Source organism: Acinetobacter sp. AL9 (assembly GCF_041464035.1).
GTDB lineage: Bacteria > Pseudomonadota > Gammaproteobacteria > Pseudomonadales > Moraxellaceae > Acinetobacter > Acinetobacter towneri.
In genome coordinates this window covers 1-57671 of the sequence record NZ_JAYFSK010000009.1, presented here as the reverse complement: position 1 = coordinate 57671, position 57671 = coordinate 1, and the positions used below count along the sequence as shown (strand labels likewise).

Below are 57671 nucleotides of genomic sequence, written 5' to 3'. Positions count from 1 at the left end.
CGTAGACAGACGTACATCAACTCCTGCCAATAACTGCTGTTGCAGTAAAAACTCACTCAAGATGAGTGGTGATGAACGTCCCATCACCATTGGTCCCATTTCAATGACAGTTACCTGACAGTCTTTAAAGCGTGCTGAAGATGCCAACTCTAAACCAATCACACCACCACCAATTAAGATGATGCGACGACCCGCTTGTAATACAGGGACTAAGGCTTGCGAGTCTTCAAGATTACGCAACGTGTAAACGTGTTTACCTAAGGCATCAAAATTTGGCAAGCGACGTGCAGCACCGCCTGTGGCAAGTAACAACTTGTCGTAGGCAATAACCTCACCATTTTGCAATTCAACCGTATGTGCTTCGGCATTGATTTTGCTCACGCCATTGCCACGAATAGTGGTCACACCTAGTTCTGCCAATTTTTCTTCCGACAGAATCTCGATTTTGGTTTCTTCAGGACGCAAAATCACATCTTTAGACAGCGGTGGACGCTCATAAGGCAAATGTATTTCATCGCCAATTAAGATGATGTTGCCTGCATATTGATTGCCGCGCAGCTCAAGAATGGCACTTGCCCCTGCCTGACCTGCCCCCACAATCACAATTGTTTCTACACTCATGGGCTTAACCTTTTAACTCGGCAGATACGATGCCAAAGCCCGCAATCCACTCACTAATATCTTCATAGCAATGCGTGGTCATTTCATACGCACCCAGTTCATCTAACGCAGCAAAAGCAGCCATCCACGAACGGACTTCCTGACCACCACGACCACCATCTCGACGAATTTCAGCTTCGGTCATGGCTTCCATAGCTGCAAAGTCTGCCTGTTTGAATTTTTCAAGCAAGGCAATATCCCACTCAGGGCTTAACGGTACAGCCACAGAAGTATCGCCTGCAGCAAGTTTCTGACCGACTGCAATCACTTTGGCCTGACGTGCATGACGTGCTTCAGGGCTTGGATTACGACCTGCAATTAAAAATTCTTCAACTTCAGGCGGTACTGAACCCATTTGTGGCGTTGGTGGATCGTGTGAAAGACCACCTGTACCCAAGACCAAAACGCGCTCATTTTCAAGATTCAACGACTTGATGAATTGACCCACAGCACGACCCAAAGCAATGGTACGCTTGGTGGTTGGCATCGGTGCTGCAGCGCCATTAATAAATACGGGAATGGTTGGATAACGATCTAGCTGCCCCTCACACAAAAAGTGTAATGGCTGAGTCACCCCATGGTCGGCCTGCATACGATACGAATATGCAACATCTACACCTTCATCCAACACACGGCGCACCATCGCCAAGGCTTTGTCTTCAGGCACATCAATACGGTTGTTGTCTTTGCCGTAGTCCCAGTCACCCGCAGCCGTAGCACGAATACCGACACAGAAACTTGGCATCAAATCGTAAAAGAAACCGTTGAAATGGTCTGGACCAAAGGTAATGATCAGGGTTGGATCGTATGCTTTGACTTCGGCAGAAAGTTGCTCAAAGGCAGCACGAACTTTTTGTTCTTTAGATTGATCTTGCGGTGTTGCAAATTCCATTAAAGGACTGTGCGATGCACAAATGAGTTTAACGGCCATGAAAGACTCCTAAATAAGGAAGGCAGCCCAGAGAAAGGCTGCCGATTCGTCTATTGAATTTAGACTCAATTTTATTCGTCAAAAAAACCTGCACGTGGTTGACGCAAACCACGAATACCCAAACCACATTCTGCATTGATCAGAACGCCAGTCAGCGCACGGTTATTTTGACGCGATGCCAAGAGCACATACGAACCAGTCATGTCTTCTGGCTCAGGCAAGAAATTCAGCGGCATACCGCGTGCAATTTTTTCAGGATCACGTGCATCGAGTAAGCCTAGGTTTTCCTGACCTAAAGATGCTGCGCCCTTAATATTGACATTCATCGCTGAAGGCGCAACAGCATTGACACGTACTTTAGGTGCCAATTCATAAGCCAACTCTTTCATGATGCCAACACCTGCATGTTTAGATGCAGTGTAAACAGGACCACCGCCTGAAGAATACAGCGCAGAATTGGATAAGGTTAAGATGATAGAACCTTCAGATTTCACCAACTCATCCAGTGCTGCTTTTGCCCCCAAGATTAACGCCTTGGTATTGATGCCCATGATTTCATCAAAGGCTTTTTCAAGCTGCTCACCAGACGTATTGACGATATCTGCGTAGTGATCCCAAATCCCTGCATTGCCAATAAAGCAATCCAGCTTTCCAAAACGCTCCACAGTGGCCTGCACAGCACGGACATTGTCTGCATAGTTGGCAACATCACCAGCGACTGCCACGATTTGATCACCAAAACGTTCTTTTAAAGCATCGACTTTAGATTGTGAGCGCTGTAACACGCCCACATGCGCACCTTCTTCAAGAAAGCGCTCGACCAAAGCCCAACCTAAACCAGAACCGCCACCTGTAATCAGTGCCACTTCGCCTTTTAGCCAACCCATGCTTACTCTCCTGCCATTTCTACATATAACGCGCCGTCTTCAACCACCACAGGGAAAGTTTGAATCGGGTCGGTGGCTGGCAAGCATAATGCTTGACCAGTCTTTAAACAGAAACGTGCAGAATGCAGTGGGCATTCAACTGTGCCATCATCTTCAAGATAACCTTCAGACATTGAGGCATTGCCGTGTGAACAACGGTCATTCATGGCAAAGAACTCACCACCGTTGTTGAATACTGCCAGTGCTTCAATACCGTTCACACCGCAATCCACTTTTAACGCTTCGCCTTCGTCTAATTCGTCAACTTGGCAAACAAAGATTTTATTCATTAGAAGAATACACTCAGGTTGTGTGAGTTATAGGTTACTTGGTCAAGTACAATCTTACGGTTGAAGATCTGGAAGCCTAAGCCACCTTCAACACGACGGATTTTGTCATGGCGCTTACCACAGTAAATAGTCACGTCTTTCTCTTTTTGAGTACGGTACAACAAGTAAGTTACGTGTACGTCGTATTCACCTTCGACCTCTGTCGCTTCAACAATCACGTTGCTGACCATATGCGTGGTACGTGACGGAGGTTCTTCAGCCCATGCCATACCTGTTTCCAGACGTGCAACACGGCGCTCAAGCAAGTGTTTGTTGTCGTTGAACACCCAAGTTGTAGGTGGTTCAACTGAACGACGACGGTCACGGGTTTGCGCATTTGGTGTAGTACGCAAGGTATAAGAAATGTCTTCTGCCATGAGGTCTAACCACTCACGGAATTTCCAGTCGTCTAGCAATTTTGCTTCGCGATACAAGAATTGGCTCACTTCATGTTGAAGTTCTAAACTGATTTGACTCATTTCATTAGCTCCTTCTCGTATTCGTCAGCTGCTTTTTCAACGTCTTCCCATTTTTCATGGATCAGCAAGTCTGCCCAACGGCGGTACATACCACGTGCTGCAGTTTCAGAGAAAATGTAGTTGGTGATTCCTGGAATACCATCTTCACGTACTTTTTCGTTGCCTTTACCCATTTCGACAATGAGCTTGTTTTGACGTGCTTTATAGCCGCGCAATACTTTTTGAATTTCAATCCAGTTTTCAGAGTCATCTTGCTCTAAGAAACCTGCAGGACCGAAGGCACGTGTCGCAGAACGCTCAAATGCTTCTTTCACGTCTTGAGGTGCTTCAGCATCGGCAATACAGAATGCCCATACTTCAGTTTTGTTTGGACCACGTGGATGCCATACGCGCAGTGTTGCAGTACCGTTCAACCAAGACAGTGTTGGGAACATGGTGTTGTGACCTGCAAGACGTAAAGCACGTACTTCGCCTAAACGCTCTTTCACTTCTTCGTAAGTTTCGCGGAAGTAATTGGCAACTTCACCATCAACCCATACGTTTGCATCTGGTTTTTCTGTAAAGAAGAAACCTGAACCGTGACCACGTGAACCATACTGAATCGCATCTTTGGCAGTTTCCCAAACAGGACGAGCTGTTTGCGCTGCACCTAATTGTTTGCTGCTGTCATCATCTGGTTTTGCACCAAGTACCTGAATGGCAGAGGCGTGTGAGAACAAAGCGTGATATTGGTCAGAAGCAAACTGTTCTGCAGCAAATTTCCAGTTACAGTCAATTTCCCACTTGTGTACGCCACCAATAATTTCAGTACCACCCGGACGACGGTCAATCACGCCATCTAAGTACCAAGCGATGTCGCCCATATATTCTTCTAGGTCTGGAGTGGTTTCATCCCAGCAACCAAAGATCAAGCCTTTGTAAGACTTCACGCGGTTGACTTCCACCAAGCCCCATTGCTCTTTACAAGCACCTTGTGGATACGCACGTTCTTCTAAAGGAATATCTTTGAGTGAACCATCAATACCGTAAGACCAACCATGATATGGGCAAGTAAATGCTCGGGTATTACCACAGTCTGCAAAGCTCACACGCATAGAACGGTGACGGCACTGGTTTAAAAATGCTTTGATTGAACCGTCTTTTTGACGTGCCACAATAATTGGATCTTCACCCATGTAGGTGTTGAAGAAGTCGCCAGCTTTAGGAATTTGGCTTTCATGACACAGGAACAACCACGTACGGCCGAACACACGTTCAAGTTCTAATTCGTAGATATCTGGATCTGTATAAATAGATGGAGTGATACGTCCATTTTGTGCATCGACTAAAACGTCGATTTCGCGCACATCAATTTTTCCACTCATGAAAAGCTCTCCTGTGACCAACAACGGCACAAAGTAAATAGACTCAACTTCTGATGGATAATGGTTTTTTAGGGACGTTTAGTGAAATATTTTTTTTGTTTCAATTAATAGTTTTTATAGATTAATCCAACATTATATTTTGCATTTAAATCGTTGCATAATGATGAAACCCTATTTACTTCGTGAATGACACAATAATTCTCACCGAATAGTTGTTTATAGATCATTCTTTTATTAATCTATAATTAGACATATTTTGAATTAATCTTTGGAATGGTTGTATGGAATTACGTCACCTTCGCTACTTCATTACCGTTGCTGAAGAACTCAACTTCAGTAAAGCCGCACTTAAACTTTATACGGCTCAACCTTCGCTGAGTCAGCAAATTAAAGATTTAGAAGAAGATGTCGGCGTTAAGCTACTCAACCGTACCAAACGTAAAGTCGAGCTAACCGAAGAAGGTGCTGTATTTTTAGAACAGGCGCGTCTGACTTTGGCGCAAGCCGACAAAGCGGTTGCCATGGCACGTCAGGTGTCACAAGCCAAACAGAAAATGCTGCGTATTGGCTTTGTTCCTGTGGCAGAAATGAAAATTTTCCCTTTTGTACTGCCTAATTTACGAGTACAAAACCCAGAATTAAAAATTGAATTGCTAAGTTTGAACAACACTGAGCAAATGAAAATGATTAAAAAAGGTGAACTCGATATCACCTTTACCCGCCACAATATCAACAGTGATGAAATTGAGAGCCAGTTTGTACTGCGTGAACCGTTAATTTTTATTTTGCCCAAAGATCATCCGTTAGCAAAATACGAACGCATTCCTGTCAAAGCATTGAATGGTATTGATTTTATTATTCCTTCGGCAGAAGCTTCGTATAATCTGCATCACCTGATTGTCGATTTTGCCAAACAGCACAACATTGAACTAAACATTGTGCAAAAAGCTGACAACATTTTATTTAATATCAACTCGATTGGTATGGGCTTGGGTTGCACCATTTTACCGGGCTATGTTGCTCCGCTAACCATGGAAAATACCGTCATCCGTCCACTTGATGTAGAACTTCCACATTTAGATTTATACGTCAGCTACGGCAAAAACAGCCATTCCGCTGCGGTACAGAAATTTATGGAACTGCTCACACGTGTGTTCTATTTGGACATCAACCGCGAACAATAATTCTAAAACCACTCGCGTTTTTCAACCTTTCAAAAGTGCTTGCTGCTTGATGTAGTAAGCACTTTTTTGTGCATCCTAAATGCTAAAACACAGCTTTAGACTTAAGTCTAAACTTATTTTTTTAATCTTTTTCTGAACTACTGCTCATTCTTACACTCAAACATTCGCATTTTTGCAGTCTGCTTTTTCCTCGCTTCGCTACCACATTTCCTGCAAATTACAACTTAAGTCTAATAAGTTAAAATAGACACCCCATCGCTATTTTCTAAAATTAAGCCGATGATAACAGGCAGTAACACCTTTAGATTGCACATCCAGAAAGGATCAAGAATGATAAAAACACCCTTCAGCAGAATGAAAACAGGGATTCAATATCGTCCTTATTTTTTTATCAGTTTTGTGATTACCATTGTGCTGTATGCTATTTTTCAGACCCTCACTGCATGGTCATGGTCAAGCTGTTTATTGATTAGCTGGAATATCGCGATTTCCTGCTATTTGGTTTTAACCATGCGCAGTTTGTGGCACAGCGATCATGCACATATTTTACAACGTGCCCAACAACAAGATGCCAGCAAATGGCTGATTTTATTCTTGGTATTTCTAACCTTAGTGATGTGCTTTATTGCGATCATTGTCGAGGTGAATTTATTTGCACAAAGTGAGTTTGTGCGCATGGGACATTTTATTTTATCCATTACCACTATTTTATGTGCTTGGTTTTTTATGCACACCATTTTTGCGATTCACTATGCGCATGACTATTATTTGGCACTGCAACAGCAGCAAGAAGGTGGTTTGGATTTTCCCAAGACGTCGCATCCAACCTATCCTGACTTTTTATATTTCAGCTATGTGATTGGTACATCTGCACAAACCGCCGATGTCTCGATTAGCTCACAACCCATGCGGGTACTGAACACGCTACATATTATTTTGGCTTATAGCTTTAATACCACTATTTTGGCAATTTGCATTAACTTGGTCGCGAGCTTTATTCAGCACTAAATTGGGTACATAAAACATCCATAAAAAAGGATGGCAAATTGCCATCCTTTTTTACCTCACTGCGCTTAATTTACGCCACGTGCAGTTAAGTAGTTTTTAATCACAGTGTTAAATTCTTCCGCTTTTTCAACCTGTGACCAGTGACCACATTGGCTGAAAATGTGTGCATCGGCATGTGGCACAATATTTAAAATATCCCATGTACGCGATACTGGAATCACCACATCTTGTGTACCGTGAATCAGCAATACAGGCACAGTGATGTCTTTCATTTTGTCAAAGTCGAGTGGGAACTCGAAACGGTCACGGTCACGCGCGCCCACAACATCCATTAAACGGTCTGAAGCATAGTCATTTTTTGCAGAAGCAAAACGGACTTTGACCAACTCATCTGTAATCAAGTCTTTATTTACCACGAACATTGAAAGCGTCTTTTTAATGCCTTCTTCAGTCAATACAGGATTTGCATGCGCTTTGAGGGCTGCAGTCTGTTTTGCACCGCCTGTACCCATCGAGATAATACCAAGAACACGCTCTGGGTAGTCCAATGCCAACTGGAATGCCAACCAGCCACCCAACGAGTTACCCACCAACCAAGTTTTTTCAATGCCTAAGGCATCTAAAGTACGCACAGCATGATCGACCCATGCACGGATGCCATATTGTGTTCCCGGTGCAACCACAGTTTGACCATAGCCAATGGTATCAATGGCGATACAACGTGCTTGCTCACCAATTTGTGGCAAGTTTAACCACCAGTTTGCAGCAGCCGATACGCCTGTACCTGAACCGTGTAAAAATAGAATAGGTGTACCTTCACCCACTTCGTGATAATGCGTTAATTCGCCTTCTGCTGTTTCAATCCATTTATCTTCTAAGCCAAAGAATGGATCTGTTGTATAGTCAGGGATTTGAACAGTGCTCATATATACTCCTCGTACAGTCTTTAGCTTGCGTTTGGCTCTAGGTATAGAATTTGACGTCAAGTGGACTCATTCAACATTACTTTTTACAGGCTTATATTACCTGTTCACACAGCATCAACTGATACAAATTTACGATCACAACCCATAAAAAAACGATTAAACAACTCTTTGAATTTTATAACTTTAATAAAATAAAAGTCTTAACTTCTATAAGGTATTTATTCAGTAAATATTAAAAAAAGAGCGACTATAAAAAGCCGCTCTGATTTTTATCTCGGTTTAGAATTTATAAGTGTAAGTCGTGGCGATACGGTGTTCTTCTAAGTCATTCGCAAAGTTAAAGTTGGTATCGATGAACATGTACTGAAAACCAAGTCCTTTAAGTTTACCTTCAGGCACAACATAATTTACGATTACATTCGTTTCGTTTTCTTTACCTTCTGGCTTGCCTGCGCCCAGATCGATATTGTCACCGCGGAAATGACGTACTGTCGCTGTTAAACCAGGAACACCCACATCAGCAAAATTATAGGTATAACCCAAACTCCAAGAACGCTCATCTTTACGAATGAAGCTCGCCACAGACCAGTTGTCTAAGTAAGGCTGCGGCACCCACCCGCCCAAGGTCGGGAACATTGGGGCTTTTGTACCGTGCTCACCAAACATTTGTTGATAACCTAACTGTACAGTGTGCATCCCATTGTTGATTTTTGCACCCGCAGACACGGCCTGGCTGTCAATATTGCCATACAGCTTGTCACCCGATTCGCTGTTGTCAAAATAGCGTACATGGGTATCCAGCTTAGTTTTTTCAGCCAAAGTCGTTTTATAGTTTGCAGCGACATAATGTTGTTGATAGATGTTGGTTACATCCGCATACCAATAACTTCCACCTACTTTAGGGGTAAATTGATGATCTACTCCCACAAGATACATGCCATCGTCTGTGCTTAATTTATTCGCTTCAGCAGCAGAAAAATTATTTTGAGGGAACAACGTAAAATCTTGGTATTGGTTATCATAACGTGCATTAATACCGTCTAAATAAGCCAAAGTTAATTTAGTATCTTTTAAATCCTTTGATTCTAACCATGCACCGCTATAAGTCGTTAACAATTGACGCGATGGGTCAAAAAACACCACAGGTGACATTGGTAATAAGTCACCTACTTTTAATTCAGTTTCAGAAAATTTAACTTTTAGAGTTGCACCGACCTTACCAAAATGATCTTTTGACTCTTTACCATCATGCGGCAAAACCCAGTCTGCATTTTTATCACGACCATTGAGTTTTACTGCGTGTTGAACCAGAAGATCAGCACCCACCTGAATTACGCCTAAATCGTGATAACCCGATTTAGCATCCAAGGTGACTGCTTGTGACCATGAACCAAAGTTCCCCGCAGGGTTGTCTTTAATTTGACGATCTAAATAAAAATTCTTAAATTTAAGTTGAACATTGCTGTCGTCAATAAAATCTGCCTGAGTTGCAGTTGTCCCTAAAGTTGCTGTCGCAGCAAAAAGTGCTATCCATAAATTGTGACGATGCATGCGTTTTTCCTATTCATCCAATAAGCGAATCTGGGCATCATGCAAAACTCTTGTCATGAAAAAAATCCGACCACAGTATTAAGCTTTTCTACAAATTCAGCACTTTCTGTATCGAGCAGCTTTTTTCCAAGTTTTTTAATTCTTTTTAACGATAAAAAATTAAGCTCAAAATCCTCACTAAATGAATTTTTATTTGAATTCACTGCTTAATTTAGGTGAAAAACGCTGTTATTTTTTGCATCATGTGAAGGATTAATCTTTTTTAACTTTAAACCCATGTGTTAGCGTTATTTTCTATAAACCCAACTTATAAGAAAAACATTTTAATCAGCACAAAATTCAGCACGTTTTACATCTTTCACAGCATAAAAAAGCACCCCAAACGCATTTGGAGTGCTTAATTCAAGCCTGCTTTATATTAAAAACTTAGGCTTGCATTTCACGTGCTTTAGACATAGTCAATGCCAAGTCTTCAATCATATCTTCCTGACCGCCCACCGTACCGCGACGACCAAGCTCAAGTAGAATTTCACGCGCAGATACTCCATATTTTGCTTCGGCACGTTTTGCGAACAATAGGAACGATGAGTAAACACCTGCATAACCTAAAGTTGCTGCATCACGGTCTGCACGAATTTGATGCGTCATCATTGGAATGATCAAGTCTTCAGCAATATCCTGCACTTTAAACAAGTCCACACCTGTTTCCATTTGCATACGGTTTGCGACCGCTACAAACAATTCAAGTGGTGTATTACCTGCGCCTGCACCTAAACCAGCCGAAGCCAAGTCAACACGGGTTGCACCTGCGGTCACAGCCGATACAGAGTTCGCAACGCCCATGCCCAAGTTATGGTGACCATGGAAACCAATTTCGATGTCTGAGCCGAGGTTGGCACGTAAAATACCTACGCGATCAGTCACATCTTGAGGCAACATATAGCCTGCAGAATCTGTTACATAGATACAGTTTGCACCGTAAGACACCATTTTTTGTGCTTCTTCGAGCAATTTTTCAGGAGAAGCCATGTGCGCCATCATCAAGAAGCCCACAGTATCCATACCCAGTTTACGTGCTGCAGTAATGTGCTGTTCAGAAACGTCTGCTTCAGTCGAATGTGTCGCCACACGAATGGTTGCCACACCTACATCATGCGCCATTTTCAGATGATCAACTGTTCCAATACCTGGCAATAACAGTGCAGAAACTTTTGCCTGTTTCAGGTTTGGAATCACTGCTTTCAGATATTCTTCATCAGTAGCGGCTGCAAAACCATAGTTCACAGAGTTACCACCTAAGCCATCACCGTGTGTGACTTCAATTAAAGGCACACCTGCATCATCCAAAGCAGTGGCAATCGCAACCATTTGCTCTGGTGTGGTTTGATGGCGCATTGGGTGCATACCATCACGTAAAGTCATATCATTAATAATAATCTTAGACATTTTGGTATTCCTTAAGCTTCAGCAGTTTTGAAAACGTGTTCTGCAAACATTTCTGCAGTACGTGCAGCCGCTGCAGTCATAATGTCTAGGTTACCTGCGTATTTAGGCAAGTAATCACCCAAACCTTCAACTTCCAAGAAAATTGAAACACGGTTGCCATCAAAAACAGGGCCGTTTACAAGTTTGTAACCTGGTACATATTTTTGCACTTCTTTAATCATGGCATGCACAGATTCTGTAATCGCTGCCTGATCTGGCTCACCTTCTACCAAGCAGTGAACGGTATCACGCATCATTAAAGGTGGCTCAGCTGGGTTAATGATGATGATGGCTTTACCTTGTTTTGCACCGCCAACTTCTTCAATCGCGCCTGCAGTGGTACGGGTAAATTCATCAATGTTTTTACGTGTACCCGGCCCCACAGATTTAGTCGATACCGTTGCAATAATTTCACCGTATTCCACAGGTTGAACACGAGAAACTGCAGCCACCATAGGAATTGTTGCCTGACCACCACAAGTCACCATGTTGACGTTTGGCACTTCGCCCGCTTGTAGCAACGCTTCAAGGTTCACTGGTGGTACGCAGAATGGGCCAATTGCTGCAGGCGTTAAGTCAATCATCAACACGCCAAGTTCATTCAGTTTGCGACTGTTTTCTGCATGCACATAAGCGGAAGTTGCATCAAAAGCAATTTTAATGTCATCTTCAAGTACGTGAGGAAGAAGACCATCTACACCGTCACTTGTGGTTTTTAAACCCATTTTTGCCGCACGAGCTAGACCTTCAGATGTTGGGTCAATTCCCACCATCCACACAGGCTCTAACCATTCACTGCGTTGTAATTTATAAAGCAAATCTGTACCAATATTACCTGGACCAATCATTGCACATTTAATCTTTTTCATGCATGTACTCTCTTAGAATCTCGATTTATTCCGCAGCAAACGCAGCTGTCACTGAACCAAAGCCTTCAATTTCGACTTTAAATTCTTCACCTGGCTGTGCAACAACCATAGGACCTAAAGCACCAGTTAAGATGATGTCGCCTTTTAACAATGGACGACCACGGCGCACCATTTCATCGGCTAACCACACGGCAGCGTTTAATGGATTTGCTAAACAAGCTTTACCCACGCCTTGAGAAACTACTTCTTCACCACGGGTCATCACCATTTTGCAGTTCACCAAATCCAGATTTTCTAGCTTGACTGGTTTTGAACCTAGAACGAATGCAGCAGAAGATGCGTTATCGGCCACGGTATCAATCAAACTAATTTTCCAGTTTTCAATACGGCTATCGACCACTTCAATGGCAGGCAAGGCATATTCAGTCGCGCTGATAATATCCGCATACGTGTGTTTTTCTTTGGTTAGATCTTGGTTAATCACCAATGCAATTTCTGCTTCTACTTTTGGCTGAATCAGCAAACCTGCAGGAATCGCTTCACCATCACCATAAGCCATATCGGCAAACAACATGCCAAAGTCAGGCTGATCTACACCCAGTTGTGCTTGAACCACTTTAGAGGTCAAACCAATTTTACGCCCCACCAAACGACGACCTTCTTTTAAGGCACGTTCGGTATTCACTTCTTGAACGGCATAGGCAATATCTACGTCAGCACTTTCACCACCAAGTTCTGGGCGGATTGGCGCAATCGCAGTTTGAGAGAGTTCGGCAGTACGTAATGCTTGCGCAACTGATTCAACAACAGCAGAATTCGACATCAATGTTTCCTTAAACTGCAAAAATTGGGCATATACCCCGAGATGTTGGAAAGGTAATAATAGAAAATAGGGATGATGACCCCGATCTTGTCCATTCTCAGGACAAGCTATCCAGCTCAGAGGTATGTAAACTGATTAAGAATCGGAAAAATGGCGGGTTTATGCCAATACTTATTTTCTTTTTTTCAATAGCTATTAGCTATTAATCTATTTTTATAAAAAGCAAGCAAAACAGTTGTCTGTAGGCTATGACATTATTTTCCGAGTCATTGACTCGGCAATTCGCAGCAATCTTAAAATGTCTTAATCCTAACTTTAGACTAAAAGCTAAGCCTTTTTATGACGCTCCCAAAAGTACATAAAAAAAGAGCAACCTGAAATTTTTCAAGTTACTCTAATTTCAAATTCATCTAAATTGTTTTACTGGGTTTAACTCGCCTGACGTAAACGATATTGCTGCACTAAAAAATCATGCAAACTCGGCACATCATCTGCAATGGTTAAAGGCTGATAACGCTGCAACACCTCTACACTATGCACGCCATAACTCACGCCTACACGCGGCATGGCAATGTTTTGTGCCATTTCCAAATCGTAAGAAGTATCACCCACCATAATCGCTTGCTCGACCTGCACATCGGTACTGCTCAAAATTTCCTGCAACATTAAAGGATCAGGTTTAGATTTGGTTTCACTTGCAGCACGTGTCGCCACAAACAAATCCTGACTTTTGGTTTGCGCCAACACTCGGTCTAAACCTTTACGGCTTTTGCCTGTTGCCACTGCCAATTTCAGTCCCAAACCTGACAACTCATCGAGCATATCTGCCACACCCTCAAACCAAGCATCGGTTTTTGAGTGTTCGACATAGTGTTCTGAATAGCACTGCAAAATCGCTTGATGCAGCTCTGGCACTTCAGGAAATAAACGCTGTGCCACTTCAGGCAAACCCAAACCAATAATACTTTTAGCCGCAGCATCGGTCAGGGGTTGCTGAAATTGTTGTGCTGCGAACTGCAAACTCGCCACAATTTGACCGACGGAATTAAATAAGGTGCCATCCCAATCAAAAATGATGAGTTCTACAGGTTTATTCATATTAGGTTCCTAAATTTGATTCGGCTTTTAAATTCCCTCGCTTTACCTTAACTCAAAAGGATAAACGACCAAGAATCAGCACATATATCACAACAAATATTCGATACGCGAAGGGCGACATGGATGTCGCCGTTTCGCTGTGGCACAGAGATGTTCCATCAGCGAAACAAAAGTTTTTTGTTACTTTTCATCTTTGAAAAGTAAGGCATAGCCTATACACCAAAAATTTAAATTAAAAACTATAAAATGTGGCTGTGAATTACCCCTAAAAACCTCATCTCCTTGTTGCGAAACAATGTTCCTCATCTTTAAAAAGAAGCAAGCTGCTATCGCACAACAGAGAGTTACAAAAATTAAAACTCAGGTGGCGCCGTCGGCTTATCCGCCTTTTGCGCTCTCAACTGCGCCACCAAACTCTGCATATCTTCAGGTAAAGGCGCTTCAATCACAGGATAGCCTGGAATTTCCAAACGCATGGCATGTAAGCACAAACGACGTGGCGCAGGACCCCGATATTCAGTTTGATGACCATATTTATCATCACCTACTAGCGGATGCCCAATACTTAAACCATGCACACGAATTTGATGGGTACGTCCAGACAATGGCGAAGCATATACCAAGCTTGCATGCATAAAACGCTCAGCCACATTCCACTGGGTTTTAGACTCTTTACCTTCTTTAGATACACGTACACGACGTTCGCCATTCGCCAATTCATAACGATGCAACGGCGCATCAATCAATTGTTGATCCAAACTCACCTGCCCTTTGACAATCGCAGCATAAGTTTTTTGGATTTTATGTTCGCGCAATAAATCTTGCAGGGTTTTTAAGGTACTGCGTTTTTTGGAAATCATCACCAAGCCTGAAGTATCACGGTCAATACGGTGAATCAATTCCAAATATTTTTTACCTGTCGCAGCACGTAAGCCTTCAATCAACCCGTAGGCAACGCCACTGCCGCCATGGACTGCAATGCCCGAAGGTTTATTCACCACCATCAAGCCTTCATCTTCATAAATCACACGGCTCAATAAACCCTGTGCCACCTTGTCTGAAATTGGAGCAGCACTGTCGTCTTTTTGTTCATAGCGAATCGGCGCCACACGAATTTGATCGCCAATATTCAGTTTGGTTTCTGCTTTAATGCGCTTTTTATTGACCCGCACCTGCCCTTCACGAATCAAACGATAGATGCGACTTTTAGGCACCCCTTTTAAACGACTAAACAAAAAATTATCGATGCGTTGACCCGCTTGATGCTCATCCACTTCAAACCAAGTGACACTTTGCCATTGTTGGGTAGAATTCATACAGTTAAGAGACCTAATAAAATACTAAAATTGATTAAAAACTGATCATTTAGGCTATGCTTTACACAAGAAACATAAGCTTAGCCCATAGGCAGATGATGCAAGGTTTGATATAGTCAGCGCACGGAAACCATCGTCAGTGGGTTCACGTTGAATCTTTTCAGTTTTTTCTGAAATAGAGCAATCAACCAACATCCCACTACATACGAGCAGGTCCCAAAAGAATTATGCCGACGCCGAAGGCTTATTATATCGGCAAAAAAGCAAACTGTTGCGTTTAATTGTACCTCAGGTACATAAATCAGTTTGCCTGAAAAAATATGTCGCCAACTCTAGTTGGTTTTTAAACGTAAACTGATACACATCAGATTAGTCGCACCCTGAAAACCACTTCAGGCTAAAGCGTTTGATGTATTGGATCTGCACAATTTGTAAAGATACGACGATAATTCCGTATCAAGACACTCTATCTATGAAAGAAGAGATGATCTTCGAGCAATGTGACAGTGAAAGTTACACACATCCAATACACCGCTCGTCCGCCAGTGAAGCGATCAGGTGACTTTATCCGTTTAAAGGTTAAAGCCGTATTGCCATCATCAATACGTGAATCATACACCGCAGCCCCACACAAAAAGGCCGGTAAAAAAACTCAGACCACAATTGGTTTTTTTGAGATCTGAGCAGTTGATCCGTGATGCTTGATGTTCGCTACGTGTCTAGCGATTTTTTGCTGTGTATCACTATTAGGTGTTACACCCATGAAACGTATGTTGATTAATGCAACACATGCCGAAGAAATTCGCGTTGCACTTGTCACTGGTCAGCGTCTTTACGATTTCGATTTAGAAAATCGTACCCGTGAACAAAAAAAATCGAATATCTACAAAGGTCATGTGACCCGTGTAGAACCTTCTTTAGAAGCCGTATTTGTTGAATACGGTGCAGGTCGCCAAGGCTTCCTGTCGATGCGTGAAATCGCAAACTCTTATTACAAAGCCGACCCTCGCCAAACTTCTAATATTCGTGAACTGATCACTGAAGGCACTGAGCTTTTGGTACAGGTAGAAAAAGAAGAACGTGGCAACAAAGGTGCTGCGCTCTCTACCTTCATTTCTTTGGCTGGTCGTTATTTAGTGCTTATGCCAAATAACCCGAAAGGTGGCGGTATCAGTCGTCAAATTTCAGGTTCTGTGCGTGAAGAACTCAAAGAAATGTTGGCATCTTTAAACGTGCCACGCGGCATGAGCGTGATTGTACGTACTGCGGGCATTGGTCGTTCACAAGAAGAATTACAGCTTGATTTACAACACTTGCTTGACCTTTGGGCGCAAATTCAAAACACCGCAAGCTCTGGCCCATCGCCAATGTTGGTACACCAAGAAGCAGGTGTGGTGACACGTGCGATTCGTGACTACTTACGTGATGATGTTGCCGAAATTTTAATTGACTCAGAACAAGCTTATAACGAAGCCTATAACTTCGTAAAAGCCGTGATGCCACGTCAGTTAGACAAGCTAAAAACCTATACTTTAAATGAGCCGCTATTCGCGCATTTTGGTATCGAAAGCCAAATTCAAACAGCTTATGAGCGTGAAGTTAAATTGCCTTCAGGCGGCTCAATTGTCATTGACCAAACTGAAGCATTAGTTTCAATTGACATCAACTCGGCTAAGTCTACCCGTGGTCAAGATGTTGAAGATACTGCGCTTAATACCAACCTTGAAGCTGCCGAAGAAATTGCGCGTCAATTGCGTTTACGCGACATCGGTGGTTTGGTGGTCATCGACTTTATCGACATGTCCAAAGATCGCAACCAACGTATGGTTGAAGCCAAACTTCGTGAAGCGACACAAAGTGACCGCGCACGTATTCAATTTGGTCAATTATCACGTTTTGGTTTAATGGAAATGAGCCGTCAGCGCTTACGTCCATCACTTGAAGAAGCGACTGGTTACGTTTGCCCACGCTGTCACGGTACAGGCATGGTACGTGACCTACGCTCTCTTTCACTTTCAATTATGCGTAAAGTGGAAGAAATTGCCCTGCGTGAACGTCATGGTGAAGTTCAAGTCGAAGTACCTGTTGAAATTGCAGCATTCTTACTGAATGAAAAACGTCACAGTCTGGTTTACCTTGAGCAAACTTCAAATGTGCGTGTGACTGTATTACCTCACCCACACTTAGAAACCCCGCATTACGAAATTTCGTATAATCCTGAAGGCTTTGCACCAACCAGCTATGAACGTACTGAAGCAACTCGTTCAAGCGAAAAAGAGTTGGGTTATGAATCTTCTGAATGGCATTTAGAAGAAGCCGATCAATCGCACAGCCACGCTGCTGCACCTGCGGCAGAAAAAACTTCTGCAAGAAAACCACAAGCAGCACAGCAAAATAAAGCATCTGCACAACAGCAGCTTGCACCTGCGGCAGCCACAACAGCTGCAAGCCCATGTGCATGGTTAGAAAACCTGTTTGTTCAAAAGCAAGCCAGCACTATTGATCAAGCACGTAGTGCCAACAATGCGGCGGCAGCCATTGAGCAAATGGTAAATAGCGGTGCCGTGAGCCGTGGTCAGTTTGGTCAAATTGCAACTGCATCTGCTGCCCCTGCTGCAAGCAGTCAAAATGTATACCTTGCACCATCGACAGTGGCACAAAAAACTGAACGTGACTCTGCAGAGAAATCTGCTGAACGTGAAGACAAACCAGCTCCGCGTCACAACAACAAAAAGCCGCGTCATAGCAACAACAATAACAACAAGCACAAAGAGCAACGTGAGCCACAAACTCAGCACGACAATCAACAACATCAAGTGCATGAAGAAGTGGTTCAGATGTCGCGTCAGGAGCAACGTCAGGAAGCGCGTGAAAACAAACGCAATTCTCGTCGTCAGCACAGCAATGACCAAGCACCGCAGCAGCAAGAAGCTCAAAATAACAATGAGCAGCAAAATGCCGTGCCACGTCGTGACCGTCGTAACCAGCCTCGTCCAGAACGCCCAAATCGTCACCGCGACCCAAGCGTATTGAATGAGCAAGCACCTACCGCAGTGGCTTCTAATCAGCCGAAAGTGGACTTAATTGATGCACCGCGTCAAGAGTTCAACACGACGGCTTTGGTGGTGAATGTCGATCAGGCTCAAACTGAAATTGTGGCATTGAATGCTGCGCCATTAGCGGCTGAACCAGTCACAGCAGTAGAAGCAACTGTGCCTGAAACGGTTGCTGAACCAACTCAAGCTGTTGCTGCGGTAGAAGCTGCTCCAGTTGTTGCAGAAGAAACAGCTGCACCTGCGGAAGTACAAGCACAACCGACTGCGCCTGCAAAACGTGCCAGCAACGATCCGCGTCAGCGTCGTCGTCAGCAACGTGAAGCTCAAGCACAGCAAGCAGCTGCACCAAAGTTAACGCCTTCACAGGTGCCAACTTTAGCGCAATACAGCATTGGTAGTCTGATTCGCCACGTCTATGGTGAAGATTGCTCAGTCCTGATTGAACAGTTTGGTTTAATTCCAACGTTCAATCGTGCTTTGCAAAAGTTCACCGATGAATATGCGGCAACGCTTGCAACAGCTGCGCCTGTGGCAGAGAAAAAACCTGTCACACGTGATGTGGAAGTTGCCAAAGCTGCTCCTGAAGCTGAGCCTGCACCTGTGTTAGACCTAACACCACCAAAACCAGTGTCAGATAAGCGTGTTGCCAACGATCCGCGTGAGCGTCGTCGTTTAGCCAAACAAGCTGCTGAGCAAGCATTGGAACAAGCCAAGCAAGCACAGGCAGTAGAAAAAGCTGAAGCGGAAAGCACACCTGCAGCAGAGCCAACGACTGAAGTTGTGGCAGCTACAGAAGGATCTGTAGAAGCAAGTTCTACGGTAGAAACGTCTGCAACAGTAAGCACTGAAGTCGAAGCAACTACAGAAGTAAACCCTGAAGCAGTGGCTACAACTGAAGCTACTCAGCCTGAGTTGAACGCGCAAGACGACCTTGCACAAGCTGTCACTGAAACTGCAGCAGCGCAAGAAGAAACTGCCGTTGAAGTGGTCGCACCTGTACAAGCGGAATTAGCAGTAGATGACCCAGTCGAAACTGCTGAATCTGAACAGGACAAAGCAGAGAAAGAGAAAACTGCGCGTCCGCGTCGTCCACGTGGCCGTCCACCTAAAAAAGTAACTCCGCCAACTGAGTCGTAATTCGCACTTTTGCAGCGGAATAAAAAAATCCAGTCATTTTAATGGCTAGATTTTTTTTGCTACTTTAGAGCCAACGCGGTGCTGACTTAAATTTAAGCGAGCTAATTTGAACTTAGGTGTTTTTGATTTTTAACAGCTTTTCTAAAAACACCTAACAAAGCTGAAAAATTAGGTTGATTGCACTAGGACTTAGGGATTACAAAACAACAAGACGTGATGCTGTGCAGATGCAACGGATGATGACAAAAACAGGATTCTTATGAACCAGATGACAAAAAGCGATTTAATTGGCTTAACGGATGTTGCGGCAAAAATTCCGCAGTTTATGACTAAAGTGCCTCACCTGATCACAGGGTTAAAGCAAGCCTATTTACGCACACCCAACACGCCTGCAGGCTTAGGTCTAGCATTTGAAAAAGCCGTGCATCGTAACCCGCATGGCTGTGCACTAGTGTTTGAAGATCAGCAGTACAGCTATTTACAGCTCAATGCTTGGGCCAACCAAATTGCCCATTACTATTTAAGCATAGGTGCACGTAAAGGTGATGTCATTGCGGTGATGTTGGAAAATCGCCCTGAATTAATTGCCAGTGTCATTGGCTTAGCAAAAATTGGCGTTACCGTGGCTTTGGTCAATACCGCACAAGTTGCCAAAGTTTTGGCGCACAGCATCAATTTAGTCAAACCAATTGCCGTGATTGTGGGGGAAGAATGTCGTCAAGCCGTTGCCGATATTCGCCAAGAACTTGAGCTTGCAGAAAATCGTCTGTATTGGTTTGCAGATCAAAATACCCGTACCGATGCCGGCACTGCGCCTGAAGGTTTTCAAAATTTAGCGCAATGCATTGCATCATTCCCAAGCTTTAATCCTGCCACCACACAGTCGGTACAGGGCAAAGATGGGCTGTTTTATATCTATACCTCAGGTACAACAGGCTTGCCTAAAGCGGTGATTTTCACCAATAGCCGTTGGACGTTGGCTTATGGTACCTATGGTCATGTCTTGGGTTTAAATCAGGATGATGTGATGTACTGCACTCTGCCGCTGTACCATGCCACAGGTATTGTGGTGTGCTGGTGTGGCGTAATTGCAGGCAGTGCCACCTTTGCCATCCGTAGAAAATACTCCACTTCATGCTTCTGGCAAGATGTACACAAATTCAATGCCTCTGCGATTGGCTATGTGGGCGAATTGTGCCGTTATTTAATGGATGCGCCTGCTTCTGATTTAGAGCGTGGGCATCGTGTGACCAAAATGATTGGCAATGGCATGCGTCCTAATATTTGGAGCAAATTCAAAACACGCTTTGGCGTTCAGGAAATTCTGGAACTGTATGCGTCTAGCGAAGGCAACGTCGGCTTTAGCAATGTGTTTAACTTTGACAACACGGTTGGTTTTTCACCGACACCTTATGCGGTCATTCAGTTTGATAAAGAAAAAAATGAACCCGTACGCGATGCCAAAGGCAAATGCATGAAAGTCAAAAAAGGCGAAGTCGGCTTATTGATTGGAAAAATCACCCGTCGCTCACCGTTTGATGGCTACACCGACCCTGAAAAAAACAAGGCGGTGATGATGCAAAACGTGTTTAAACAAGGCGATGCCTATTTTAACACGGGCGATTTAGTCCGCGACATTGGCTTCCGTCACGCCCAGTTTGTTGATCGTTTAGGTGATACCTTCCGCTGGAAAGGTGAGAACGTATCCACCACAGAAGTAGAAAACATTGTCAGTGACTATGAAAAAATTGCTGAAGCTGTCGTGTATGGCGTTGAAATCCCACATACCAATGGTCGTGCAGGTATGGCTGCGATTACCTTAAACGAAGGCTGCCAGTTAGATGAACAAGACTTGCGTCAAATGCTGGTGGAGTTTAAAAAAGCAATGCCCGCTTATGCAGTACCCGTTTTTTTACGCATTCAAAAGCAAATGCAAACCACAGGTACATTTAAATATCAGAAGAACACCCTGAAAACTCAAGGTTTTGATTTAAAACAGTGTGATGAAAAAATTCTGGTGTTATTGCCAAACCAATCTGCTTATTGCGAGCTGACCCAAGAAATTTACGACAATATTCAACAGTATCAATATCGCTTCTAAGCCACTATGTTGCCTATTTTTTGATTAGATACGACAAATTTGTTGCATTTATAATCAAACATAGGCAACTTTTTTATTTTTTACTTGCGCTCGCTTCATATCTTGCTACAATACGCTCCATCAAACGAAGTGGTGCTTAAAACCCTCTGGTTTTTCTTGCACTTCACAATCAAGCCTGCTTGATTGCTGGTTCAGGGTCGTTAGCTCAGTCGGTAGAGCAGCGGACTTTTAATCCGTTGGTCCCGCGTTCGAATCGCGGACGACCCACCATTTCCTTGATCAACCTTAGATGGGTCGTTAGCTCAGTCGGTAGAGCAGCGGACTTTTAATCCGTTGGTCCCGCGTTCGAATCGCGGACGACCCACCATCTTCTTCAAGGTTGATACTTTAAAAATGATCATCGTCATTTTTACTCCTCTGGGTCGTTAGCTCAGTCGGTAGAGCAGCGGACTTTTAATCCGTTGGTCCCGCGTTCGAATCGCGGACGACCCACCATTCCTTCTAAAAAATCTTTAAATTACCAGTCATCACAGCACTGTTCTGTGGATCGTGCAGTTTCGTAATTTACTATAGAATTCCCGTATTCTGCCCTGTTTGACTAACACTTTTATCCACTACACCTTGCTCAATTCAGTTGTAGACGATGTGCCATCATTGATAAATCATACTTTACACATCCCAAATAAAAACTTGATGTAAAAAAAACAAAAGCCCAAAAGTTTTTCACGAATGGGCTAAGAATTGAATGAGCGAATAATTAACTTGCTCTGATTAAATGATAGTTTTGCGAAGGTAAGGGATTGCTTTTAAAGTATTCACGATTATTTTCTGTTGCAATCGCAATTTTGTTTTTATCCATAATTAAATTATGGTCTTGATCAACATTATAGTAAAAGTTCACCCCAGAGGCGCGTGCCACCACAATTTGATGCGCGTCTTCATCATAGAACCATAAATCTTTGCGGTATTTTTTTTTATTGTCGTAACTGATTTGCCCCGCATTGACAAAAATACGATGCGCTGTCCCATCAGGCAATAAGGTCAGAATATAATCGACTTTTCCGCTTTCGCACATAACAAACTTATCTTCACAGCTAATCTGAATAGTATAGCGTCCCACATAAGTCAGATGATTTTCGGGAATATGATGTTCTGTTGCAGCCGTTTGCATGGGTGCGGTTGCCTGCCCTGCTACTTCAGTCAGTCTTTTAGTTTCTGCCTGTTCTGTATATTTTTGCACGGCAGCTTGCTCAAGTTGTGAATCATCGCATCCAAGCAATGCCACTGCACTCCATATAGAAACTGCGCAAATATTTGATTTAGCCGACACACTATCCCTCATATAGAGTGATTAGACTGAATGTTCAGTCCTATTCAAACCACCGAATAGGCAACTCAATGTAAGCCATGCTTTTCCTCAATCCTTTGTGGTCAAGCGCTTACTCTGCCCATCGCTTCTTTACGATATTTTAGGTGGATGCTGGTTTAAGCAACACTAAAAGTTACATAACTTTACTAATTGCTTTGCCACCGCCCTTTAAAAAACCCAAGTGCATCACCATTTTTATTCTATATACAGATGATGTGCTGCGAAGCTAAACATCAGCGGGTATTTATTTTGAATTTTAGATCTCTCAAGGAGAATTAGATGGCCAATGTTGGTTTATATCGCTCAAACCGCTCAAATATGATTGCTGGGGTTATGGGTGGTATTGCTGAACGTTTTGGTTGGAACGCAAATTTACTGCGCTTAATTTTTGTGATTGTTTCCGTGATGAGCGCTGCCTTTCCTGGCATTTTGGTGTATTTGGTGTTGTGGTTGGTGATTCCTAAACAAAACCAGTCGAATACAGCAAACTATACTCAGGGCTACACAAGACCTGTGCGCACAGTCAATCCTGATCAAGACCGATAAACGGTATTGAAATTTGAAAGACTGACCATATTTAAAGATTCATAGGCTTGAATCGTTTACCGATTCACTCGTAGACACCACCCTATTCACACAACTTTCTTCTTTTTCGCTACGATTGCTCCCCCAAGCATCGTAGCTTTTTTTTGCCTTTCAACCTGCACCATATTCAGAGTGTCATAACAGTTCAGTGTTTTCAGAATTGAAGCGTGTTGAATTCGCATCGACAATGTGAGTCAATCAATTCGTCTTTACAGCAAGCTGTTGATTCAAGACGGCAATCATGTCGGCACGGCTAATAATCCCCACCAAACGCTGCTGTTCTACCACAGGAATATAGTTAAAAGAACGCTCGACAAAGTACGGCACAAGGTCTTGAATACTTTGTTGCGGTTGCACCGTGACCACTTGGCGCAACATGATATGTTTCACCTGATGTTTCCAGCTATACGGAAAATCTGTTGCGTGTTTAAACCATTCCACCACTTCATACAGCGCCAAAGTTCCCACCAAATGTTGTTCAGTATCAATGACTGGTAAACTCATTAAATTCATGTGTTTGAATTTTTCTAAAGCACTGTGAATATCCTCATCTTGCTGCAAACTAACCACATCTTTACTCATAATATCTGCACAAGTCAGTGCTTGAGTTTGTCGTTCACTGGCTTTGTGTTGCGCTTCTAAAATGATTTTTTGTAAGTCGTATTCACTAATATCTAGCAACTGGGTTTGTGCATCTAAAACATCTTGAATATCTTGCGGCTGAATAGTGGCTTTTTGAGTAGGCGTTGGGTCTTGGGTACGTTGATTCAACTGTGGCGTTTGAGGATAAGGCTTGCCAATCATGCGGTTAAATACGATTGCAATCATCATCAGCAAAACTGAATTAAGCAGCACAGGATAAAAAATAAAGTGATAACCCAGCTCACGCACGGCATCTCCGCCAAGCACTGCGGTAATGGCCACTGCTCCACTCGGTGGATGCAGCGAATCGGTCGTCATCATCAAGAAAATAGATAAAGCCACAGCCACACTAAAGGCTTCGGTTAAATTTGGAATATATAAAGCACAGCTCACGCCCATAATTGCTGCAATACTGTTCCCAACTACAATATTCCACGGCTGCGCCAAAGGACTGGCAGGCACAGCAAACAACAATACCGAAGATGCACCCATTGGCGCGATATACCATGCGTTAATATCGCCCAACACCCACCAACTGATCAGGGAAGATAATGCCAAACCCAATAATGCGCCCAAACCACAAAGTAGGCGTTCTTTTAACGGCAATACTTTAAAATTGGGTTTCAGCGTATTCAGCCAATCAAGTTGTGAATGAAACACGGGCAGGCAATCCAGTGGTGACAATTGGACAAGATTATAAGGCAATCATTTAGTAATGATGTATTTGTTTTATATCTTTCATTTATCAGTGAATTTGTAAAACCCCAAACAACCAACCGCTAGTTGTGCTTTAACCTTTGCCAGCACCCCGCAAAATCCTTATAATTGAGCACAATTTTTCTCTAATTTTAAGTGGATGACCATGAGTCGCGCCATATCGCATATTGATACCTTTCAAGGCTTAATTCTTGCCTTACAAAACTACTGGGCGGAGCAGGGCTGCGTCGTTTTACAACCTTACGATATGGAAATGGGTGCAGGGACATTCCACACTGCCACTTTCCTACGTGCTTTAGGTCCAGAAACATGGAACGCGGCGTATGTACAACCATCTCGCCGCCCTAAAGATGGTCGTTATGGCGAAAACCCGAACCGCTTACAACACTACTATCAATTTCAGGTGGTGCTGAAACCAAACCCAGACAACATCCAGCAGTTGTATTTAGATTCTTTAAAAGCGATTGGAATTGACCCATTGGTGCATGACATTCGCTTTGTGGAAGATAACTGGGAATCTCCAACACTTGGCGCGTGGGGCCTAGGTTGGGAAGTATGGTTAAACGGTATGGAAGTGACGCAATTCACTTACTTCCAGCAAGTGGGTGGAGTTGAATGCTACCCTGTAACAGGCGAAATCACTTATGGTCTTGAGCGTTTGGCAATGTACCTGCAAGGTGTAGACTCAGTTTACGACTTGGTTTGGACTAAAGGACAGTTTGGTACTGTGACGTATGGCGATGTGTTCCATCAAAACGAAGTTGAACAATCGACCTATAACTTTGAATATGCGCCTGTTGATAAAATGTTTGAACTGTTTGACTTCTATGAAGTAGAAGCAAGCCGTTTAATTGCAGCAGAATTACCATTACCTGCTTATGAGCAAGTGATTAAAGCATCTCACTGCTTTAACCTGTTGGATGCGCGCGGTGCAATTTCTGTGACTGAACGTCAGCGTTATATTTTACGTGTTCGTACTTTGGCACGTTCTATTGCACAAAGTTATGTGGCTGCACGTGCAAAATTAGGCTTCCCAATGGCTGAACCGCATTTACGCGATGAAGTCTTAGCACAATTAAAAGCACAGGTTGAAGCGGAAGCCAAAGCGCAAAATACTGAGGAAAGCAAATAATGTCTAAACATACAGTTTTATTTGAACTCGGTTGCGAAGAACTCCCACCGAAAAGCTTAAAAACCTTACGTGATGCACTACTTGCAGAAACTGAAAAAGGTTTGAAAGATGCAGGCTTGGCTTTTGATGCAATTGAAGCCTATGCAGCACCACGTCGCTTGGCACTTAAAATTGCTAATGTCGATGCCGCACAAGCAGACACACAAAAACGCTTTGACGGCCCTGCTGTTCAAGCTGCTTACGATGCCGAAGGCAAACCAACCAAAGCCCTTGAAGGCTTTATGCGCGGTCAAGGCATTACGGTAGATCAAGTCTCTACATTCCAAGCAGGTAAAGTTGAAAAAGTGTGCTACTTAAAAGACGTGAAAGGTCAAAGCCTTGATGCGTTATTGCCACACATTTTACAAACAGCATTGGACAACCTGCCAATTGCAAAACGTATGCGTTCTGCTGCAAGCCGTACTGAATTTGTGCGCCCAGTAAAATGGGTCGTTTTACTTAAAGATCATCAAGTAATTGAAGCAACGATTCAAGACCATCAGGCAGGTAATGTCACTTATGGACATCGTTTCCATGCACCTGAAGCAATCAGACTACAACACGCCAATGACTATTTAGATGCGTTACGTGCGGCTAAAGTCATTGCGTCTTTTGAAGAACGTCAAGGAATTATCGACCAACAAGTAAAAGCGTTGGCAGATGAAGTCAATGCAATTGCGATTGTGCCTAGTGACCTACGGGATGAAGTGACTGCATTGGTAGAATGGCCTGTTGCACTACGTGCCAGCTTCGAAGAACGCTTCCTTGCCGTTCCTCAAGAAGCCCTGATCACTACCATGCAGGATAACCAGAAGTATTTCTGTCTGGTGAATGCTGAAAACAAATTACAGCCTTACTTCATTACCGTTTCAAACATTGAGTCTAAAGATCCGACTCAAATTATTGAAGGTAATGAGAAAGTGGTTCGTCCACGTCTGTCAGATGCTGAGTTCTTCTTCCTGCAAGACCAGAAACAGCCATTAGCTTCTCGTAAAGAGAAACTGGCCAACATGGTATTCCAGGCACAACTGGGTACTTTGTGGAACAAGTCTGAACGTATTGCTAAACTGGCTGTCGCACTTGCTCCGATTACGGGTGCAAAAGCTGAAGATGCTGAAAAAGCTGCCCTGCTTGCAAAATGCGACTTAACTTCTGAGTTAGTAGGTGAATTCCCAGAACTTCAAGGCATCGCGGGTACTTACTACGCACGTCTTGAAGGTGAAAATGACGAAGTTGCAGAAGCTTTAGGTGAGCAATATTTACCTAAATTCGCGGGTGATGTTCTGCCTAAAACCAAAACGGGTACAACGATTGCCCTTGCGGATCGTCTAGATACTTTAACTGGTATTTTCGGTATTGGTCAGGCACCTACAGGTTCTAAAGACCCATTTGCGCTACGTCGTTCTGCCATTGGTATCCTGCGTCTAGTGACTGAAAATGAACTTGATGTATCTATCGAAGACCTGATCAAGCTGGCATTGGCTGCTTATGGCGATGTATTAAAAGATCACGACAAGACTTTGGCAGATGCTGTTGCATTCCTTGAAGGTCGTTACCGTGCGAAATATGAAGACCAAGGCGTTGCAGTAGATGTGATTCAAGCCGTTCAAGCTTTATCACCAAAATCTCCACTAGATTTTGATAAACGTGTGAATGCGGTAAATCACTTCCGTGCCTTGCCTGAAGCGGCTGCATTGGCTGCTGCAAACAAGCGTGTTGCCAACATTTTAGCCAAAGAAACCGCACCTGAAGGAAGCGTCATTGAAGCTAACTTGGTGGAAGATGCAGAAAAAGCATTATTCGCGGAACTTGCGAAAATCACACCTGTGGTGGAGCCATTATTGGCAGCAAAAGACTACACCACCGCACTCTCTCAATTGGCTGCATTGCGTGCGCCTATTGATGCTTTCTTTGACAGTGTCATGGTGATGGCAGATGATGCAGAGTTGAAAGCCAACCGCTTACGTTTACTTGCGCAGTTACGTGATTTGTTTACACGTGTTGCGGATGTAAGTGTATTGCAGCACTAAAATCTTAATTACTTGTAAATTAAAAGAAACCCCGCTATTTTGATAGTGGGGTTTTTACATATTGATGAAAATAAAATTATCACAACCACAAAAAATCGTAGCATTTTTAAAATCAAATCCTAATCAAAAGTTTACAGCACGTAAAATTGCAGAAGCAATCCTAAACTTATACCCTCAAGATTACTTAGAAAAACGCAATAACCCTCGTTTTAGTACGGATGCTGAATTGATTAATCAAATTGTCGCTGAAATTGGCGCTCATAAAAATGCTATTTTAAAAGCTGAACCCCTCATACAATTACAAGACAAACCGCGACCACGCTTATATTGGTATGATCCTAATATCATATCGAACAGTTTAAAAATAGATACTCAAAATGAACCTGCTGATTTCGATGACCAACAAGAAGTTATTTCAACACTCACCACTAAAATCCTTTCAGAATATGATTTATATCCTGTACTAATTGAATATTTATCAAAAGAACTACAACTTTTCAGCTTGAGAATCGACGAAAAGAAATCATCCAATAATCGTGGTCAAAACGGCAATCAATGGTTACACCCCGATATTGTTGCGATGCAACCCATTGATAAAAAATGGCATGAATTAATAAGAACTTGTGTTAAACATGGTTCTGGACAAAATGTGCGTTTATGGTCATTTGAAGTAAAAAAAGAATTAACAGGCTCAAATATCCGAAGTAGCTTTTTCCAAGCAGTCAGTAATTCCAGTTGGGCAAATGAGGGCTACCTAGTAGCAACCTCTATTTCAACAAATGAAGTTGAAGAAGAACTGCGTATGCTTTCAGCTTTACATGGTATAGGTGTAATTTTACTCAACCCAGAAAATCCAACAGAAAGTGAAATCCTTTTGCCAGCTCGACGACGTTCAGAGGTGGATTGGCAATCAATAAATCGAATTTTGACTGAAAACTTGGATTTTAAAAACTTTATAGAGTTGGTTTCTATCTACTATCAAACTGGACGTATTCGTTCACAAGATTGGAATCATTAATCTGTAGGCATTTCACTTCAGATTCCCTATACTCAACCTAACAACGCTCAACAAGAAAACAAGCTTATGAAACTTAAAACACTCATTTTATCGGGTTTAACTTGCCTTTCTCTTAGTGCGTGTACTTCTGCACCTGTCATTCCACAGCTCACAGCAGGTGTTTTACAAGAAGTGAAAAATATTGAAGTTTACCCAGACACTGTCAATAACAGCGCCAAACTCACAAAATTTATTGATAAATGCGTGATCGAATTTACAGGCACACTGCAAGCAGGTCGTTCTATTGAACAATGGGCATTTAAAGGCAATGCATTAATTTCAGCTGGTTCTGCAACATTTGCACAAGATGGAACCAGCACAGCAACTAACTTTGACTTACATGATGCAACCGTGCAAAAAAACTTTATTACCCTACGCAACCATTTTCATAAAGATGCGCTTGCACAATGCAACTAAGCTAAAAACAGCTTTGAATGTATCTTGATGTAGCAAGATTGTTGGACTTTCAATATATATGCAGCATCTCTTGATAATTCAAACTAAGATGACAAAAGCAGTGTAGCCATTGTTGCCCTGCCTTAAAAACTCTCCAGAGTAACAAGACCCACAATTTTATGTGGGTCTTTTTCTTTAAGCTTGCAATGCTGCTATGATTTTAAACACTTTAAATTTCACCTAAAAACACATCATACTTATGAAAAATAAACACTGCAGATCATCTAGGCTTTATACAATGCAGTACATTCTATTCAAAACCTTTCATCGAACAGAATTCGACATCCAAAGAGGCACAGCACAATGAAAAAGATCAATATCAGCATTTGTATTGGACTAATACTCAGCAGTGCTTCTGTGTGGGCACAAAATAGTGATGCGCAAACTCAAAGCAATAAACCAATTCAACCTTATGCAGACAACCCAAACCTTTTACATGTTTGGGCATATAAAACTCAGGAAGGTGTGATTCAAGCTGCACAAAAAGTTGGCGAAGTCACAGAAAAAGGCATTGAAAAAATTCGCCCATCCGCACATCAAGCTTTAGACAATGCCAAACAATTGGGCAGTCAGGGTGCCGCTCAAGCCAAGCATACTGGGCAGCAACTAGCCAACAATGTAAATACTAAAATTCAGGAAACCAAAGAAGTGATTACTGGACAAAGTGATCATGCCGTGCCTATCTATCAAGCACCATTAAGTGTGCCTTCACAGACTGTTGCCCCTGCAGCCACCACTGCCGCACCTACTCAGGAAGCACAGACGCAGGCTGCGCCAAGTACAGAGTCTGAAGAAGAAATTAAAGTGATCAAGCTATAATTTTTTCTGATTTATTGGTTACTAGAAAAGCACAAAAACAACTCAGCGCAAATAAAAAAGCCTGCATTTAATCTGCAGGCTTATTCATGTGATAGCGTATCGATTTTTGAATTTGTCGAAATACATAAGTGCCTAATCCCAACAAAACCAACAAACCTAAAGTAAAAAATAGATAAGCCTTCGGCTCAGGCGCATCTGCAAATAAAGTCGCAGATAAAATGAAACTGGACAGCAAAACAAGCACAGCAGGCATCAACAACTTGGTCATACATACTACCCTTGGAATGATCAACAAAAGCATGTTTTAAGATCATCTTAGCCCAATGGCAAAACAATACAAGTGTCTAAAATTTAAACCATCTAAATCATGGATCAAACTTTGCAGCTTACTGTTCCAGTTCTAGGGTAAATTTGGCAGTATCTGGCAAATCTTCCACAAAGTCGTTGCCGCCAAACTCATCACTGCTCAGGTTCAAATCTTTATAGCTCAACACAAAATAGTCGCTATATTTTTTCAATATTAGTGGGTGCATGCCTGCAGCAAGTGCATCTTGTTCCTTGCATAGTTTCATGACATGACGATCATTCATACTAATTAAATAGCGTTCATCATTCAGATAAATTTGCACCAAACCACTGCCCTTTACATAAATCGGAATCAGGAATTTATGGTTCAAAGCAATCGCATGTGCGGCATAGCTCTCAATTTTTTGGCTGATGATGTTAAATACCAAACCATGACCAAAATGGTCGAGCAAGACATTACGATTTTCATACGGCAACTGAATTTGTAAGCCAAGTTTGTTTAAATCGTGCTGATCGACCTGTTTATTACTAAGCAAAGAGCGAATCAGGTTTTGTTTTAACTTGGCATCAAAAAAGTTACTGTCTAGCTGTAAGTTATTGTATTTTAAAATACGACCTAAAGACCAACGATGATTCGGCAAGACATTTTCAATCACTTTACGATAGTAAAACTTGCTGTTCTTTTTCACCTTGCGAATTTTTTGGTAAAAGAACGGCGCATCAAAAGGATGGGTTAAAAAGTCATTCAGTAATTCAGAGTTGGCTAAAATCGCAATTGCATCATGCCCTGTAAATGGCAAATGTAAGGTATGTAAATGCGGAATTAAAGGCTGAATTTTTAAATAATGCCCACGATCTTCAGCATAATATTGGTCATAGACCACAATATATTCACGCTGTGCCGATACATCTTGCGCTTGAATGCGCATATTGGCATTTAAGTCTGCATGATAAAACATGTTATAGCGTGGGTCGTGAATATCTTCAGGGTCAATTGAATACTGCGGCACCAAAGCCACAATACGGTTTAAATCCAGCAAATTGGAATATTTAATTGCTGCATAGCCGCCCATTGAGCCGCCATAGCCCACTCGAATTTTAAACGAGGCAATCAGGTCTTGAATGGCTGCCAACATGGCGCGCATAGAAGCTTCAGGAAACCATGATTTTTCCTTAGGCATGACCCCAATCACATTAAAATGAAACTTTTCCAGTGATTTTTCGGCATTAATAGACGTTCCTTTGGCCCGTGTAATTAAATCGCCAAAAGAAAAAATCAGCTCCTGAGATGAGCCTTTCATGAAAATAGCGCGGATATGTCCGTCTTCAAAAATTATGTGTTTGTCCATTCCCACACCGGCGCCAAGGCGCTGAATTAAACCGTTACTTTAAACTTGAATACCCTGTACGCAAGTCCAAAAGTGAATATGTTATTTTATAGATGCACAGCAGATTAAAAATCGCAAAATATGACACAATCTCTACATCCTGCCGCACAACAAGGCTTTGCTTTAGGGGCAAACCTATATCAACAAGTTCGCCCCAGTTACCCGCAAGAAGTCGATGTTTTCCTGCAAGATCAGCTCCAAGTTCCACTTAATAGCAATATTGTAGACTTGGGTTCTGGCACAGGAAAGTTCCTGCCACATTTGCTCAAACTGACAACTCAGCTTATAGCGGTAGATCCGATTGCCAGCATGTTAGCCGAATTAGAACAACTTTACCCACAAGTTAAGACAATTCAAGCACGAAGTGAGCAATTACCACTGCACGATCAATATGCAGATTTGGTGAGCTGTGCGCAATCTTTTCATTGGTTTGCCAATCTGCAAAGTTTAAAGGAAATTCACCGAATCTTAAAACCGCAAGGTCATTTGCTGTTAATTTGGAATCAACGTGATATTTCAGTCAATTGGGTCAATGCACTGGCAAAGATGATTTTGCCTTTTGAGGGCGATACACCGCGTTTTCACAATCAGGACTGGCGTCAGGTATTTGCCGATACAGATTTATTCCAACTTACTCACGAGCAGAAATTTCATCACACGCATGTTGGTACAGTCGAACAAGTGGTATCTAAGCGTTTGCTTTCGACCAGTTTCATTGCTGCAATGCCAACTGAACAGCAACAACAACTCAAAACACAATTTGAACAATTAGTATTAGAATATACGAATAAGCATGTGCAAGATGAAATTGAATTTCCCTATTGCACACATTTGTATGTCTATCAAAAAGTTGAATGAGAGGGAGCAAATAAATGCAAATAACCTTTAAACACGCGATTGCTCCCTTAACAATTTTTTTGGCGTTCTCCCTCAGCGCTTGCGAGCGCAGCAAAGTAGAACATGCAGACAAACTCAGCCCTGAAGATCAAATCATGCAAACTCAGGTCGAGCAAGCCGCGATTCAGCCCTTTGAAATGACTGCGGATGACCCGCATGATATTCAATTGCTGATGGATTATGAACAACGCCATGACCAAATGAGCAATGATTTGGAAGATGAGTTAGAACGCTTGCATGAAAGCCAACAACTCGATGCTGCATTTGCACAAAATCGCCTGCAGGACAACATTCAATCTGCCTTGAGTATGCTCAAAGAACTGGATTTAAAGACACCGCAAGGGCGTTATATTCAAGGCCTAATGAGTCATTATTGGGAACAGCAAGCGCAATATCTAGCAACTCAAAATACAACTTCTGCACCTTATCCTGTCAGTAAAGAACAACGTCAGCAAGGCTTAGCAGACTTGCTACAGGCGCAGCAACAACTAGAACATTGGCGTGGGCAATATCCACAACTTGATGAATAACGTGTTTTACGGACGCTGCTGTAAATACTGATGCACTCCTTCAGCGGCAGCGCGTCCTGTAGCAAAACAGGCTGTCAGCAAATAGCCGCCCGTTGGCGCATCCCAATCCAGCATTTCACCACAGAGAAAAACGTGTGGATTGGAATTTAACTGCAATTGTGCAGATAAAACCTCACGTTTGACTCCGCCCGCACAGCTAATTGCTTCTTCAATAGGACGAAAACCCTTTAAAGGCACCGTTAAATTTTTAATCTGCTGCGCCAATTGCATAGGTTGCTGCCAAAGGGCTTTATCCACCAACTCACGCACGACTGCAGACTTCACGGCATCCAAACCTGCCTTACGCCAAATATTGCTTACAGACTGTTTTTTGGAAGGTTGCAACTTTTGGTAGAGTTGCTCAACGGTTAAATCGGGTAGCAAATCGAGTTGTAACTGCAGCGGTTGTTGAGCGTGCTGCAACTGTCGCAATGCTCGCCCTTGCTTATAAATTAAGCCACTTTCCAAACCATAATGGCTAATCACAATATCGCCCATGCTCGCTTCAGCGCCTTTCACCCATGCTTGCACACGTTTTAAAGGTTGTCCAAAAACTGGCTGCATATAGTTAGACCAGTGACATTCCACCCCTGCATTACTGGCTTGAAAAGGCTGAATTTCATTGGCAGATAACCAACGCTGCCATGCACCATCACTACCTAATTTCGACCACGACACTGCTCCACATGCCATCACAATAGCGGCAAACTGCTGTTGTTCAACTTGCGCTGTACTTAGATTTTGAATACTGAGTTGATTGTTCTTTAAATCACATACCTGATGCCGATAATGAAACTGCACGCCTGCATCAACCAAGCGTTTTAACCATGCGCGTAGCAAAGGTGCGGCTTTCATTTCTTGTGGAAAAATTCGCCCCGATGAACCTACATAAGACTGAATACCTAAACCCTGCATCCAGTTTTGAATCCAAGCCGCATCCCATTGTTGAATCCACGGCGCCAACCATTCCACCTGATCATAACGCTGAATAAATTGTGCAATCGGTTCGGCATGTGAAATATTCAGCCCCGTTTTACCTGCCATCAAAAACTTACGTGCCGCTGAAGGTTTCTGCTCATAGACATGCACATCATAGGCATACTGACTCAGCACTTCGGCAGCCATTAGCCCTGCTGGCCCTGCTCCTATAATTGCAATGCGCTGTTTCATGCCTGTTTACTCAGTTGTTGCACTTGAGTCTGCAGAAACTTTCGCCTCAACTGCAGCAGGTGTTAAAGTCGGCTGCTGTCCTTGCAAAGGCTGAAAATCATCAAAACGGGTTGTATAAGCCGCAGGTTTGCTGATCAGCAGTTCCTGACAACGCTCACCACGTGCTAAATATTTGATTTCAAAATGAGTGCGTGCTGAATCTACTGGAACATCCTGCTGAATAAATGGCAATTTCCACACTTCAATCAGCTGTTGCTGTGCTTCTGCAATATATTCAGGAATATTACTTACCAAAGTAATACTGCCGCCTGCTTTTAAACGCGACAATAAAAACTCAAAAAATGGCATATTCAACCAACGCTGGGTGGCATTATGTGGTTCTGGATTCGGATATAAAATAAAGAATTGCTCAACTTGAGCAGGAAATAAAGCATGCACAATCCATGGAATGGCATCGGCATGCACAATTTGTAAGTTGTGCTGACCTTCAAGTTGATGCTGTTTTTGCATCGCTACAAATTTTTCGCGGGTACGCTCAATCGCAATTAATTTTTTATCGGGATGTTGCCCACTAAATAATAAAGCATGCTTGCCTTTTCCCGCACCAATTTCAACACAAATCGATTCATTGGCAATGGCTTGAAAATCACGAGGGGCATGCATACGCTGGGCTTGAAATTGACGAATTGGCATAATCAGATCAAACTTACAAAATTCGGCACAAGTCTATCAAGTCAGGTGCTATTTGCCTAATCCAATCCTGCATTTTTCATTTGGAGTTGATCATGCCACGCACTTTTCCTTGCCCTCGTTGTGGTGAACCTTCGCAATGGGAAAACAATCCATTTCGTCCTTTTTGTTCTGAGCGTTGCAAGCTCATTGATTTAGGCGCATGGGCAAATGACGAGTATCGTTTACCCACCCAAGATGCTCCGCAAGCAGAAAACTCTGAGGAATAAGCAATAAATTTCCACGCCAAATATTGCCTAAAACTACACACAGTTTCATGGAATTTTTCACATTTTTAGAAAAATTATTCAAAATTTAGTTGTTCTATAATTGCTTTCAGCAGAATTAGCACAGGTTATACTTTGCACTATTCGTGACTCCGTCACTGCACATAACAATAAAGAAAGCAAAAAATAACCTAGGAACATTTCACCATGGAAATCATGTTAAAAGGAATTGTAATGCTGTGTATTTTACTCTCTACCAGCAGTTTAGGCTTTGGACTGTACGCGCATGATTTACTCATGCTGTGCATAGGCATCTTACTGACAATTTTCACAATGCTGTTTGCAATTGAAAGCAAACAAATGCTGAATAATCCCTTTCGCAAATAAAAAAGTCAGCGACTGCTGACTTTTTCTTAAAGCATAAATACACACTGCTTTTAACCTGCTTGCCCTGCTACAAACGGGTTATGCTGTTTTTCAAAACCAATGGTGCTGATTGGCCCATGCCCCGAAATAAACTGGGTGTCATCAGGCAAACTAAAACACTCGCGCTGAATTGAATCTAATAATTGTTGATGATTACCACGCGGAAAATCTGTACGACCAATAGAACCCTTAAACAGCACATCACCCGTCCACAAAATGCCATATTTAGCGTTATAGAACATCACATGACCTGGAGTATGTCCTGGGGCATAGCGCACTTCAAAACTTTCTTCACCGAGTTGTAGCACTTCACCACCGTCTAGCCACTGGCTCACAGTGACTTTTTCAGGGATAGGAAAACCATAACGCGCAGATACTTCTTGCAACTGATCTAACCAAAAAGCATCTTCTTTCTGTGGACCAATCACAGGAACATTCCAGTAATGTTGCAACGCACCAACAGCCCCCGCATGGTCTAAATGTCCATGAGTGAGCCACAAAGCTTTCACCGTTAAACCCAACGCTTCAACTTCGGCTTTCAGCTTTTCAGGCTCACCGCCTGCATCAATCAAAATTGCTTCTTTGCTTTCTGCATCCCACACAATCGAGCAGTTTTGCTGAAAAGCGGTGACGGGAACAATTTTGACTTGCAACATGGTGGCGAACCTCAAAAGTTAATGGCTTAGGTTAAGCTTTACAGCATCAAGATTAGCTTGAAGTAAATGTTTGAGCAAATCCAAATGATCGGCACGGGTATTCAGTGCAGGAATATAGGCATATTCTTTGCCACCTGCTTGTAAAAACAATTCTGCGTTTTGAATTGCCAATTCTTCTAGCGTTTCCAAACAATCTGCAGAAAAAGCAGGACTCATAATTTGCACCGACTTCACGCCCTGCTGTCCCCATTCTTCAAGTAAGACATCGGTATAGGGTTTGACCCATTCTTGTTTGCCAAAACGTGACTGGAAGCTAATTGCCCACTGATCATCATTTAAATTTAAAGCATCGGCAAGCAATTTGGCCGTGATCCGACAACGCTCGGCATAAGGGTCGCCCTTATCAGCATAGGGTTGTGGAATGCCATGAAACGACATCAATAATTTTTCTGCCACACCATGCTCGGCTTGAAATTCACGCACACTTTGCGCCAACGCCTGAATGTATAAAGGATGCTGATAATAATCACGAATGATGGATAAGCCCGGCAAATTACGCTGCTGTGGCACCCATTTGGCAACGGCATCATATAAAGGTGCAGTCGAAGTTGCCGAATATTGTGGAAATAAAGGGAACAAAATCACGTGATCTTGAGGATTTTGACTCAAAGCTGCCAAAGCCTGTTGAATACCCGGATTGCCATAGGTCATTACCGGTAGAATATTCAATTCAAACTCAGGATATAGCGGCAATAACTGCTGTTTTAAAGCATCAACCTGTTGCAACAAAATTTCCCGCATCGGTGAATCTTGCTGCCAGACCATGGCATAAGCATGTGCAACACGCTTAGGACGAAATGGCAAAATGAATAAGTTCAAAATGATTTGCCAAATCGGTTTTGGAATTTCAATCACCCGTTGATCGGATAAAAACTGCTTTAAAAAACGGCGAACCGCTGCTGCAGTCGGTTCATCAGGCGTACCTAAATTGGCTAAAAGAACGGTTACTTTGGGTTTTGCTGTAGACAACATTCAGCCCTCGTGTCTGATGATTGAGCCCGACTACTTTAACAGTTTTTTCACTCTGTATTGAGAGATTAATACGGTGTTTTAAATGAATAAACCCGATCGGTATCTAGCAAATTGCTCTCTAAAAGTTTTTGCGCTTTTGCCGTGGTTTGCCACAACATCCGCTGACGATCATCACGCCCCGCCTGCACAATCCAGTCATTTTGACGCATTTGCATTTTAATCTGATGCAAGGCCCGAATATTGATTTGGGCACGTGCAACTGCATGCGCACGTGGCATGATCCGACGTGCATCCTCCAAACCAGTTTCATTCAAATATTCATTCATGCGTTTCGAAAAATATTCTTCAGGGGTTGGATGAATAAAAGTATTGCCTAAAATTGCCAACAACTGCGCCCAACTTAAACTTCGCTCAACTTTCAGCTCTCTAAAGTTACCATCCTGATAGGCATGCATGCGATATTCAAAACGATATGATTCATTCATCGACACTTTAGATACGCTTAGAAACGGGTCTGCTTCGCGCTGTCCCACATCGGTTTCCAGCTGACGTAACTTACTTTTTAAACGTTCAATTTCATCATGCAAAGCTTGTGTATTTTGCGGGCGCACCCAACCAGAAGTCGGATAACGTTCTAGCATTTGCGACATATTAAAGCGGACAGCAAGCTCTAAATCACGCAGAGTGCGGTAGCTAAACACCTGATCGACTTCTTGTTGTAATAATTTACGGAACTCTTTGAATTTTTCACGCAATTCAGGTTTTTCATCATGTAAAGATGAATCACGTGAATCTGGGTCTTCGTGCATAAATACAATGATCGGCTTTTGCTTGGTGACTGCATAAATATACTCTAAATGCATATACCCCACGCCCGACACCGATTGCTCACCGTACTGGCTGCCCAATAGAATCACCACATAATCACAATCATCAATTTGACGGCGTGCAAATGCAGTGCTGAGTGGGGTACGTTGTTCTAAACCCCACGAAAAAAAACCCATTCCCACCAATGTTTGTGCCAAGATCACTCGTTCTGGCTGCATATCTGCCCCAGACGTCGAGATAAAGACCTGATAGCGCTTATCGAGCATTGGTTTCCCCTCTCCTATTGCCATTACAAGTCGGTCACCGTCTACTTGTAATGCCTTTCCCCAATCATAAAAAAATTATCTTAAAGTCAGTCCACAGTACTCACATTTGCGATACTCCAAGAAATATTGCCTGGAATAAGATGCTGCAACACGGGCTTTAATTGTTCTGCATTGTTCCCGCTGACATAACACGCAATTTGTAAAGTATCTGCCAAACTTTGTTCAAATAATAACTCATTTTTAATTAAAATGCGGGAAGTTTGACGCGCAACGGCAATTCCTGAGTCAATTAATGTCAGTTTCTGACCAAAAATGGACTCAATCGCAGGTTTTAGGAAAGGATAATGGGTACAACCGAGCACCAAATAGTCCGCGCCCTGATCGACCACAGGTTGCAAACTCTGCTGTAAGGAACTTAAACATGCCTCACTCATTTGCGCCCCTTGCTCAACAAAAGGCACTAAATCTAGATTGGTGACATTCAAGACTTGCACTTGAGCAGGAATCGCAAAACGCTGCATCACATCTTTAATAAGTTGTCCGCGAAAAGTCGCAGGCGTCGCAAGTACAGCCACAGTTTTGCTTTGGCTATTTAATACGGCAGGCTTTAAAGCAGGCACTAAACCAATAATGGGAAAATCTTCGCCGTAATGATCGCGCAGATAATCTAGACTAAAAGCAGAAGCAGTATTACACGCCACGACCGCAACTTTACAACCTTGTCGATATAACCATTCGATTGCAGCTGCAGTGAGTTCTCGAATATTTTGATCATCACGTGGGCCATACGGCACATGTGCAGTATCGGCATAATAAAGGATGCGCTCATTGGGCAAATATTCTGCAATTTCAATGGCAACTGACAAGCCTCCTATGCCCGAATCAAAAATACCAATTGGCGCACTGGCTTGTGCTTTTGGCATGGCTTGATTTAAGGGAGAAACAGGATGAATGGCTGTCATAGCAAGAGATTCAGCAATACAAAATGGGATGAATAAAGCTTAAACCTCAGCTGCTTAAATGCAAGTGCAAATCACCACTTTTCAACGATAAAATCGTTTCGCCCTGCGCATTTTCACTCAGCTCGCCCAATTCCACCAAATGTAAAAAAGCCGCACGCTGAATCAGGGCATTAATACCAAAACGCACATGCACATAAGGACGCAGCTCACCTGCATATTCACGCATAAAAATAGGATGCTCGGCATCAACAATCACAATATCCTGATGTGTAGTGATAAGTTGAATATAATTTTGCTGTCCGATTTCGACCACATCAACCTGATTGATGAACAAAGGCTCATCTTCTACCTGGATTTCAATTTGTTCCACTGGGGTTTTTAAATAAAACTTGCCCTGCTCTTTCCATAACACACTAGAAAACAGATCAACCAATGCCTGACGTTTGATCAATTGACCTTCGTGCCACCATTCTCCATTGGCTTTGACCAGCAAATCCATTGCTCCACAATGCTTTGGATGCCATTGCTCCAAAGGAGGGATTGATCTTTTGTGACCTGACTGTCCAGTTTTTATATATTGTGCAATGTGCATTAAATTTTTATTATCAGCCGTAGCTACATTTTCTGTCGGTTTGATTGAATTATCGTCATGCTTCATGCTGCAGTACCTTACTGACGGAAAAATAATACGATTCAGCCAATTGGCTAAGACTCGGTTTAAAACTATACTAGCTCACAATACTTACCCATACTGTAAAAGACACGATTAAATTTGTGTCTGGCAACTAAAAATACTCATGGCAGCACCGTTGCTTGATGCGGTTGCCACCTTCAATTATATGAGGAGTCCTACATGGAACACATCGAACGTGAATCGATGGAGTTTGACGTAGTCATCGTAGGCGCAGGCCCTGCGGGTCTTTCTGCTGCGATCAAAATTCGTCAACTTGCAATTGAAAACAATTTAAATGATCTGTCCGTTTGTGTGGTCGAAAAAGGCTCTGAAGTTGGTGCGCATATCCTTTCGGGTGCAATTCTTGAGCCTCGCGCCATCAACGAGTTATTTCCTAACTGGAAAGAAGAAGGTGCGCCTTTAAATGTGCCTGTGACTGAAGATAAAACTTTCTTCTTGATGTCACCTGAAAAAGCTCAGCAAGCACCGCATTGGATGGTGCCTAAAACCATGCATAACGATGGTAACTACGTGATCTCGTTAGGCAACGTGGTGCGTTGGTTAGGTCAAAAAGCCGAAGAATTAGAAGTTTCTATTTTCCCTGGCTTTGCGGCATCTGAAATTCTTTACCATGCCGATGGTACGGTTAAAGGCATCCAAACTGGTGACATGGGCATTGGTAAAGATGGCGAGCCAACGCATAACTTCACACCGGGTTATGAACTACATGCCAAATACACCATTTTCGCAGAAGGCTGTCGTGGTCATTTAGGTAAGCGTTTAATCCAGCAATTCAATTTGGATAAAGATGCCGATCCGCAACACTACGGGATTGGTATTAAAGAACTTTGGGAAATTGACCCTGCAAAACACAAACCAGGTTTAGTCATGCACGGTGCAGGCTGGCCATTAAGTGAAACAGGTTCGTCAGGCGGTTGGTGGTTATACCACGCAGAAAACAACCAAGTGACTTTGGGTATGATTGTGGACTTGTCGTATACCAACCCACACATGTATCCATTTATGGAAATGCAGCGCTGGAAAACTCACCCTCTAATTAAACAGTATCTAGAAGGCGGCAAGCGTATTTCTTATGGTGCACGTGCTGTGACCAAAGGTGGCTTTAACTCATTGCCAAAATTCACCTTCCCAGGTGGTTCTTTAATTGGTGATGATGCAGGCTTCTTAAACTTTGCCAAAATCAAAGGCTCTCATACCGCCATGAAGTCTGGCATGCTTTGCGGTGAAGCAGTATTTGAAGCGATTGCTGCAGGTGTCGCAAAAGGCGGTGACTTGGCGATTGCTCGCGTAACTGAAGGCGAAGATTTCTTTGTGAAAGAGCTAACGGCTTACACTGAAAAATTCAACAACAGCTGGCTGAAAGAAGAACTTTATAGCGCACGTAACTTTGGCCCTGCAATGCATAAGTTTGGTCAATGGATGGGTGGTGCGTTTAACTTTATCGACCAGAACGTGTTTAAAGTACCATTTACTTTGCATGATTTAGTGCCTGATTTCAGCGCACTCAAAACTGTAGATGCAACCAGCTTTAAACCGAACTATCCAAAACCAGATGGCAAGCTGACTTTTGACCGTTTATCTTCAGTGTTCGTATCGAATACCGTACATGAAGAAAATCAGCCAGCACACTTAAAGTTGACAGATACCTCTATTCCAGTGAACGTAAACTTACCTAAATGGGATGAGCCTGCACAGCGCTACTGCCCTGCGGGTGTTTATGAAATCATGGAAAATGATGATGGTTCAAAACGCTTCCAGATTAACGCAGCCAACTGTGTTCACTGTAAGACTTGTGACATTAAAGACCCATCACAGAACATCACTTGGGTAACACCTGAAGGTGGCGGTGGTCCGAATTACCCGAATATGTAATTGCGAATCGCAATTGAGAAACCCAAAAGCAGTGCCTCGGCACTGCTTTTTTATACACAGTTTACAAAATTACCAAGGTCTCATAATCCCTTACATTTTTCAGGTATTTCTCTATTCAAAAGCAGGCGATTGAATAACTTTCCTTGTTATGCTGTTTTTGCTTATTTTTTATCTTTTCTATTTTTAGTTTTTTATTTCGTTTTTTTCAGACTTGAACAACCGAAAATGTTGTTTTGTCAGCTTTTATACAATGCTATTCGGCATTTTATGCAGCACTTAGCACGGTAGCAAAATGTTGTAGATGCTGACTAAAACTGACTTGAGTGGAGTATAAAGCAGTACTTTGAGTTTTATCTTGCTCAAGCATTTGGTTGTTCTTCTTATTTTCATTAGAAGAGGAATTCCAACATGCTTAATTTAACAGACACCCTCAACCAACTTAAAAATGTGCAGGCACAACCTGCAGTCAGCTTATTTCTACCCACACATCGTACCTTTCCAGACAATCAGCAAGATGTGATTGCTCTTAAAAACCAACTTAAACAACTCGAAGAACGCCTGTTGGCAGACTATGACAAACGTCTGGTGGCACAAATTTTAGAACAGATTCATCATCAAACCAAAGATTTGAATCCCAACTACCATTTAGACAGTCTGGCTATTTTTGCCACAGCCGACAGTGCACAAGTACTGCGTCTGCCATTCCCTACCCAAGAACGTATTGTGATTGATCAACAATTTTCAGTGCGTGATTTTATTCGTGAGCTATCTTATGCAGTGCAATACTATGTGGTAGTGATCAGTCGTGAAGTTGGACGTCTGATTAAGGCCTCCAATGATCGTGTAATCCATGAGTTTTCTGTAGATGACAGCGACTTGAATGAACGACTGCCACATGGTGCATTTCCTGTTCAAAATGATAACTTATATAGCACCAGCGGTGCAGAACGTGCCACAGCCGCCAATGAAGACCGTTTACTCAAAGAGTTTTTAAACCGTGTCGATAAAAATGTGCAAACTGTACGTGCCAGTGAGCCATTGGGCTTGGTCATTGTGGGTGATCGACGCAATATCAGTTTTTATGAATCTATTTGCGACCAACCCAATGCCATTATTTTCAGTGTAGATAACGTCACTCAGCTAGAACAAGGCAGCGCACAACACATTATTGACAGTATTCAGACCGAGCTAAAAAGCCATCAACAACAATTGCATCAGCAACATGCGCAGCAACTGGATGAACTCTATGCCAGTGACCGTGTTGTGACCGATCTGCAGCAAATTTATCAGGCAGTGTTGCAAAATAATGTCGATACTTTATATGTTCAACAAGGCTACATGCAGGCGGGTTGGGTCGATACCGACCAGCAACGAATTTATCTAGATCAAGCGCACGCACCTGACAGCGCACAAGCCACAGACGATGTGATCAACCATATTATTGATGCAGCACAGCAACACGCTGCCAATATCGTATTTATTCCTGCCGATTATTTACAGTCCAAAGCACCACTGACTTTAATGAGTCGCTATGCGGTCTAAAACTCAGTCCATTTGACTGTGATCTAAAAAACAGCCATGCAGATTTATCTACATGGCTGTTTCAATCAAGATTCAAACTTCTCATTCATACGCAAATCTACGCTTTTTCATGACTTTCTCATGAATAAAACGATCAATTAGAATCGAGTCGTTACCGCCAACTGTACCCGATGACTGTCGCTATGTGATCGCCCGCTATATTCATAATTCAAATTGAGAAAACTATGTTGTCCAAAGTGAAGTTGTGAACCTAAGGCAGCATGATATTGACCTTGATCGGCATGCCATGCATCAAACTTCAGTTTCTCCGCTGTGCCTACATAATGGGTATCTAAATATGCTTTTTCCTGAATCGGTTGGCTGTAATACAAGCTGCCTTGCAATTGCCATGCTGGATTCAACTGGTAATTGGCTTGCAAACCTGCACCAAAATTCCAGCGCTGCATCACCAAATCATCTAAGCTGTTGACACCATCCTGCTGAGTTTGTTCGGCATGAACATAATGTTGGAACGAAGCGTCTAAATACGGTTGAATCTGCATTTTTTGACTGAGTGGATAGCTATAATCTAGACGCAAACCTGCGGCATACATTTGTCCATCAAACTGTATTCTTTGTGCTTGAGCATGACCACGCTGCGCGTCAACATCCACCTGCATGCCTTTTAACCATGCCGCGACACTTAAATCACGATTAAGCTGCTGTGCTGTCCCCATAGTTAGTGCATAGGCTTTGCTCTGACTGCTATTTTTTGAGCCTGTTTGTACGGCATCATCTAAGTTCAGTTGACTGAAATCGGCCTGCGCTGCCAAGGTCATCCCTGCCAGTTTTGTTGCCACACCAACACCTTGATGATGACTACGGCGCTCACTATTTAAGCCGACATAATCCATATCATAACTTTGGTAATCACCCGAAAACCAAAGCTGTTTGGGTTGTGCGGTTGCAAAACGCTGTGCAAACTGACGTTCTTGCTTGCTGCTTTCTTCTGCGACATTTAAAACGGTATTGGCATAAAAACTTGGATCAAGTTGATGAAACAGTTGATTCAATGCCTGCGTAGAAACTGTACTTTCAGCAGCATTGCTATAACGTATAGTTTGAGCAAAATTGTTAAATAAGCGATTGGCAAAAACTTTTTCAGCATCTTCCAGCGTTTCTAACTGTTGTTTCTGATCAAGACTTGCTAAAACTACATCTAAATTACGGGCAACCTGAGTACGTCCTTCAAGTTCAGCAGCAAGAGCCGCCACCGTTTCAGTCGATTTACGCTTTGCCGTAATCACCACATCGGTATTGATTGTATCTGCCGCACGTACAGGCTCGCCCGTTGCATTCAGTTCAGGACGATAACTAACTTGTGTCAACTCAAATAATGGATTGCTTGAGCGATAAGCATCGAACTCACGCTGTACGCCTTGTTGCGCACGTAATACGGTAGTTTGTGAACCTTGTGCAGTAATAAGTGGCTGATCAAGTGGCACTTCATCAAACAGGTTCAAAGTCCCTGCCAAATTGGCGGTTCCCGTTACCGTCAGAAAATTGCCAAAACGTGCTTTAAAACCCGCATGTTGCTGCTGATCTGCAGCAATCTGCATCGAATAGTTGCCTGTGATGGTTAAATTGCCTTCGTTTCAAGAAATGCACTGCCTGTTTCGACTTCTAAAGTGTTTTGTGAGGGTTCAAGTTCTTGAATCGTACTACCCATCTCAACTTCAGATGTATCTTGTGGTACTTCAATATCTTGAATCGCACTATCGACCAAGACGGTGTCGGTTAAAACAGGCTCGGCTACTGGTGGAGCTACCACATCGACTGGTTGCTCTACTTCTGACGGAGGTGATTCAAGTGTAGGTATCGTATCAGGCTGATTGACATCATTATTTTCTAAAACGGTAGCATCATCGCTAGGTACAGCATCATTGCTGTCTAAAAGTGAATCTTCAGTTGGTGATGTATTGCCATGATCTGTACTGCCACCACTCAAACCACCACCATTGGATGATACATCGCCATGATCTAGCTCTAAATTCACAGGAGGTTGATCGGTAATGGGTGCAGATGGTGCGACAGGTTGCTCTACTCCGCTGCCAATGCCTTCATTTGTAGTCGGTTGATCTTCTTGGCTGACATTTTCTGCCCCCAACACATCAGTGACTTGAACCGTGCTTGACTGAGAGCCTGAACCCGATGAACAGCCTGAGATACTCATGGCCAATAAACACGCCACACTCAGTGGCTTTAAAGAAAAGTTTTGCTTTTTATCTAAAATCATACCGTACTCAATCAAAATGATGATAACGCAAGATTTATTGATGATTGATCACGTAAAAAATTAAGCAGATTTTGCTCAGTCTAAATGGCATATTTTTTTAAGATAAAGACAATCAGTTAAGCCCCCCAAAATTATTTTTCTTAACTTGACTACTTTAATGCGACAGCTTAATCAGCTTTTTCAGCCTTATAAAACATAAACACTGCCATATAACATTCAAACCAAGCAAAACCCCAAATCTGCTTAATTTTATCCCCAAATGTTCTGCAATCGAACTCAATAAACTGATCGCATTATAGGCTAATTTTTCCATATATTAAAAAATATTTAAAATAATTTTGTTAAACATCAATAACTAAACAATAGACTAAACTCACACTCTAAAAATTATTTCTTATACAACACACAGAGCTTTGTTAGATTTTGCACAAGCACACAACTTGCCCTATAAATGCAGAAAAGTTGAAAAGTCCCTTAAAAAATGTGTAGCAGATAACGCAACTCGTGGATCGTTTCGCCATTTTTTAACTCAAACTGTGAAGCAGGTTGGATTGATGCAAAATTGATGAAAAATTAAAAATAAAGTTGAACGTCATGGCTAAAAACACAAAAGGCATATTTCAACTTGCATGAATTGCAAATGAAATATGCCTATATGGATCACATGACTATTTTATCGTGTTTAAATTATAGTGTTCTAAAAGTGCTGAGGCTAATTTTTGCCTATTAGCCTTTTTTCACCAAATAATGAAATTCTTTATTGCCTTGCTCATCTAAGCGTTCTTCTTGCAATAACAACTCATGCCCCAAATGCATGCAAAATTTTGGAATATCCCAAGACGTCGAATTGTCAGTTGCAAACACTTCAACCACATCGCCAGACTTAGATTTGCGAATGGCTTGATGCAGCATCATCACAGGTTCAGGGCAACGCAAACCGCGGGTATTCAGTTGAATACTAGGTGTGACAGGAAGTTCAGACATGCACAGACTCGATATTAAAACATCGGGCTAGTTTAGCATAAAGCGCAGCCTTGTTTTATGTGTTCCCGCTACGCACAGCAACACATCTCGTGACGTAATTGCCGTCATTTTCTCCCAAGATTAGCAATAGACAACTGTATTTTCTAAGGTATGATTAAGCTAAGTTTTTTAGATATAAAGAGTCTTTAGGAAAGATCATGCACGAGGAATCAGGCCCATCGTGGGGTATGCGTGGCCTAAGAAAATGGTTAGGCACTGCACCAGAAACCCGCGATGAATTGCTAAAATTAGTACAAGATTCACGTCGTTTTTTAGAACCCGATACGGTGGCAATGCTCGAAGGTGTTCTGGATTTACCTGCCACCAAAATCCGTGAAGTCATGACCCCACGTACCGCCATGATTAGCTTACAAGAAGATGATGAGCTACTCGACATTTTGCATGTACTGGTCGAATCGGCACATTCACGTTTTCCTGTGTTCTCATCTGACCAACCCGACAACGTGGTGGGGATTTTATTGGCAAAAGATTTATTGCCTTTACTGACCGAACAAAGAACCAAAGTCGATATTCGCGCCTTAATGCGTCAGCCGTTATTTGTGCCTGAAAGTGCTCGTTCAGACCAAGTATTGCGTATGCTCAAAAACACCCAAACCCATATTGCAGTGGTGATTGATGAGTATGGCACCACTTCGGGCTTGGTTACTTTAGAAGATATTTTAGAAGAAATTGTCGGTGAAATTGAAGATGAACACGACAATATTGACGAAGAAGCAGAATACATCATCCCCGATCACGACCCAAAAACGGCAAATACTTGGTTAGTACAAGCACTTACACCAATCGAACATTTTAATAATGTTTTAGATGCAGATTTTTCTGACGATGAAGTAGAAACTGTGGGCGGTTTATTGCTTCAGGAAATTGGTTTGGTGAGTGATTTGCAAGGACAAGTGATTGTGATTGGCAACTGGGAGTTTACCATTCTTGAAGCAGATGCCCGCACTATTCATCTGATTCGAGCCGTACGTCAATGAGGACTTTTTTTTCCAAGCTGTCTAATCCTGCAGAACATCAACAACTGCCCTTAATTTATCCATTAATCATTGCCCTATTGGCAGGTGCAGTGTTTAGTTTGGCACTTGCTCCCTATCATTACTGGTGGATTGCCTTACTTTCACCTGCTTTGCTGTATGCGACTTTAAGCAAACGCACCCCGAAACAGGCCTTTTTGATTGGTTGGTCTTACGGGATTGGGTTGTGGTTTGTCGGAGCATTTTGGCTCTATACATCCATTCACGTCTATGGCGACACCAATGCCTTTTTAAGCGTGCTGATGATTGTCATTATGGCGCTGTTGATGGGTTTGTTTACTGCCGTACAAACGTGGTTATATCGTCGGTTTTTCCCTGAAACACCACTGACTTTTGCACCGCTATGGGTATTTTTTGAATGGGCGAAAACTTGGGTCTTTACAGGTTTTCCATGGCTGTTTGCAGGTTATGCCTTCACCGAACGCTTTTTGGATAGCTATGCACCGTTGTTTGGTATTTTCGGGGTGTCTTTTGTGGTCATCTTGCTGGCCTGTGCGTTGGTTGAAGTCCTTAAAAAGCGTATCTTCTGGCTGATTCCATCGGCAATTTTACTTTTGGGTGCATGGGGTGCAGCACAACTCAGTTTTGTAACTGCAAAATCTGAAAAGCCACTCTCGGTTTCTCTGATTCAAGGCAACATTCCTCAAGACTTAAAGTGGCTAACCGAATACCAAATTAAGACCTTGGAAATTTATACCCGCTTGACCCGAACTGAATGGGGACGCGACATTATTGTTTGGCCTGAATCATCCATTCCAATGTTCCAGACCGATATTGAACCGTTTTTGGATGCCATGAAAACACAGGCTGAAAAAACGGGCAGTTCGTGGGTGACAGGTATTCCGTATTGGGACTTGCCTGAATCACAAGTGCAGCAACATCCAATGTATTACAACAGCATTATGGCAACGGGAGATGCGGCTGAAGGCTTGTATAAAAAGCAGCGTCTGGTGCCTTTTGGTGAATATATTCCGCTTTCAGGCTTACTGAGTTGGGTACTACCTGCGATGCAAAATGACCCATCCATGAGTGGCTTCTCACGTGGTGCATCTGAGCAAAAACCACTCGCAATTAAGCAGCATCATTTGGGGGCAGCCATTTGTTATGAAGTGGCTTATCCAAACCTGACCCGTCGCAATGCCAGCAAAAGTGACTTTTTAGTAACAGTATCCAATGATGCGTGGTTTACGGGTACTGCAGGGCCGTTGCAACATTTACAAATGGTACAAATGCGTGCCAAAGAAAATGGACGTTGGTTTATTCGTGCCACCAATACAGGGGTGACTGCATTTATTGACCATCATGGACATATTGTCAAACAAGCGCCAATGGATCAGGAGTTTGTACTGCGTGGAGATCTGCCTGCCATGCAAGGTCAAACGCTGTACACTCAACTCAGCGATTGGCCTGTGCTGATTTTCTCATTGCTGTTGTTAATTCTAGGGTGGATTTATCGACCACGTCAGGTAGATGTATCGTTTAAATCACGTCGTTAATAATACTGTTCAATAGTGCTTAGAAACGACCATTCATAAAAAAACCGAGCGCTTAATGCTCGGTTTTTTTTATGGAAACTCACTAAATCAATATATAGACTCAGTTTATCTTTCATTAAGGCTGATAATAAATATCGGCATCGGTGCCTTCACCGCCCTGCTGACCATCTGCACCAAAAGAATACAAGTCAAACGCTCGACCTTCTGAACCTGGAATGACATATTGAATGTCATTGTCCCAACTGTCTTTCGGATAGCCCCCTTTCACATAACCGCCTGGCAACCAGTTTTTAGCCGAAGCAGGCTGATTCACTAAGGCATCTAAACCACCGTCTTGCATTGAAGGATATTTTTGATTATCAAGTTTGTATTGATCGAGTGCGCCAGCCACACCTTTTAAGGTAATTACCGTGGTATCGACTTTGGCTTTTTCACCACGTCCCATTACATTCGGTACGATTAAAGCCGCCAACACACCTAAAATTACAATCACCACCATGACTTCAATCAGGGTAAAACCTGACTGTTTGCTCGATTGCTTCTGTTTCATTCAATCTCTCTCATTTATTTATATCAATTCGACATTAATTTTTGGTTCAGTTTGAAGAACCTTGCTTTAAATTGATTTAAATCATATTGTTCATATTCACAATTGGCAACATGACCGCAATCACAATCACCAATACAATACTCGCCATCAGTACCAACATCAACGGTTCTAATAGTGCCAAAAGAGTGGAAATAAGCGTAGTCACTTCACGGTCTTGCATGTCTGAAGCACGTGACAGCATACGGTCTAACTCGCCCGAAGCTTCACCACTTTTGATCATTTGTACCATCATCGGTGGGAAATAACCACTACGCTCCAATTGCGTCGCCAAGTTACCACCTTCGGTGACTTTTTCTGCCGCCAAATTGACCGCATCTCGAATGACCCAGTTGTTACTGACCGCAGCACCAATTTTTAGCGCATCCACCAAAGGCACACCCGACTGAGTCAAAATAGACAAGGTACTGGCAAAACGCGCAGCATTAATCCCACGTGATAATTTTGCAAATAACGGCAACTTTAAGGTTAAACGGTCAAAGGCATAATGCCCTGCGGTGGTGCGTAAAAAACGCGCCATCAACAATACTCCGACCACAGAAACCACCAGTAAAAATGGCCATGCAATACGAATAAAGTCACTGGCTTTCATTAATGCCACGGTGATCCACGGCAAGGCGTCTTTACTTTGATCAAAGGTTTTAACGATGTCAGGTACAACATAGGTCATTAGACCCATCACAATCGCAAAAGACATCAGCATTAAAATGATGGGATAAATCATCGCCCCTTGAATTTTTTTCTGCATGGCAAAGCGGTTTTCGGTGTAATCTGCCAATTGTTCCAGAATTAAATCCAAATGCCCCGAACGCTCACCTGCGGCTATGGTGGCAATATATAAGTCTGGAAAACGCCCCGATTGTTGTAAAGCATTGGCCAATGAATAACCTTCCAATACTTTGGAACGCACCGACATCAGCAAATTTTGCACATGGGCTTTTTCACTTTGTTTACCCACAGCGCGAACGGCTTCTTCTAAAGGAATCGCAGCAGCCACCAAAACCGATAACTGACGGGTCAGCAAAGCCAAATCATAGGCTGTGATTTTTTTCTTAAACCACTGTTTACCACTGTGTTTATCTTTTTGTTCAACGGCATCAACACTGACAGGAATCCATTCTTTGTCGCGTAATTGCTGACGGATTTGTCGTGCAGAATCACCCTCTAAAACACCTTTTTGCTGCTTCCCTGAAGCGTCAATGGCCGTAAATTGATATGCTGGCATTGTAATGCTCTAATTTTCCAAAATTTCTTGCAACGCGGTTGCGTCTGACCACTAAAATCATTCATATTCTTAGATATAAATTCTGTGCTCACTCTAACACATGCCAAAGTCGAGCACGAAGCCATTTTCACAGGACGATACGACTTTTTCTATGCCAGATTCAACTTTAGACCGACAGCCTGTTTATCGTATTCGAGTGGCTGTGCCTGTGTATCTTTACGACTGCTTCGATTATATGCTCAGTGCAGCTCAATATCAGCAAGCAGAAGTGGGCGCACGGGTCTTGGTTTCTTTTGGTCGGCAAAACTTGGTCGGGATTATTGTCGAAAAACTGGCACTCGATACCCCAATTGATCCACGTTTTAAACTCAAAGCCATTAGCGAACTGTTAGATGAGCAAGCGATTTTAGACCCTAAAGTTTTAACTTTGTTGACATGGTCGGCACAATATTATCAATTCCCGATTGGTGAGGTGATGCAAAGCGCCTTGCCTAGTTTATTGCGCCAAGCCAAACCCTATAACTTATTAGCACGTACTTGGAAATTGTTGGATGCACATGCCGAAGCCAAAATTACACGTTCGGAAAAACAGCAAGAAGCCTATAAAATTTTAAAGCTGCACCCTTCGGGAACTTCTGAAAATATTTTAAATTTGGCAGGCATTGAAACAGCAACCCTAAAAGCCTTGGCGAATAAAGAAATTTGCGCATGTGTTTTGGAAGCCCAAGATTTTAGCCCAATGCCAGTGACTTTGGCGCAAATGCCTTTAACCCCTAATCCAGATCAGAAAAAAGCCATCGACAGCGTACTTAAAGTACGGCAGCAATATAAGGCATTTTTACTGGATGGTTTAACGGGTAGCGGTAAAACTGAAGTGTACTTACACATCATGCATGAGGTACTAAAACAGGGCAAACAAGTGTTGGTGTTAGTACCTGAAATTGGTCTAACGCCACAAACCATTAGCCGTTTCCAATCGCGTTTTCACTGCCACATCGCCCTCTTACATTCAGGTTTAAATGATTCTAAGCGTTTGCAGGCGTGGCAAGCCGCACAAACGGGCAAAGCCTCGATTATTTTAGGTACACGTTCTGCGATTTATACCCCATTGCCAAATTTAGGCTTGATTATTTTAGATGAAGAACACGACCTGTCTTTTAAACAGCAGGAAGGTTTTCGCTACCATGCCCGTGATGTTGCGCTCTATCGTGCCCATCTGGAAAATTGCCCTGTTATTTTAGGTTCGGCAACTCCAAGCATTGACAGCTATGCACTAGTCGATCAAGGCAAAATGCAATGTCTGGAATTAAATCAACGCGCGGGCACGGCACTCATGCCCAAAATCCACCTGATTGATTTAAAAATTGCCAAAAAACAGCACGGTATTAGCCAACAATTGATTGATGAAATCAAAAAACGCTTGGCTAAAAAAGAACAAGTTTTGGTGTTTTTAAACCGACGCGGCTATGCACCCGTATTGATTTGTGAGAGCTGTGCATGGCAAGCCAAATGCCCGAATTGTGATGCCAACTTTACCTTGCATCATCAACCTTATACACATTTGCATTGCCACCACTGCGGTACGATTCATCGTAAACCTGAGCAATGCCCTGCCTGCAACCATGCAGAACTCAAACCAATTGGCATGGGCACTGCCAAAGTCGAAGACAGTTTAAACGAGCTGTTTCCCAATGTAGATGTGATTCGGGTAGATCGTGACTCAACCAGTCGTGTTGGCAGTTGGCAAAAAATTTATGACCGTATTCAACGCAGCGAACCACTGATTTTATTGGGCACGCAAATGCTGGCCAAAGGGCATCATTTTCCGTATGTGACATTGGTGGCAATTTTAGATATTGATTCAGGCTTACTTAGTGTGGATATTCGCGCACCTGAACGCACGGCTCAACTGATTGTGCAAGTGGCGGGACGTGCAGGGCGTGGTGAGCATAAAGGTGATGTTTATTTGCAAAGTGTGCGTCCTGATCATCCACTTCTCACCACATTGGTCGAGGGAGATTACCGCAAGTTCGCCAAACAAAGTTTAAAAGAACGCAAAGCTGCACAATTACCGCCTTATCGTTACAGTGCTTTGATTCGCTGTGAATCTAAAAGTCAGGAATTAAACCAGCAATTTTTACAACAACATGCACAATGGCTTAGAGAACATTCAGAACAATTAATTGAAATTTGGGGGCCGATTCCTGCGCCAATGGAACGTAAAGCAGGACGTTTCCATGCACACATGGTGTTGTTGTCTAAAGATCGGGCACGCTTACATTTTTATATCAGGAACTGGTGGCAAAATATGTTGCATGAAAAGCCATCCAGCATGAAACTAAGTTTAGATATAGATCCGCAAGAATTTAGCTAATACTGTAAATTGAAACTTAGCTGTATCAGCACTTATTTCAATAATCCACCGCTTTAAACTTTGGATGACCACATGTCCTTATTGTTACAAATAACCATTTTTCTAGGCGCTTCATTGGTTTTGGTTCCCTTACTAAAACGCTTTGGTATTGCGACCGTATTGGGCTATTTGTTTACAGGCATTTTGCTAGGGCCTAGCGTATTCAATATTGCCAGCGACCCCGATGATATTCAGGAACTGGCAGAATATGGTGTGGTGTTCCTGATGTTTATTATTGGCTTAGAACTGCGTCCACAACGGCTGTGGGAAATGCGCAAGCCCATTTTTGTTTTGGGTAGTTTACAGGTCGGCATCACGGGTATTCTACTTGCAATCTTGGCTTTTTTTGCCTTACAGCAAGGCATTGCCTCAAGTGTGGTGATAGGTTTTGCACTGGCACTTTCCTCTACAGCCTTTGTGCTACAAATGTTGCAAGAAAAGCAGCAACTCAACAGCAGTTATGGACAACAATCCTTTTCCATTCTGCTGTTTCAAGATATTGCCGCCATTCCTTTAATTGCCATCATTCCCATGTTAGCAGGTGCAGAATCGACTCATCATGGCATTGCTTATTTTGCTGCAATCATGGCGACCTTTAGCGGTTTGTTCTTATTTAGCCGTTATCTCATGCGTCCATTTTTTCGTTTTGTGGCTAAAAGTGGCGCACATGAACTGATCACTGCTGTCGGTTTATTCATTGTACTTGGCGTGGTCAGCATTATGGATGTGCTGGGCATTAGCACCACCTTAGGTGCATTTTTAACAGGCGTATTGTTGGCAGATTCCGAATTTAGACATGAGTTAGAAGCCAGTATTGCCCCATTCAAAGGCTTATTGCTAGGCTTATTTTTTATGACCGTCGGGATGAGCACCGAACTGGCAATCTTAATGAATACCCCTTGGCTGATTGTAGGCGGTGCATTGCTGCTCCTGCTCATCAAACTGATTAGCCTCACGGCCATTGCCCGTTATTTCCAATATTCTTGGCGCAATAGTTTGTTGTTGGCGACTTGCTTGGCACAAGGCGGTGAGTTTGCCTTTGTGGTGCTCAGTGTCGCACAAAGTGAAAGTGTGCTCAGCCAGGCCATGCTGCAACCACTGACCTTAATTGTGACTTTGTCGATGGTGTTGACCCCAATTTTATATTGGTTGATGAGCAGTCAAATTATTCCTCGCTTAGAACGTGAAAAATCGCCTGAATATGACGAAATTCCCGATACACATCACCCCATGATTATTGCGGGTTTTGGTCGTTTTGGACAAATTATTGCCCGTGTGGCGTACTTGCAGCATCTGCACTTTACTGCCATCGACAGCAATATGGATAAAATTGATTTTGTGCGGAATTACGGCGGTAAAGTCTATTATGGCGATGCCACTCAACCTGAAATTTTACGTGCCGCAGGCATCGAGCATGCCAAAATCTTTATTCTAGCCATTGATGATATTGAAGACTCAATGAACGTGGCACGGCATATTCGCCTGAATTATCCAGCGCTAAAATTACTGGTACGCGCTCGTGATCGTCATCATGTGCACTTATTGCGCGATTTAGGCGTTACCTATATTTGGCGTGAAACGTATTTATCCTCTTTAGGCATGGCCTATCAGGCTTTGCGCGATTTGGGCATTAATGAAAAAGATGCCTATAAAAGCATTGAGTTGTTCCGTGATTATGATGAACAACTCTTGGCACAACAGCAGCACATTTATACCGATGAACAAAAAGTATATGAAACCCATCGTAACGCTTTGGCAGAACTGGAACACCTGTTTGAAAGTGATGCACAAAACCGTGAAATGCCCTTGGGTGTCGATTTAAAACGCGGCTTGCATAGCAGTCATATTGATGTAACACGTGATGCAGCAAACTGACTTGTGTTTTACAATATTGCCACCATTAAAACAGGGTTATGGAGAATTTTATGTCTGATTTACGCCAACGCTTTTTTATTGAAGATAGCCCTGTTCGTGGTGAAGTAGTTCATCTCGAAGAAGCTTTGCAAACCATTTTGAAACAACGTGATTATGTGCCTGCGGTACAAGTGTTGTTGGGAGAAATGCTTTGCGCCACTGCCCTACTGGCCAGTACCCTAAAAATTAAAGGGCGTATTAGCTTACAAATTCAGGCATCTGGCACATTTAAATGGGCCATGGCGGAATGTAACCACTTGGGTGAAGTGCGTGCGTTGGCAGACTACGAACAAGACCCGCGCTTTTTAAGCGCTGAAGACAGCAGTACCGTCCTGAAAAGTTTGGTCAGTCCTGTACTGTTTATTAATATCGAGCCTGAATTTGGTGAGCGTTATCAAGGTATTGTGCCTTTGGACAAAGCCAATTTAGCTGAATGTTTAATGCAGTATTACGACTTATCGGCACAAATTCCAACTCGTATTGTGTTGGCAAGCAATGCCGAACGTGCGGGCGGTTTGCTGATTCAATTGTTGCCGCGTAACAGTGAAGAAGAACAACAACGGGTCGATGAAGATTTATGGCCGCGTGTGACCATGCTGACTGAAACCTTAAAAGCGGAAGAATTGACTGATTTAGACGTCAATGAAATTTTGTACCGTTTATACAATGAAGAACAAGTGCGTTTGCCTGAAGTGGAAGCCTTACGTTTTGGTTGCACTTGCTCCAAAGAGCGCTGTGCCAATGCCTTAATGCAAATTGGTGTTGCTGCGGTACGTGAAACTTTGGAACATCAGAACCCTATTACTATGGATTGTCAATTCTGCAGCACACAATATAGCTTTAGTGCCGAAGAAGCCTTAGGTTTATTTGGAGAACATCTCAGTTAAATGGCATGGTGAATACCATGATTAATATGTGATGTAATGCTGAAAATTCATCAAAAATGAGCAGTACATTCTGCTCATTTTTTATTTACGTGATGACCATCGTCAAAACCTATTATTTTATTACTTTTCATGTGATTAATTCCACAAAACTTTCATGCAATTACTAGAAAATACCGCGTAAATTGGGTATAAATAATCCCATATTTTTTTTATGCCTTTATATATTTTAGGCTGCTTCTTCGTAAGCGTCCGCTGAACCCCATGCCTATTTTTTAATTCGGTTCAGGTTTCCAGCGGTGTGGTAGCAATTCTTCAATCTGAGTCACTTTATGTGTCGGCAACCTTTTCAGCACATCACTTAAATAGGCATAGGGATCCAGCCCATTCAGCTTTGCTGACTGGATTAATGTCATAATATTGGCTGCTCGCTGACCGCTGCGCAGCGAACCTGCAAATAACCAGTTCTTACGTCCCAACGCCCAGGGGCGCATCTGGTTTTCCACCCAGTTATTGCAAATAGGTAGATTGCCATCATCCAGATAGCGGCTTAAGGCTGGCCAACGCTTCAGAGTGTAATTGATCGCCTTGGCGGTAGGAGAACTCGATGGCACTGTCAGATGATGTTGGTTGAGCCATTCATATAGTTGTTGCATCACTGGTTGACTATGCTGTTGTCGGTATTCGCGGCGGTCTTCCGCTGTACCATCGGTCTTTTTCCTGAGTTCTGCTTCTATCGCATACAGTTTCTGAATCAGCACTAATGCCTGTTCAGCGACCTGACTTTTCCCAGTTACATGCAGTTCATGGAATTTACGACGTGCATGGGCCATGCAGCCCACCTCAATGACCTGACCTGATTTAAAGCGTGCTTTATAACCACTGTAATCATCACAGACTAGATAACCCTGCCAGCCTTTCAAGAACTCTGCAGCATGCTGGCCTGAACGACTATCCTGAAAGTCATAGATCACCGCCTGAACTGGATTGTACTGTGTGGTGGCATAGGCCCAGACATAACCTTTCTTCGGTTTTTTATCATTCTCACCCATCCGCATGATGGTGACCGGTGTTTCATCTGCATGCAGCACCTGCTGTTGTAGTACCACCTCTTTTAAGGCATTGG

The 57671-nt window shown here is 42.8% G+C and carries 51 protein-coding genes and 3 tRNA genes (1 of these 54 running past the window's edge); 24 read left to right on the top strand and 30 right to left on the bottom strand.

Annotated features, from left to right (window positions below):
- The 6 genes from hcaD to hcaE all read right to left on the bottom strand — a co-directional run.
- A protein-coding gene (hcaD, locus tag ACEO2X_RS03635; protein WP_180158784.1) for a 3-phenylpropionate/cinnamic acid dioxygenase ferredoxin--NAD(+) reductase subunit crosses the window boundary here: on the bottom strand, positions 1-621 show its 5' portion. The gene continues 606 nt to the left of window position 1, outside the view; only the first 621 of its 1227 coding nucleotides appear in the window; it begins with the start codon at positions 619-621; its stop codon lies off the left edge, out of view.
- Between the two features lie 4 nt (positions 622-625).
- Positions 626-1591, bottom strand: a complete 966-nt coding sequence (locus tag ACEO2X_RS03630; protein WP_004976064.1) for a 3-carboxyethylcatechol 2,3-dioxygenase — start codon at positions 1589-1591, stop codon at positions 626-628.
- A 71-nt stretch (positions 1592-1662) separates the two neighbouring features.
- On the bottom strand, positions 1663-2478 hold the full coding sequence (gene hcaB, locus ACEO2X_RS03625; RefSeq protein WP_004976058.1) for a 3-phenylpropionate-dihydrodiol/cinnamic acid-dihydrodiol dehydrogenase: 816 nt from the start codon (positions 2476-2478) through the stop codon (positions 1663-1665).
- A gap of 2 nt (positions 2479-2480) precedes the next feature.
- Positions 2481-2807, bottom strand: a complete 327-nt coding sequence (hcaC, locus tag ACEO2X_RS03620) for a 3-phenylpropionate/cinnamic acid dioxygenase ferredoxin subunit (protein WP_004976057.1) — start codon at positions 2805-2807, stop codon at positions 2481-2483.
- Complete coding sequence (gene hcaF / locus ACEO2X_RS03615; protein ID WP_104853007.1) at positions 2807-3325, bottom strand: 3-phenylpropionate/cinnamic acid dioxygenase subunit beta; 519 nt, start codon at positions 3323-3325, stop codon at positions 2807-2809. Before hcaF ends, hcaC begins: the two co-directional genes overlap by 1 nt.
- Complete coding sequence (gene hcaE, locus ACEO2X_RS03610) at positions 3322-4689, bottom strand: 3-phenylpropionate/cinnamic acid dioxygenase subunit alpha (RefSeq protein ID WP_180186916.1); 1368 nt, start codon at positions 4687-4689, stop codon at positions 3322-3324. Before hcaE ends, hcaF begins: the two co-directional genes overlap by 4 nt.
- A gap of 281 nt (positions 4690-4970) precedes the next feature.
- Here hcaE and hcaR point away from each other — a divergent pair, with 281 nt between their 5' ends.
- Positions 4971-5873 carry a DNA-binding transcriptional regulator HcaR gene (gene hcaR / locus ACEO2X_RS03605; protein ID WP_004976051.1) on the top strand — a complete coding sequence of 301 codons (903 nt, stop codon included), beginning with the start codon at positions 4971-4973 and terminating at the stop codon, positions 5871-5873.
- 330 nt (positions 5874-6203) lie between these two features.
- Positions 6204-6881: a DUF1345 domain-containing protein gene (locus ACEO2X_RS03600; RefSeq protein WP_096901303.1), complete on the top strand. Its 678-nt coding sequence runs from the start codon at positions 6204-6206 to the stop codon at positions 6879-6881.
- Between the two features lie 65 nt (positions 6882-6946).
- Here ACEO2X_RS03600 and ACEO2X_RS03595 read toward each other — a convergent pair whose 3' ends face one another.
- From ACEO2X_RS03595 to ACEO2X_RS03565, 7 genes are all read right to left on the bottom strand, one after another.
- Positions 6947-7807: an alpha/beta fold hydrolase gene (locus ACEO2X_RS03595; RefSeq protein ID WP_004976044.1), complete on the bottom strand. Its 861-nt coding sequence runs from the start codon at positions 7805-7807 to the stop codon at positions 6947-6949.
- 279 nt (positions 7808-8086) lie between these two features.
- Entirely contained in the window at positions 8087-9358 is a 1272-nt protein-coding gene (locus tag ACEO2X_RS03590) for an OprD family outer membrane porin (RefSeq protein WP_371971091.1), read from the bottom strand.
- A gap of 426 nt (positions 9359-9784) precedes the next feature.
- A complete protein-coding gene (dmpG, locus tag ACEO2X_RS03585; protein WP_004976038.1) occupies positions 9785-10804 on the bottom strand; it encodes a 4-hydroxy-2-oxovalerate aldolase in 1020 nt (339 codons plus the stop codon).
- Positions 10805-10815: 11 nt separating this feature from the next.
- Positions 10816-11712, bottom strand: coding sequence for an acetaldehyde dehydrogenase (acetylating) (locus tag ACEO2X_RS03580; RefSeq protein WP_178866053.1), 897 nt, complete (start codon positions 11710-11712; stop codon positions 10816-10818).
- A gap of 25 nt (positions 11713-11737) precedes the next feature.
- On the bottom strand, positions 11738-12535 hold the full coding sequence (locus ACEO2X_RS03575) for a 2-keto-4-pentenoate hydratase (protein ID WP_004976036.1): 798 nt from the start codon (positions 12533-12535) through the stop codon (positions 11738-11740).
- A gap of 429 nt (positions 12536-12964) precedes the next feature.
- Positions 12965-13633: an HAD-IA family hydrolase gene (locus ACEO2X_RS03570; RefSeq protein ID WP_178318627.1), complete on the bottom strand. Its 669-nt coding sequence runs from the start codon at positions 13631-13633 to the stop codon at positions 12965-12967.
- A gap of 353 nt (positions 13634-13986) precedes the next feature.
- Entirely contained in the window at positions 13987-14949 is a 963-nt protein-coding gene (locus ACEO2X_RS03565) for an RluA family pseudouridine synthase (protein ID WP_178318628.1), read from the bottom strand.
- A gap of 761 nt (positions 14950-15710) precedes the next feature.
- Here ACEO2X_RS03565 and ACEO2X_RS03560 point away from each other — a divergent pair.
- The 5 genes from ACEO2X_RS03560 (at position 15711) to ACEO2X_RS03540 (ending at position 21738) form a co-directional block, all read left to right on the top strand.
- Complete coding sequence (locus ACEO2X_RS03560) at positions 15711-19142, top strand: Rne/Rng family ribonuclease (RefSeq protein ID WP_371971090.1); 3432 nt, start codon at positions 15711-15713, stop codon at positions 19140-19142.
- Positions 19143-19401: 259 nt separating this feature from the next.
- A complete protein-coding gene (locus ACEO2X_RS03555) occupies positions 19402-21243 on the top strand; it encodes a long-chain-acyl-CoA synthetase (protein WP_179997397.1) in 1842 nt (613 codons plus the stop codon).
- Positions 21244-21437: 194 nt separating this feature from the next.
- Positions 21438-21513 (top strand) — tRNA-Lys (locus ACEO2X_RS03550).
- 21 nt (positions 21514-21534) lie between these two features.
- Positions 21535-21610 (top strand) — tRNA-Lys (locus ACEO2X_RS03545).
- A gap of 52 nt (positions 21611-21662) precedes the next feature.
- Positions 21663-21738 (top strand) — tRNA-Lys (locus ACEO2X_RS03540).
- A gap of 262 nt (positions 21739-22000) precedes the next feature.
- Here the strand turns inward: ACEO2X_RS03540 and ACEO2X_RS03535 are convergent.
- Positions 22001-22528 carry a hypothetical protein gene (locus ACEO2X_RS03535; RefSeq protein ID WP_228153766.1) on the bottom strand — a complete coding sequence of 176 codons (528 nt, stop codon included), beginning with the start codon at positions 22526-22528 and terminating at the stop codon, positions 22001-22003.
- Between the two features lie 363 nt (positions 22529-22891).
- Between ACEO2X_RS03535 and ACEO2X_RS03530 the strand changes: the two genes are divergently transcribed.
- Positions 22892-23158 carry a PspC domain-containing protein gene (locus ACEO2X_RS03530; RefSeq protein WP_004976022.1) on the top strand — a complete coding sequence of 89 codons (267 nt, stop codon included), beginning with the start codon at positions 22892-22894 and terminating at the stop codon, positions 23156-23158.
- Positions 23159-23395: 237 nt separating this feature from the next.
- Here the strand turns inward: ACEO2X_RS03530 and ACEO2X_RS03525 are convergent, their stop codons facing one another.
- The gene (locus ACEO2X_RS03525) at positions 23396-24499 is read right to left on the bottom strand and encodes an HPP family protein (RefSeq protein WP_371971089.1); all 1104 of its coding nucleotides are present in this window, start codon (positions 24497-24499) and stop codon (positions 23396-23398) included.
- 202 nt (positions 24500-24701) lie between these two features.
- Here ACEO2X_RS03525 and glyQ point away from each other — a divergent pair, with 202 nt between their 5' ends.
- The 5 genes from glyQ (at position 24702) to ACEO2X_RS03500 (ending at position 30089) form a co-directional block, all read left to right on the top strand.
- Positions 24702-25688, top strand: a complete 987-nt coding sequence (glyQ, locus tag ACEO2X_RS03520; protein WP_019836027.1) for a glycine--tRNA ligase subunit alpha — start codon at positions 24702-24704, stop codon at positions 25686-25688.
- Positions 25688-27757, top strand: a complete 2070-nt coding sequence (gene glyS / locus ACEO2X_RS03515; protein ID WP_371971088.1) for a glycine--tRNA ligase subunit beta — start codon at positions 25688-25690, stop codon at positions 27755-27757. Before glyQ ends, glyS begins: the two co-directional genes overlap by 1 nt.
- Before the next feature lie 64 nt (positions 27758-27821).
- Complete coding sequence (locus ACEO2X_RS03510) at positions 27822-28775, top strand: COG2958 family protein (protein ID WP_371971087.1); 954 nt, start codon at positions 27822-27824, stop codon at positions 28773-28775.
- A gap of 66 nt (positions 28776-28841) precedes the next feature.
- Positions 28842-29231, top strand: a complete 390-nt coding sequence (locus tag ACEO2X_RS03505; RefSeq protein ID WP_096901314.1) for a hypothetical protein — start codon at positions 28842-28844, stop codon at positions 29229-29231.
- A gap of 342 nt (positions 29232-29573) precedes the next feature.
- Positions 29574-30089, top strand: a complete 516-nt coding sequence (locus ACEO2X_RS03500) for a hypothetical protein (RefSeq protein ID WP_323712671.1) — start codon at positions 29574-29576, stop codon at positions 30087-30089.
- A 67-nt stretch (positions 30090-30156) separates the two neighbouring features.
- On the opposite strand, the gene ACEO2X_RS03495 is transcribed toward ACEO2X_RS03500, so the two are convergent.
- A complete protein-coding gene (locus ACEO2X_RS03495) occupies positions 30157-30357 on the bottom strand; it encodes a hypothetical protein (protein ID WP_371971086.1) in 201 nt (66 codons plus the stop codon).
- Positions 30358-30475: 118 nt separating this feature from the next.
- A complete protein-coding gene (locus ACEO2X_RS03490; RefSeq protein WP_371971085.1) occupies positions 30476-31744 on the bottom strand; it encodes a hypothetical protein in 1269 nt (422 codons plus the stop codon).
- A gap of 120 nt (positions 31745-31864) precedes the next feature.
- On the opposite strand from ACEO2X_RS03490, the gene ACEO2X_RS03485 reads away from it, so the two are divergent.
- Entirely contained in the window at positions 31865-32641 is a 777-nt protein-coding gene (locus ACEO2X_RS03485; RefSeq protein WP_371971084.1) for a class I SAM-dependent methyltransferase, read from the top strand.
- Positions 32642-32655: 14 nt separating this feature from the next.
- Positions 32656-33210, top strand: a complete 555-nt coding sequence (locus ACEO2X_RS03480) for a hypothetical protein (protein ID WP_096901318.1) — start codon at positions 32656-32658, stop codon at positions 33208-33210.
- Between the two features lie 6 nt (positions 33211-33216).
- Here the strand turns inward: ACEO2X_RS03480 and ACEO2X_RS03475 are convergent, their stop codons facing one another.
- A complete protein-coding gene (locus ACEO2X_RS03475; RefSeq protein ID WP_180187216.1) occupies positions 33217-34419 on the bottom strand; it encodes a TIGR03862 family flavoprotein in 1203 nt (400 codons plus the stop codon).
- Between the two features lie 6 nt (positions 34420-34425).
- Entirely contained in the window at positions 34426-35118 is a 693-nt protein-coding gene (locus ACEO2X_RS03470; protein WP_228291856.1) for a tRNA (guanine-N(7)-)-methyltransferase, read from the bottom strand.
- 86 nt (positions 35119-35204) lie between these two features.
- Here ACEO2X_RS03470 and ACEO2X_RS03465 point away from each other — a divergent pair, with 86 nt between their 5' ends.
- Positions 35205-35378 carry a DNA gyrase inhibitor YacG gene (locus tag ACEO2X_RS03465; RefSeq protein ID WP_004975985.1) on the top strand — a complete coding sequence of 58 codons (174 nt, stop codon included), beginning with the start codon at positions 35205-35207 and terminating at the stop codon, positions 35376-35378.
- Positions 35379-35582: 204 nt separating this feature from the next.
- Positions 35583-35762 carry a hypothetical protein gene (locus ACEO2X_RS03460; protein WP_004975984.1) on the top strand — a complete coding sequence of 60 codons (180 nt, stop codon included), beginning with the start codon at positions 35583-35585 and terminating at the stop codon, positions 35760-35762.
- Positions 35763-35812: 50 nt separating this feature from the next.
- Here ACEO2X_RS03460 and ACEO2X_RS03455 read toward each other — a convergent pair whose 3' ends face one another.
- The 5 genes from ACEO2X_RS03455 to ACEO2X_RS03435 all read right to left on the bottom strand — a co-directional run bounded on the left by ACEO2X_RS03455 (position 35813) and on the right by ACEO2X_RS03435 (position 40203).
- A complete protein-coding gene (locus ACEO2X_RS03455) occupies positions 35813-36457 on the bottom strand; it encodes an MBL fold metallo-hydrolase (protein ID WP_104852986.1) in 645 nt (214 codons plus the stop codon).
- Between the two features lie 18 nt (positions 36458-36475).
- A complete protein-coding gene (hemH, locus tag ACEO2X_RS03450) occupies positions 36476-37489 on the bottom strand; it encodes a ferrochelatase (protein WP_104852985.1) in 1014 nt (337 codons plus the stop codon).
- Between the two features lie 65 nt (positions 37490-37554).
- Complete coding sequence (locus ACEO2X_RS03445; protein ID WP_096901324.1) at positions 37555-38583, bottom strand: DUF4062 domain-containing protein; 1029 nt, start codon at positions 38581-38583, stop codon at positions 37555-37557.
- A gap of 86 nt (positions 38584-38669) precedes the next feature.
- Positions 38670-39545, bottom strand: coding sequence for a glutamate racemase (murI, locus tag ACEO2X_RS03440; protein ID WP_004975969.1), 876 nt, complete (start codon positions 39543-39545; stop codon positions 38670-38672).
- A gap of 46 nt (positions 39546-39591) precedes the next feature.
- The gene (locus tag ACEO2X_RS03435) at positions 39592-40203 is read right to left on the bottom strand and encodes a DUF1285 domain-containing protein (RefSeq protein ID WP_004975967.1); all 612 of its coding nucleotides are present in this window, start codon (positions 40201-40203) and stop codon (positions 39592-39594) included.
- A 195-nt stretch (positions 40204-40398) separates the two neighbouring features.
- Here ACEO2X_RS03435 and ACEO2X_RS03430 point away from each other — a divergent pair, with 195 nt between their 5' ends.
- Positions 40399-42111 (top strand): electron transfer flavoprotein-ubiquinone oxidoreductase, encoded by a 1713-nt coding sequence (locus ACEO2X_RS03430; protein ID WP_004975965.1) that lies wholly within the window; start codon positions 40399-40401, stop codon positions 42109-42111.
- 408 nt (positions 42112-42519) lie between these two features.
- Positions 42520-43653 carry a hypothetical protein gene (locus ACEO2X_RS03425; RefSeq protein WP_179988487.1) on the top strand — a complete coding sequence of 378 codons (1134 nt, stop codon included), beginning with the start codon at positions 42520-42522 and terminating at the stop codon, positions 43651-43653.
- 137 nt (positions 43654-43790) lie between these two features.
- Here ACEO2X_RS03425 and ACEO2X_RS03420 read toward each other — a convergent pair whose 3' ends face one another.
- The 3 genes from ACEO2X_RS03420 to tusA form a co-directional block, all read right to left on the bottom strand.
- Complete coding sequence (locus tag ACEO2X_RS03420; RefSeq protein WP_371971083.1) at positions 43791-45251, bottom strand: autotransporter outer membrane beta-barrel domain-containing protein; 1461 nt, start codon at positions 45249-45251, stop codon at positions 43791-43793.
- Positions 45252-45271: 20 nt separating this feature from the next.
- A complete protein-coding gene (locus ACEO2X_RS03415) occupies positions 45272-45928 on the bottom strand; it encodes a hypothetical protein (protein ID WP_317097960.1) in 657 nt (218 codons plus the stop codon).
- A 726-nt stretch (positions 45929-46654) separates the two neighbouring features.
- Positions 46655-46912: a sulfurtransferase TusA gene (gene tusA, locus ACEO2X_RS03410; RefSeq protein WP_004975955.1), complete on the bottom strand. Its 258-nt coding sequence runs from the start codon at positions 46910-46912 to the stop codon at positions 46655-46657.
- 197 nt (positions 46913-47109) lie between these two features.
- Here tusA and ACEO2X_RS03405 point away from each other — a divergent pair, with 197 nt between their 5' ends.
- Positions 47110-47949 carry a CBS domain-containing protein gene (locus ACEO2X_RS03405; protein ID WP_004975954.1) on the top strand — a complete coding sequence of 280 codons (840 nt, stop codon included), beginning with the start codon at positions 47110-47112 and terminating at the stop codon, positions 47947-47949.
- Positions 47946-49502 carry an apolipoprotein N-acyltransferase gene (gene lnt, locus ACEO2X_RS03400; protein WP_371971082.1) on the top strand — a complete coding sequence of 519 codons (1557 nt, stop codon included), beginning with the start codon at positions 47946-47948 and terminating at the stop codon, positions 49500-49502. The genes ACEO2X_RS03405 and lnt overlap by 4 nt, the downstream gene beginning before the upstream one ends.
- 115 nt (positions 49503-49617) lie before the next feature.
- Here lnt and gspG read toward each other — a convergent pair whose 3' ends face one another.
- Together gspG and gspF are read right to left on the bottom strand one after the other, a co-directional pair.
- On the bottom strand, positions 49618-50052 hold the full coding sequence (gene gspG, locus ACEO2X_RS03395) for a type II secretion system major pseudopilin GspG (RefSeq protein WP_371971081.1): 435 nt from the start codon (positions 50050-50052) through the stop codon (positions 49618-49620).
- Positions 50053-50128: 76 nt separating this feature from the next.
- The gene (gene gspF / locus ACEO2X_RS03390; RefSeq protein ID WP_371971080.1) at positions 50129-51334 is read right to left on the bottom strand and encodes a type II secretion system inner membrane protein GspF; all 1206 of its coding nucleotides are present in this window, start codon (positions 51332-51334) and stop codon (positions 50129-50131) included.
- 151 nt (positions 51335-51485) lie between these two features.
- On the opposite strand from gspF, the gene ACEO2X_RS03385 reads away from it, so the two are divergent.
- From ACEO2X_RS03385 to hslO, 3 genes are all read left to right on the top strand, one after another.
- Positions 51486-53708, top strand: coding sequence for a primosomal protein N' (locus ACEO2X_RS03385; RefSeq protein WP_371971079.1), 2223 nt, complete (start codon positions 51486-51488; stop codon positions 53706-53708).
- Between the two features lie 72 nt (positions 53709-53780).
- Positions 53781-55622 (top strand): monovalent cation:proton antiporter-2 (CPA2) family protein, encoded by a 1842-nt coding sequence (locus ACEO2X_RS03380; protein WP_154321101.1) that lies wholly within the window; start codon positions 53781-53783, stop codon positions 55620-55622.
- A gap of 50 nt (positions 55623-55672) precedes the next feature.
- Positions 55673-56548 (top strand): Hsp33 family molecular chaperone HslO, encoded by an 876-nt coding sequence (gene hslO / locus ACEO2X_RS03375; protein ID WP_004975941.1) that lies wholly within the window; start codon positions 55673-55675, stop codon positions 56546-56548.
- A gap of 272 nt (positions 56549-56820) precedes the next feature.
- Here hslO and ACEO2X_RS03370 read toward each other — a convergent pair.
- The coding region (locus ACEO2X_RS03370; RefSeq protein WP_371971078.1) for an IS66 family transposase at positions 56821-57671 on the bottom strand (851 nt) is incomplete at its 5' end.

Coding starts and splice junctions, on each gene's coding strand:
- ACEO2X_RS03630 (WP_004976064.1), bottom strand. CDS start 1,591: ATGGCCGTTAAACTCATTTGTGCATCGCACAGTCCTTTAATGGAATTT.
- hcaB (WP_004976058.1), bottom strand. CDS start 2,478: ATGGGTTGGCTAAAAGGCGAAGTGGCACTGATTACAGGTGGCGGTTCT.
- hcaC (WP_004976057.1), bottom strand. CDS start 2,807: ATGAATAAAATCTTTGTTTGCCAAGTTGACGAATTAGACGAAGGCGAA.
- hcaF (WP_104853007.1), bottom strand. CDS start 3,325: ATGAGTCAAATCAGTTTAGAACTTCAACATGAAGTGAGCCAATTCTTG.
- hcaE (WP_180186916.1), bottom strand. CDS start 4,689: ATGAGTGGAAAAATTGATGTGCGCGAAATCGACGTTTTAGTCGATGCA.
- hcaR (WP_004976051.1), top strand. CDS start 4,971: ATGGAATTACGTCACCTTCGCTACTTCATTACCGTTGCTGAAGAACTC.
- ACEO2X_RS03600 (WP_096901303.1), top strand. CDS start 6,204: ATGATAAAAACACCCTTCAGCAGAATGAAAACAGGGATTCAATATCGT.
- ACEO2X_RS03595 (WP_004976044.1), bottom strand. CDS start 7,807: ATGAGCACTGTTCAAATCCCTGACTATACAACAGATCCATTCTTTGGC.
- ACEO2X_RS03590 (WP_371971091.1), bottom strand. CDS start 9,358: ATGCATCGTCACAATTTATGGATAGCACTTTTTGCTGCGACAGCAACT.
- dmpG (WP_004976038.1), bottom strand. CDS start 10,804: ATGTCTAAGATTATTATTAATGATATGACTTTACGTGATGGTATGCAC.
- ACEO2X_RS03580 (WP_178866053.1), bottom strand. CDS start 11,712: ATGAAAAAGATTAAATGTGCAATGATTGGTCCAGGTAATATTGGTACA.
- ACEO2X_RS03575 (WP_004976036.1), bottom strand. CDS start 12,535: ATGTCGAATTCTGCTGTTGTTGAATCAGTTGCGCAAGCATTACGTACT.
- ACEO2X_RS03570 (WP_178318627.1), bottom strand. CDS start 13,633: ATGAATAAACCTGTAGAACTCATCATTTTTGATTGGGATGGCACCTTA.
- ACEO2X_RS03565 (WP_178318628.1), bottom strand. CDS start 14,949: ATGAATTCTACCCAACAATGGCAAAGTGTCACTTGGTTTGAAGTGGAT.
- ACEO2X_RS03560 (WP_371971090.1), top strand. CDS start 15,711: ATGAAACGTATGTTGATTAATGCAACACATGCCGAAGAAATTCGCGTT.
- ACEO2X_RS03555 (WP_179997397.1), top strand. CDS start 19,402: ATGAACCAGATGACAAAAAGCGATTTAATTGGCTTAACGGATGTTGCG.
- ACEO2X_RS03530 (WP_004976022.1), top strand. CDS start 22,892: ATGGCCAATGTTGGTTTATATCGCTCAAACCGCTCAAATATGATTGCT.
- glyQ (WP_019836027.1), top strand. CDS start 24,702: ATGAGTCGCGCCATATCGCATATTGATACCTTTCAAGGCTTAATTCTT.
- glyS (WP_371971088.1), top strand. CDS start 25,688: ATGTCTAAACATACAGTTTTATTTGAACTCGGTTGCGAAGAACTCCCA.
- ACEO2X_RS03510 (WP_371971087.1), top strand. CDS start 27,822: ATGAAAATAAAATTATCACAACCACAAAAAATCGTAGCATTTTTAAAA.
- ACEO2X_RS03505 (WP_096901314.1), top strand. CDS start 28,842: ATGAAACTTAAAACACTCATTTTATCGGGTTTAACTTGCCTTTCTCTT.
- ACEO2X_RS03500 (WP_323712671.1), top strand. CDS start 29,574: ATGAAAAAGATCAATATCAGCATTTGTATTGGACTAATACTCAGCAGT.
- ACEO2X_RS03495 (WP_371971086.1), bottom strand. CDS start 30,357: ATGACCAAGTTGTTGATGCCTGCTGTGCTTGTTTTGCTGTCCAGTTTC.
- ACEO2X_RS03490 (WP_371971085.1), bottom strand. CDS start 31,744: ATGGACAAACACATAATTTTTGAAGACGGACATATCCGCGCTATTTTC.
- ACEO2X_RS03485 (WP_371971084.1), top strand. CDS start 31,865: ATGACACAATCTCTACATCCTGCCGCACAACAAGGCTTTGCTTTAGGG.
- ACEO2X_RS03480 (WP_096901318.1), top strand. CDS start 32,656: ATGCAAATAACCTTTAAACACGCGATTGCTCCCTTAACAATTTTTTTG.
- ACEO2X_RS03475 (WP_180187216.1), bottom strand. CDS start 34,419: ATGAAACAGCGCATTGCAATTATAGGAGCAGGGCCAGCAGGGCTAATG.
- ACEO2X_RS03465 (WP_004975985.1), top strand. CDS start 35,205: ATGCCACGCACTTTTCCTTGCCCTCGTTGTGGTGAACCTTCGCAATGG.
- ACEO2X_RS03460 (WP_004975984.1), top strand. CDS start 35,583: ATGGAAATCATGTTAAAAGGAATTGTAATGCTGTGTATTTTACTCTCT.
- ACEO2X_RS03455 (WP_104852986.1), bottom strand. CDS start 36,457: ATGTTGCAAGTCAAAATTGTTCCCGTCACCGCTTTTCAGCAAAACTGC.
- hemH (WP_104852985.1), bottom strand. CDS start 37,489: ATGTTGTCTACAGCAAAACCCAAAGTAACCGTTCTTTTAGCCAATTTA.
- ACEO2X_RS03445 (WP_096901324.1), bottom strand. CDS start 38,583: ATGCTCGATAAGCGCTATCAGGTCTTTATCTCGACGTCTGGGGCAGAT.
- murI (WP_004975969.1), bottom strand. CDS start 39,545: ATGACAGCCATTCATCCTGTTTCTCCCTTAAATCAAGCCATGCCAAAA.
- ACEO2X_RS03435 (WP_004975967.1), bottom strand. CDS start 40,203: ATGAAGCATGACGATAATTCAATCAAACCGACAGAAAATGTAGCTACG.
- ACEO2X_RS03430 (WP_004975965.1), top strand. CDS start 40,399: ATGGAACACATCGAACGTGAATCGATGGAGTTTGACGTAGTCATCGTA.
- ACEO2X_RS03425 (WP_179988487.1), top strand. CDS start 42,520: ATGCTTAATTTAACAGACACCCTCAACCAACTTAAAAATGTGCAGGCA.
- ACEO2X_RS03420 (WP_371971083.1), bottom strand. CDS start 45,251: ATGCAGATTGCTGCAGATCAGCAGCAACATGCGGGTTTTAAAGCACGT.
- ACEO2X_RS03415 (WP_317097960.1), bottom strand. CDS start 45,928: ATGATTTTAGATAAAAAGCAAAACTTTTCTTTAAAGCCACTGAGTGTG.
- tusA (WP_004975955.1), bottom strand. CDS start 46,912: ATGTCTGAACTTCCTGTCACACCTAGTATTCAACTGAATACCCGCGGT.
- ACEO2X_RS03405 (WP_004975954.1), top strand. CDS start 47,110: ATGCACGAGGAATCAGGCCCATCGTGGGGTATGCGTGGCCTAAGAAAA.
- lnt (WP_371971082.1), top strand. CDS start 47,946: ATGAGGACTTTTTTTTCCAAGCTGTCTAATCCTGCAGAACATCAACAA.
- gspG (WP_371971081.1), bottom strand. CDS start 50,052: ATGAAACAGAAGCAATCGAGCAAACAGTCAGGTTTTACCCTGATTGAA.
- gspF (WP_371971080.1), bottom strand. CDS start 51,334: ATGCCAGCATATCAATTTACGGCCATTGACGCTTCAGGGAAGCAGCAA.
- ACEO2X_RS03385 (WP_371971079.1), top strand. CDS start 51,486: ATGCCAGATTCAACTTTAGACCGACAGCCTGTTTATCGTATTCGAGTG.
- ACEO2X_RS03380 (WP_154321101.1), top strand. CDS start 53,781: ATGTCCTTATTGTTACAAATAACCATTTTTCTAGGCGCTTCATTGGTT.
- hslO (WP_004975941.1), top strand. CDS start 55,673: ATGTCTGATTTACGCCAACGCTTTTTTATTGAAGATAGCCCTGTTCGT.